This is a genomic window from Pseudomonas sp. CLCA07, from assembly GCF_053615335.1.
In genome coordinates this window covers 4,008,082-4,065,752 of sequence record NZ_CM132131.1, presented here as the reverse complement: position 1 = coordinate 4,065,752, position 57,671 = coordinate 4,008,082, and the positions used below count along the sequence as shown (strand labels likewise).

At 58.1% G+C, this 57,671-nt stretch carries 46 protein-coding genes and 3 tRNA genes (2 of these 49 only partly in view); 18 read left to right on the top strand and 31 right to left on the bottom strand.

Going from position 1 to position 57,671, the window contains the following annotated elements; translation table 11 throughout:
• The 8 genes from ACWGZX_RS18610 to ACWGZX_RS18575 form a co-directional block, all read left to right on the top strand.
• Nucleotides 1–1,269, top strand: partial view of an ABC transporter substrate-binding protein gene (locus ACWGZX_RS18610; RefSeq protein ID WP_452624931.1) — the 3' portion only. 357 nt of this gene lie to the left of the window's left edge; the window shows 1,269 of its 1,626 coding nt (coding positions 358–1,626); the start codon falls outside the window, past its left edge; its stop codon occupies nt 1,267–1,269.
• 306 nt (nt 1,270–1,575) lie between these two features.
• Nucleotides 1,576–3,177: an ABC transporter substrate-binding protein gene (locus tag ACWGZX_RS18605; protein ID WP_452624930.1), complete on the top strand. Its 1,602-nt coding sequence runs from the start codon at nt 1,576–1,578 to the stop codon at nt 3,175–3,177.
• A 175-nt stretch (nt 3,178–3,352) separates the two neighbouring features.
• Nucleotides 3,353–4,765 carry an OprD family outer membrane porin gene (locus ACWGZX_RS18600; protein ID WP_452624929.1) on the top strand — a complete coding sequence of 471 codons (1,413 nt, stop codon included), beginning with the start codon at nt 3,353–3,355 and terminating at the stop codon, nt 4,763–4,765.
• Between the two features lie 77 nt (nt 4,766–4,842).
• Entirely contained in the window at nt 4,843–6,438 is a 1,596-nt protein-coding gene (locus ACWGZX_RS18595; RefSeq protein ID WP_452624928.1) for an ABC transporter substrate-binding protein, read from the top strand.
• Nucleotides 6,439–6,512: 74 nt separating this feature from the next.
• The gene (locus ACWGZX_RS18590) at nt 6,513–7,523 is read left to right on the top strand and encodes an ABC transporter permease subunit (RefSeq protein ID WP_223516441.1); all 1,011 of its coding nucleotides are present in this window, start codon (nt 6,513–6,515) and stop codon (nt 7,521–7,523) included.
• 10 nt (nt 7,524–7,533) lie between these two features.
• Nucleotides 7,534–8,457 (top strand): ABC transporter permease subunit, encoded by a 924-nt coding sequence (locus tag ACWGZX_RS18585; RefSeq protein ID WP_452624927.1) that lies wholly within the window; start codon nt 7,534–7,536, stop codon nt 8,455–8,457.
• 10 nt (nt 8,458–8,467) lie between these two features.
• Complete coding sequence (locus ACWGZX_RS18580; RefSeq protein ID WP_223516437.1) at nt 8,468–9,436, top strand: ABC transporter ATP-binding protein; 969 nt, start codon at nt 8,468–8,470, stop codon at nt 9,434–9,436.
• Entirely contained in the window at nt 9,436–10,416 is a 981-nt protein-coding gene (locus tag ACWGZX_RS18575) for a peptide ABC transporter ATP-binding protein (protein ID WP_452624926.1), read from the top strand. The genes ACWGZX_RS18580 and ACWGZX_RS18575 overlap by 1 nt, the downstream gene beginning before the upstream one ends.
• Nucleotides 10,417–10,591: 175 nt before the next feature.
• Here the strand turns inward: ACWGZX_RS18575 and ACWGZX_RS18570 are convergent, their stop codons facing one another.
• The 5 genes from ACWGZX_RS18570 to ACWGZX_RS18550 form a co-directional block, all read right to left on the bottom strand.
• On the bottom strand, nt 10,592–10,846 hold the full coding sequence (locus ACWGZX_RS18570; RefSeq protein WP_452624925.1) for a hypothetical protein: 255 nt from the start codon (nt 10,844–10,846) through the stop codon (nt 10,592–10,594).
• Nucleotides 10,847–11,001: 155 nt separating this feature from the next.
• Nucleotides 11,002–12,240: an MFS transporter gene (locus ACWGZX_RS18565; RefSeq protein WP_452624924.1), complete on the bottom strand. Its 1,239-nt coding sequence runs from the start codon at nt 12,238–12,240 to the stop codon at nt 11,002–11,004.
• The gene (locus tag ACWGZX_RS18560) at nt 12,233–13,267 is read right to left on the bottom strand and encodes a hypothetical protein (RefSeq protein ID WP_452624923.1); all 1,035 of its coding nucleotides are present in this window, start codon (nt 13,265–13,267) and stop codon (nt 12,233–12,235) included. Before ACWGZX_RS18560 ends, ACWGZX_RS18565 begins: the two co-directional genes overlap by 8 nt.
• Nucleotides 13,268–13,281: 14 nt before the next feature.
• Nucleotides 13,282–14,664 carry a DUF6002 family protein gene (locus ACWGZX_RS18555; protein WP_452624922.1) on the bottom strand — a complete coding sequence of 461 codons (1,383 nt, stop codon included), beginning with the start codon at nt 14,662–14,664 and terminating at the stop codon, nt 13,282–13,284.
• A 347-nt stretch (nt 14,665–15,011) separates the two neighbouring features.
• Entirely contained in the window at nt 15,012–16,595 is a 1,584-nt protein-coding gene (locus tag ACWGZX_RS18550; protein WP_452624921.1) for a peptide chain release factor 3, read from the bottom strand.
• A 455-nt stretch (nt 16,596–17,050) separates the two neighbouring features.
• Here ACWGZX_RS18550 and ACWGZX_RS18545 point away from each other — a divergent pair, with 455 nt between their 5' ends.
• The 5 genes from ACWGZX_RS18545 to ACWGZX_RS18525 all read left to right on the top strand — a co-directional run bounded on the left by ACWGZX_RS18545 (nt 17,051) and on the right by ACWGZX_RS18525 (nt 22,129).
• Nucleotides 17,051–17,767, top strand: a complete 717-nt coding sequence (locus ACWGZX_RS18545) for an ABC transporter permease (protein ID WP_452624920.1) — start codon at nt 17,051–17,053, stop codon at nt 17,765–17,767.
• A 20-nt stretch (nt 17,768–17,787) separates the two neighbouring features.
• Nucleotides 17,788–18,681 (top strand): glycine betaine ABC transporter substrate-binding protein, encoded by an 894-nt coding sequence (locus ACWGZX_RS18540; RefSeq protein ID WP_452624919.1) that lies wholly within the window; start codon nt 17,788–17,790, stop codon nt 18,679–18,681.
• 9 nt (nt 18,682–18,690) lie between these two features.
• Complete coding sequence (locus ACWGZX_RS18535) at nt 18,691–19,344, top strand: ABC transporter permease (RefSeq protein ID WP_452624918.1); 654 nt, start codon at nt 18,691–18,693, stop codon at nt 19,342–19,344.
• Nucleotides 19,341–20,498, top strand: a complete 1,158-nt coding sequence (locus tag ACWGZX_RS18530) for an osmoprotectant ABC transporter ATP-binding protein OsmV (RefSeq protein ID WP_452624917.1) — start codon at nt 19,341–19,343, stop codon at nt 20,496–20,498. The genes ACWGZX_RS18535 and ACWGZX_RS18530 overlap by 4 nt, the downstream gene beginning before the upstream one ends.
• Nucleotides 20,499–20,965: 467 nt before the next feature.
• Nucleotides 20,966–22,129: a type III PLP-dependent enzyme gene (locus ACWGZX_RS18525; protein WP_027924486.1), complete on the top strand. Its 1,164-nt coding sequence runs from the start codon at nt 20,966–20,968 to the stop codon at nt 22,127–22,129.
• 57 nt (nt 22,130–22,186) lie between these two features.
• Here the strand turns inward: ACWGZX_RS18525 and ACWGZX_RS18520 are convergent, their stop codons facing one another.
• Nucleotides 22,187–22,954, bottom strand: a complete 768-nt coding sequence (locus ACWGZX_RS18520) for a tetratricopeptide repeat protein (protein ID WP_452624916.1) — start codon at nt 22,952–22,954, stop codon at nt 22,187–22,189.
• Nucleotides 22,951–23,631 (bottom strand): Fe2+-dependent dioxygenase, encoded by a 681-nt coding sequence (locus ACWGZX_RS18515; RefSeq protein ID WP_223516415.1) that lies wholly within the window; start codon nt 23,629–23,631, stop codon nt 22,951–22,953. Before ACWGZX_RS18515 ends, ACWGZX_RS18520 begins: the two co-directional genes overlap by 4 nt.
• A gap of 208 nt (nt 23,632–23,839) precedes the next feature.
• Here ACWGZX_RS18515 and ACWGZX_RS18510 point away from each other — a divergent pair, with 208 nt between their 5' ends.
• Nucleotides 23,840–26,164 carry a TonB-dependent receptor gene (locus ACWGZX_RS18510; RefSeq protein ID WP_452624915.1) on the top strand — a complete coding sequence of 775 codons (2,325 nt, stop codon included), beginning with the start codon at nt 23,840–23,842 and terminating at the stop codon, nt 26,162–26,164.
• A 230-nt stretch (nt 26,165–26,394) separates the two neighbouring features.
• A complete protein-coding gene (locus tag ACWGZX_RS18505) occupies nt 26,395–28,923 on the top strand; it encodes a PepSY domain-containing protein (protein ID WP_452624914.1) in 2,529 nt (842 codons plus the stop codon).
• 144 nt (nt 28,924–29,067) lie between these two features.
• Here the strand turns inward: ACWGZX_RS18505 and ACWGZX_RS18500 are convergent, their stop codons facing one another.
• From ACWGZX_RS18500 to ptsP, 4 genes are all read right to left on the bottom strand, one after another.
• Nucleotides 29,068–30,609: an alkaline phosphatase D family protein gene (locus ACWGZX_RS18500; RefSeq protein WP_452624913.1), complete on the bottom strand. Its 1,542-nt coding sequence runs from the start codon at nt 30,607–30,609 to the stop codon at nt 29,068–29,070.
• Nucleotides 30,610–30,774: 165 nt separating this feature from the next.
• Nucleotides 30,775–32,514, bottom strand: coding sequence for a PTS fructose-like transporter subunit IIB (locus ACWGZX_RS18495; protein ID WP_452624912.1), 1,740 nt, complete (start codon nt 32,512–32,514; stop codon nt 30,775–30,777).
• An 11-nt stretch (nt 32,515–32,525) separates the two neighbouring features.
• Entirely contained in the window at nt 32,526–33,467 is a 942-nt protein-coding gene (pfkB, locus tag ACWGZX_RS18490; protein WP_223516405.1) for a 1-phosphofructokinase, read from the bottom strand.
• Nucleotides 33,467–36,328: a phosphoenolpyruvate--protein phosphotransferase gene (gene ptsP, locus ACWGZX_RS18485; protein WP_452624911.1), complete on the bottom strand. Its 2,862-nt coding sequence runs from the start codon at nt 36,326–36,328 to the stop codon at nt 33,467–33,469. The genes pfkB and ptsP overlap by 1 nt, the downstream gene beginning before the upstream one ends.
• A 282-nt stretch (nt 36,329–36,610) precedes the next feature.
• Between ptsP and cra the strand changes: the two genes are divergently transcribed.
• Nucleotides 36,611–37,606 (top strand): catabolite repressor/activator, encoded by a 996-nt coding sequence (gene cra, locus ACWGZX_RS18480; RefSeq protein WP_452629032.1) that lies wholly within the window; start codon nt 36,611–36,613, stop codon nt 37,604–37,606.
• Between the two features lie 3 nt (nt 37,607–37,609).
• Nucleotides 37,610–38,386 (top strand): TatD family hydrolase, encoded by a 777-nt coding sequence (locus ACWGZX_RS18475; RefSeq protein WP_452624910.1) that lies wholly within the window; start codon nt 37,610–37,612, stop codon nt 38,384–38,386.
• Here the strand turns inward: ACWGZX_RS18475 and ACWGZX_RS18470 are convergent, their stop codons facing one another.
• The 4 genes from ACWGZX_RS18470 to ampD form a co-directional block, all read right to left on the bottom strand.
• Nucleotides 38,387–38,776, bottom strand: a complete 390-nt coding sequence (locus tag ACWGZX_RS18470) for a hypothetical protein (protein ID WP_452624909.1) — start codon at nt 38,774–38,776, stop codon at nt 38,387–38,389.
• Between the two features lie 162 nt (nt 38,777–38,938).
• Nucleotides 38,939–39,643, bottom strand: a complete 705-nt coding sequence (locus ACWGZX_RS18465; RefSeq protein WP_411741848.1) for a methyl-accepting chemotaxis protein — start codon at nt 39,641–39,643, stop codon at nt 38,939–38,941.
• Between the two features lie 1,613 nt (nt 39,644–41,256).
• Nucleotides 41,257–42,093: a regulatory signaling modulator protein AmpE gene (gene ampE / locus ACWGZX_RS18460; protein WP_452624908.1), complete on the bottom strand. Its 837-nt coding sequence runs from the start codon at nt 42,091–42,093 to the stop codon at nt 41,257–41,259.
• Nucleotides 42,090–42,650 carry a 1,6-anhydro-N-acetylmuramyl-L-alanine amidase AmpD gene (gene ampD, locus ACWGZX_RS18455; protein WP_452624907.1) on the bottom strand — a complete coding sequence of 187 codons (561 nt, stop codon included), beginning with the start codon at nt 42,648–42,650 and terminating at the stop codon, nt 42,090–42,092. The genes ampE and ampD overlap by 4 nt, the downstream gene beginning before the upstream one ends.
• A 152-nt stretch (nt 42,651–42,802) precedes the next feature.
• On the opposite strand from ampD, the gene nadC reads away from it, so the two are divergent.
• Nucleotides 42,803–43,651 (top strand): carboxylating nicotinate-nucleotide diphosphorylase, encoded by an 849-nt coding sequence (gene nadC / locus ACWGZX_RS18450; RefSeq protein ID WP_452624906.1) that lies wholly within the window; start codon nt 42,803–42,805, stop codon nt 43,649–43,651.
• 107 nt (nt 43,652–43,758) lie between these two features.
• On the opposite strand, the gene ACWGZX_RS18445 is transcribed toward nadC, so the two are convergent.
• The 16 genes from ACWGZX_RS18445 to ftsH all read right to left on the bottom strand — a co-directional run.
• Entirely contained in the window at nt 43,759–44,064 is a 306-nt protein-coding gene (locus tag ACWGZX_RS18445; RefSeq protein WP_452624905.1) for a DUF6388 family protein, read from the bottom strand.
• Nucleotides 44,065–44,314: 250 nt separating this feature from the next.
• Nucleotides 44,315–44,390: transfer RNA gene (locus ACWGZX_RS18440), tRNA-Thr, on the bottom strand.
• Nucleotides 44,391–44,521: 131 nt separating this feature from the next.
• Nucleotides 44,522–46,627 carry a polyribonucleotide nucleotidyltransferase gene (pnp, locus tag ACWGZX_RS18435; protein ID WP_452624904.1) on the bottom strand — a complete coding sequence of 702 codons (2,106 nt, stop codon included), beginning with the start codon at nt 46,625–46,627 and terminating at the stop codon, nt 44,522–44,524.
• A gap of 195 nt (nt 46,628–46,822) precedes the next feature.
• A complete protein-coding gene (gene rpsO, locus ACWGZX_RS18430; RefSeq protein ID WP_003177875.1) occupies nt 46,823–47,092 on the bottom strand; it encodes a 30S ribosomal protein S15 in 270 nt (89 codons plus the stop codon).
• Nucleotides 47,093–47,209: 117 nt separating this feature from the next.
• Nucleotides 47,210–48,127 carry a tRNA pseudouridine(55) synthase TruB gene (gene truB / locus ACWGZX_RS18425; RefSeq protein ID WP_452624903.1) on the bottom strand — a complete coding sequence of 306 codons (918 nt, stop codon included), beginning with the start codon at nt 48,125–48,127 and terminating at the stop codon, nt 47,210–47,212.
• A 3-nt stretch (nt 48,128–48,130) separates the two neighbouring features.
• On the bottom strand, nt 48,131–48,532 hold the full coding sequence (gene rbfA, locus ACWGZX_RS18420) for a 30S ribosome-binding factor RbfA (protein WP_007942872.1): 402 nt from the start codon (nt 48,530–48,532) through the stop codon (nt 48,131–48,133).
• Nucleotides 48,533–48,691: 159 nt separating this feature from the next.
• Nucleotides 48,692–51,223, bottom strand: coding sequence for a translation initiation factor IF-2 (gene infB, locus ACWGZX_RS18415; RefSeq protein WP_452624902.1), 2,532 nt, complete (start codon nt 51,221–51,223; stop codon nt 48,692–48,694).
• A 27-nt stretch (nt 51,224–51,250) separates the two neighbouring features.
• A complete protein-coding gene (gene nusA, locus ACWGZX_RS18410; RefSeq protein WP_007942874.1) occupies nt 51,251–52,732 on the bottom strand; it encodes a transcription termination factor NusA in 1,482 nt (493 codons plus the stop codon).
• A gap of 47 nt (nt 52,733–52,779) precedes the next feature.
• Nucleotides 52,780–53,238 carry a ribosome maturation factor RimP gene (gene rimP, locus ACWGZX_RS18405; RefSeq protein WP_010463487.1) on the bottom strand — a complete coding sequence of 153 codons (459 nt, stop codon included), beginning with the start codon at nt 53,236–53,238 and terminating at the stop codon, nt 52,780–52,782.
• A 138-nt stretch (nt 53,239–53,376) separates the two neighbouring features.
• Nucleotides 53,377–53,453: transfer RNA gene (locus ACWGZX_RS18400), tRNA-Met, on the bottom strand.
• Between the two features lie 96 nt (nt 53,454–53,549).
• Nucleotides 53,550–53,635, bottom strand: a tRNA-Leu gene (locus ACWGZX_RS18395).
• 22 nt (nt 53,636–53,657) lie between these two features.
• On the bottom strand, nt 53,658–54,041 hold the full coding sequence (gene secG, locus ACWGZX_RS18390; protein ID WP_109787598.1) for a preprotein translocase subunit SecG: 384 nt from the start codon (nt 54,039–54,041) through the stop codon (nt 53,658–53,660).
• 4 nt (nt 54,042–54,045) lie between these two features.
• A complete protein-coding gene (gene tpiA / locus ACWGZX_RS18385; RefSeq protein ID WP_452624901.1) occupies nt 54,046–54,801 on the bottom strand; it encodes a triose-phosphate isomerase in 756 nt (251 codons plus the stop codon).
• Nucleotides 54,802–54,867: 66 nt separating this feature from the next.
• Entirely contained in the window at nt 54,868–56,205 is a 1,338-nt protein-coding gene (gene glmM / locus ACWGZX_RS18380) for a phosphoglucosamine mutase (RefSeq protein ID WP_452624900.1), read from the bottom strand.
• A 16-nt stretch (nt 56,206–56,221) separates the two neighbouring features.
• On the bottom strand, nt 56,222–57,073 hold the full coding sequence (gene folP / locus ACWGZX_RS18375) for a dihydropteroate synthase (RefSeq protein ID WP_452624899.1): 852 nt from the start codon (nt 57,071–57,073) through the stop codon (nt 56,222–56,224).
• Nucleotides 57,074–57,081: 8 nt separating this feature from the next.
• Nucleotides 57,082–57,671, bottom strand: partial view of an ATP-dependent zinc metalloprotease FtsH gene (gene ftsH, locus ACWGZX_RS18370; RefSeq protein ID WP_033048677.1) — the 3' portion only. The gene runs 1,321 nt beyond the window's last position; the window shows 590 of its 1,911 coding nt (coding positions 1,322–1,911); the start codon falls outside the window, past its right edge; it ends in the stop codon at nt 57,082–57,084.

The following is a 57,671-nucleotide window of genomic DNA, read 5'->3' as shown; positions in this document are numbered from 1 at the left end:
AATCGCATGATTAACAAGGATGACCCGTTCCGCAAAGCGTACCCGACCGAATTCCCGTACTTCACCGACATGGGGATGGACACCAACATCACCAAGATCGATAAAGTCGACGACAAAACCGTCAAGTTCACCCTGAAAGAAGTTGATGCCGCGTTCATCCAGAACATGGCCATGAGCTTCGCCTCGCTCCAGTCCGCCGAGTACGCAGCTCAGCTGCTGAAAGAAGGCAAAGCCGCCGACATCAACCAGAAGCCGGTCGGCACTGGTCCGTTCGTGTTCAAGAGCTACCAGAAAGACTCCAACATCCGCTACACCGGAAACAAGGACTACTGGAAGCCGGACGACGTGAAGATCGACAACCTGATCTTCGCCATCACGACCGACCCGTCGGTGCGTATCCAGAAGCTGAAGAAGGGCGAGTGCCAGATCACTCTGTTCCCACGTCCGGCCGACCTGAAAGCGCTGCAAGAAGACAAGACTCTGAAGGTGCCTAACCAGGCCGGCTTCAACCTGGGTTACATCGCCTACAACGTGATGCCTAAGGTCAAGGGGCAAACCGATGCGAACCCGCTGGCCGAGCTGAAAGTTCGCCAGGCACTGGACATGGCCGTCAACAAGCAACAAATCATCGACTCCGTGTACCAAGGCGCCGGCCAACTGGCCGTCAACGCCATGCCTCCGACCCAGTGGTCCTACGACACCACCATCAAGGATGCGCCGTACAACCCTGAGAAAGCCAAAGAGCTGCTCAAGGAAGCCGGCGTGAAAGAAGGCACCGAAATCGTTCTCTGGGCGATGCCGGTACAGCGTCCATACAACCCGAACGCCAAGCTGATGGCAGAAATGCTGCAGTCCGACTGGTCCAAGATCGGTCTCAAGGTCAAGATCCAGAGCTACGAGTGGGGCGAGTACATCAAGCGCTCCAAAGGTGGCGAAAACCAGGCGATGCTGATTGGCTGGAGCGGCGACAATGGTGATCCGGATAACTGGCTGAACGTGCTGTTCGGCTGCGATTCGCTGGAAGGCAACAACTTCTCCAAGTGGTGCGACAAGAAGTTCGACGGCATCGTCAAGGAAGCCAAGCGCACGACCGACCAGGCCAAGCGCACCGAACTGTACAAACAGGCGCAACACGTCCTCAAAGACGCAACGCCAATGACACCTATCGCTCACTCGACGGTGTTTCAACCTATGCGTAACGAAGTGCAGGATTTCAAGATCAGCCCGTTTGGCTTGAACTCCTTCTACGGCGTCAGCGTCAGCAAATAAGGTGTTGCAACGGCGACGTTTCTGACGTCGCCGTTGTTTTACCTGCCGACAAAGTAGGAAAACTCTTACATCCAATTCCACCGCGTACTACTGCGGAGGTGTCGGACGCGTTGCCTTTTCCTACGAGTCTTTAGGACTCTACGCATTTACTGCCAGATCCACGGCTCATACCGTCGGGTTCTGACCAGCTCATGTGTGGGCTATCGGTTTTTGCTGCAAGCAGGGTTTGAAATCAATGATCCTCCACGTTCCAGGACGGAACGGCGGCTCATTGTCAAAACACTCGTGAATATAAGAGGGAGCGTCATGCGCCATACCTTGGTTTTATCCGCATTGCTGGGCACCGGCCTGTTGGCCGCCACTTCCATCACCCAGGCCGCCAATAACAGCCTGGTGTTCTGCTCCGAAGGCAGCCCCGCCGGTTTCGACACGGCGCAGTACACCACTGCGACCGATAACGACGCCGCCGAGCCGCTGTACAACCGTTTGGCAGAGTTTGAAAAAGGCGCGACCAACGTCGTACCGGGCCTGGCCACGAGCTGGGATATTTCCGGGGACGGCCTTACGTACACCTTCCATCTGCGTGAAGGGGTGAAATTTCATACCACCCCATACTTCACGCCGACCCGGGACTTCAACGCCGATGACGTGCTGTTCACGTTTAATCGCATGCTCGACCCGCAACAACCTTTCCGTAAGGCTTATCCGACCGAGTTCCCGTACTTCAACGGGATGAGCCTGAACAAGAACATCGCCAAGGTCGAAAAGACCGGGCCGCTGACCGTGGTCATGACGCTCAACAGCGTCGACGCCGCGTTCATCCAGAACATTGCCATGAGCTTCGCTGCCATCCTGTCCGCCGAATACGCCGACAAGCTGCTGGCCGAAGGCAAGCCGAGCGACATCAACCAGAAGCCGATCGGCACTGGCCCGTTTGCATTCAAGAGTTACCAGAAAGACTCCAACATCCGTTACACCGGCAACAAGCAGTACTGGGACCCGAGCCGGGTCAAGCTCGACAACCTGATTTTCGCCATCAACACCGATGCTTCGGTGCGGGTGCAGAAACTCAAGGCCAACGAGTGCCAGATCACCCTGCATCCGCGCCCTGCCGATGTGACTGCGCTGAAGAACGACAGCAAACTTCAGCTCATCGAGAAGCCTGGCTTCAACCTCGGTTACATCGCGTACAACGTTCGACACAAGCCTTTCGACCAGCTCGAAGTGCGTCAGGCGCTGGACATGGCGGTGAACAAGCAAAGTATTCTCAACGCCGTCTACCAAGGTGCCGGGCAATTGGCCGTCAACGCCATGCCGCCGACCCAATGGTCTTACGACGAAACGATTAAAGACACCGCCTACAACCCGGAAAAAGCCAAGGAATTGCTCAAGGCCGCCGGCGTGAAAGAAGGCACCGAAATCACCCTGTGGGCAATGCCGGTTCAGCGCCCTTACAACCCGAACGCCAAGTTGATGGCCGAAATGCTCCAGGCTGACTGGGCAAAAATCGGTCTCAAAGTGAAGATCGTCAGCTACGAATGGGGCGAGTACATCAAGCGCACCAAGAATGGCGAACACGACATCAGCCTGATCGGCTGGACCGGAGACAATGGGGACCCGGACAACTGGCTCGGCACGCTTTACAGCTGCGACGCCATTGGTGGCAACAACTACTCCATGTGGTGCGATCCGGCTTACGACAAGCTGATCAAGCAGGCCAAGGTCGTCACCGACCGGGACCAGCGCACCGTGCTCTACAAACAGGCGCAGCAGTACCTCAAACAGCAGGTACCGATCACGCCAGTCGCCCACTCGACGGTTAACCAGCCGTTAAGCACCAAAGTCGAAGGGTTCAAAGTCAGCCCCTTCGGCCGCAACGTGTTCTCGGGCGTCAGTATCGACCAATAACCGATTAGCCAGAACGCTGGGGGCGCATTGCGCCCTCACGCAAGCGTGTTGCCTAAATTCGCCAGTACGGGGTAAGGCAAACGTTTGCGAAGCCTTGTTTGCGTTCTAAACCAAATAGCCGGATCACCCAATAAGACCGGCATTAATAAAAAAAAGAAACCGAGGAGCTTCACCCATGAAACTGAGCAGCAGCGCGATATTGGCCCTGGCCATCAGCAGCGTAACCGCCACGGCATACGCAGAAACCCAGAGCCAGGAATTCACCCCGGTGACGGTCAACACCAAAAGCGCACAAGCCGACGCAACCGGCTTTGTCGAAGGCCAGTCGATTTCCGGCACTACGCGTAACTGGTACGCCAACGAACAATTGCATCGCGGCAGCAAGTTCACTTACCTCAAAAACGGTGTACCCACCCCGACGGATCGCCGGATCAACTGGGTTCAAGGCACCATCGTCAAGTACAACTCCGGCTTCACCCAAGGCGCCGTGGGCTTGAGTACTGAACTGGCCGCCTACAACGAAATTGCTCTGGAGCGCGATCGCGAGAACCTGGCTTCCAACAACGGTGGCGCACCGGGCACCCGTCCAGGCGCGGGCAACAACCGTACCCTGACCAAAGAGGGCGGCGACGCTCAAGGTCAGTGGAGCAAGCTGGGTCTGGCCAACGTCAAGGCGCGAGTCTCCAACACCACCCTGACCGCCGGCCTCATGAACTTCAGCAGCCCGATGGTCGACGTCATCGGCAACCGTGCACTGCCTTCGAGCTTCGAGGGTGTGGCGATCCACAGCGAAGAGCTGAACAACCTGGCATTCGATCTGGGCACTTTCGATCGCAACTCACCGCGAACCGAAGAAAGCCTGAGTAAATTCCGTAGCGAATACGCCAACAGCTTCGTTGAAACCGATCACGTTCATACCGGCGGTATCACCTTCACACCCTTCGCCAGCCTGACCACCAGCCTGTGGGCGACCCAGGCTGAAGACCTCTGGAACCAATACTACTTCGGCGCCAATCACATCCTGGGCGACAGCCAGGTGCTGAGCCTCAACACCAACCTGAATTACTACAAAACCCAGGAAGAAGGTAAGGCCCTGCTCGGCAACATCGACAACGACACCTACTCCCTGTCGTTCGGCCTGACTCACCGGGCTCACACCCTGACCTTCTCGTACCAGCAAGTGGAAGGTAACGAGTACTTCGACTACCTGCACGAAACCAACGGCATCTACCTGGCCAACTCCCTGCTGTCGGACTTCAACGGCCCGAACGAGAAATCCTTCCAGATCGCCTATGGCCTGAACATGGCTGAATACGGCGTGCCTGGCCTGAAGTTCAACATCTACCAGGCGCGTGGCTGGGGCATCGACGGTACTCACTACACCGGCACGGCCTACGACGTTAAGAACATGGACGGCGAACATCATTACGAATACGGCATCGGTTCTACGTACGCCATTCAGAGCGGCCCGTTCCAGGCCTCCACTGTTCGCGTGACCTACACCGCTCACCGTGCCAGCGAAAACCAGGGTGATGGCAGCATCAACGAGTTCCGCCTCGTGACCACCATTCCTTTCAATATTCTGTGATGCACCTGCCCAACGGCTGATTCAGTGACGAATCAGCCTTTGGGTTTTGTCCTTTAATCGATTGCAGAGGGTTCTTGATGAAAATGCTTCCCCTACGTGCGGCCATCACGGCCGCGTTGCTGAGTGTCGCTGTTGGCGTCGCGGCTAAACCCCTGGTGGTCTGCACCGAAGCCAGCCCGGAAGGCTTCGATATGGTCCAGTACACAACTGCAGTCACTGCCGATGCGGTGGCCGAAACCATCTTCAATCGCCTGGCGGACTTCAAGCCCGGCAGCACCGAGGTGATTCCGGCGCTGGCCGACTCCTGGGACATCAGTGAAGACGGTCTGACTTACACGTTCCACCTGCGCAAAGGCGTCAAGTTTCACACCACCGATTACTTCAAGCCGACCCGCGACATGAACGCCGACGACGTGGTCTGGAGCTTCCAGCGTCAGCTGGACCCGAACCACCCATGGCACAAACTGTCGAGCGTGGGCTTCCCGTACTTTGAAAGCATGGGCTTCAAAGAACTGCTCAAAAGCGTCGAGAAAGTCGACGACAACACCGTCAAATTCACCCTGACCCGTCGCGAAGCGCCGTTCCTGGCGGACATCGCCATGGCCTTCTCCTCGATCTACTCCTCTGAATACGCCGACCAGTTGCTCAAGACCAACAAGACCGGCGATCTGAACAACAAACCAATAGGCACCGGCCCGTTCGTGTTCCAGCGTTATAACAAAGACGCTCAGGTTCGTTTCAAGGCCAACCCGGAGTATTTCCGTGGCAAACCACCGGCTGAAGCCTTGATTCTGGCGATTGCCACCGACAACAATGTGCGCCTGCAAAAACTCAAGGCCAACGAATGCCAGATCGCGCTGTATCCCAAGCCCGATGACATCCCGAGCATCAAGAAAGACACCAACCTCAAGGTTGATGAGCTGAACGCGATGACCGTTTCGTACATCGCGATGAACACCTCTCACAAGTACATGAGCGATGTACGCGTGCGCAAAGCCATCGACATGGCGTTCGACAAAGCCGCATATGTCAATGCTTTGTTCGGCAAAGGCAATGCAACCGTGGGCGTCAACCCGTACCCTGACACCCTGCTGGGTTACAACTACGCCCTGAAAAACCCGCCGCGTGATCTGGACAAGGCCCGCGCCCTGCTCAAGGAGGCCGGCGTACCAGAAGGCACTACATTTACGCTGTTCACCCGCAACGGCGGCGGTCCGACCAACCCGAACCCGATGCTCGGTGCGCAGATGATGCAGGCTGACCTGGCTCAGGTCGGGATCAACGTCGATATTCGCGTCATGGAATGGGGCGAAATGCTCAAGCGTGCGAAAAACGGCGAGCACGACATGGTTTCCGCCGGATGGGCGGGTGATAACGGCGACCCGGATAACTTCCTGACGCCTATGCTGAGTTGCGAAGCAGCCAAGAACGGCGAAAACTACGCACGCTGGTGCAACGAGAAATTCCAGACGCTGATCGACGAAGCCCGAGCTAAAGTGAACCCGACGGAACGTGCAGCGCTCTACGAGCAAGCCCAGGAAGTTTTCAATCAGGACCAGCCATGGATCAGCATGGCGCACACCCGTATGTTTACTGCAATGCGCAACAACGTAGAGGGCTATCACATTAGCCCGCTTACCACGAATAACTTCGCCACCACCCAGGTGAAGTAAATAAGAAAACTCCCGGTGTCCCTGACTCCAGGGACACCAGGCACGCCTAACCGGCTGATGAGGTACACCACAAGATGTTTAGTTTTATTGCCCGCCGATTGGGGTTATTGATCCCCACGTTCTTCGGCATCACCTTGCTGACTTTCGCGTTGATTCGCATGATTCCAGGCGACCCCGTGGAAGTAATGATGGGCGAACGTCGAGTCGACCCGGAAATGCATGCTCAGGCAATGGAACGCCTTGGTCTGAACAAACCGCTGTATGCCCAATACCTGGACTACATCGGCAAACTGGCTCACGGCGACCTCGGCGAATCGCTGCGTACCCGTGAAAGCGTGTGGAGCGAGTTCACCTCTCTATTCCCCGCGACCCTGGAACTGTCCATGGCCGCCCTGTTGTTCGCCGGCATCCTGGGCCTCCTGGCCGGGGTGATTGCGGCACTCAAGCGAGGATCCCTGTTCGACCATGGGGTGATGGGCATCTCCCTGGCGGGATACTCGATGCCGATCTTCTGGTGGGGCCTGATCCTGATCATGTTCTTCTCGGTGAGCCTGGGCTGGACCCCGGTGTCCGGGCGGATCGACTTGCTCTATGACATCGAGCCGCGCACCGGCTTCATGCTCATCGACACGCTGCTGGCCGATGACGTCGGCGCATTCTTCGATTCCCTGCATCACCTGATCCTGCCGGCCATTGTGCTCGGCACTATCCCGCTGGCCGTTATTGCGCGGATGACCCGTTCGTCGATGCTCGAAGTACTGCGTGAAGACTACATTCGTACCGCCCGCGCCAAAGGCCTGTCGCCGTCGCGCGTGGTGTTCGTACACGGCCTGCGCAACGCGCTGATTCCGGTACTGACCGTGGTCGGCCTGCAAGTCGGCACATTGCTGGCGGGTGCGGTCCTGACCGAAACCATCTTCTCGTGGCCCGGCATCGGCAAATGGCTGATCGAAGCTATTGGCGCACGGGATTATCCCGTGGTGCAAAACGGCATCCTGTTAATCGCCTGCCTGGTGATTGTGGTCAATTTCGTAGTGGACATCCTCTACGGCTTTGCCAACCCACGCATCCGTCACCAGCGCTGAGATCATGACCATGACCACTCCAGCTTCAACTCAAAATCAAGCGGTAACAGTCGATCAAAGCCTGCTGTACCCGTCCCCGTACAAAGAATTCTGGCACGCGTTTTCCCGCAACAAAGGCGCCGTCGCCGGCCTGATGTTCATGTTGCTGGTGATTTTTTGCGCGATCTTCGCGCCGTGGGTTGCCCCGCATAACCCGAGCGAACAGTACCGTGACTTCCTGCTGACCCCGCCAGCCTGGCTGGAAGGTGGGCAGTTGCAGTTCCTGCTCGGCACCGATGAATTGGGTCGCGACCTGCTGTCGCGCCTGATCGCTGGCTCGCGTCTGTCGCTGATGATCGGCTTGTCGTCGGTGGTGATGTCGTTGATTCCGGGGATCCTGCTGGGTCTGTTCGCCGGTTTCTTCCCACGCCTGCTTGGCCCGACCATCATGCGTCTGATGGACATCATGCTAGCCCTGCCGTCCCTGCTGCTGGCTGTGGCGATTGTCGCCATCCTCGGCCCTGGCCTGATCAACACCGTGATCGCCATCGCCGTGGTGTCCCTGCCGTCCTATGTTCGTCTGACCCGCGCCGCGGTGATGGGCGAACTGAACCGCGACTACGTGACCGCCGCGCGCCTGGCCGGTGCCACGCTGCCACGCCTGATGTTCATCACCGTGCTGCCTAACTGCATGGCACCGCTGATCGTTCAGGCGACCTTGAGCTTCTCCTCGGCGATTCTCGATGCCGCGGCACTGGGCTTCCTCGGCCTTGGCGTACAACCGCCAACCCCTGAGTGGGGCACCATGCTGGCTTCGGCTCGCGACTACATCGAACGCGCCTGGTGGGTAGTCAGTCTGCCTGGTTTGACCATTTTGCTCAGCGTGCTGGCAATCAACTTGATGGGCGACGGCCTGCGCGATGCGCTAGACCCGAAACTCAAGAACGCCGCCTGAGGAGATTCAAATGTCACTGTTAGAAATCAAGAATCTCAACGTTCGCTTTGGCGACAAAAACGCCGTTCCGGTGGTCGACGGGCTCGACATTACTGTGGAAAAAGGCGAAGTCCTGGCCATCGTTGGCGAGTCGGGTTCCGGTAAATCCGTGACCATGATGGCGCTGATGGGCCTGATCGAACATCCGGGGATCGTCACCGCCGACGCCCTGAATTTCGATGGCAAGAACATGCTCAAGCTCAGCAACCGTCAGCGCCGGCAAATCGTCGGCAAAGACCTGGCCATGGTCTTCCAGGACCCGATGACCGCACTGAACCCGAGCTACACCGTCGGTTTCCAGATCGAAGAAGTGCTGCGCCTGCACCTGAAAATGTCCGGCAAGCAAGCCCGCAAGCGTGCCATCGAGCTGCTGGAAAAAGTGGAAATCCCGGGCGCCGCGAGCCGTATGGACGCTTACCCGCACCAACTGTCCGGCGGTATGAGTCAGCGTGTGGCAATCGCCATGGCGATTGCCGGCGAACCGAAACTGCTGATCGCTGACGAACCGACCACTGCACTGGACGTAACGATTCAGGCGCAGATCATGGACCTGCTGCTGGCGTTGCAGAAAGAGCAGAACATGGGCCTGGTGCTGATTACCCACGACCTCGCGGTCGTGGCCGAAACCGCCCAGCGCGTGTGTGTGATGTACGCAGGCCAAGCGGTTGAAGTCGGTCAAGTGCCACAGCTGTTCGACATTCCGGCGCATCCGTACAGCGAAGCATTGCTCAAGGCGATTCCGGAACACAGCCTCGGTGCCACGCGCCTGGCCACGCTGCCGGGCATCGTTCCAGGTCGTTATGACCGTCCGCAGGGTTGCCTGCTGTCGCCGCGTTGCCCGTACGTGCAGGAAAACTGCCGTCAGCAACGTCCAACCCTTGACCCGAAAAGCAACAGCCTTGCCCGCTGCTTCTACCCGCTGAATCAGGAGGTGGCGTAATGGCCGTCGTACTTACCGCCCGCGACCTGACCCGTCACTACGAAGTGTCCCGTGGCCTGTTCAAGGGTCATGCGACTGTACGCGCCCTGAACGGTGTGTCTTTCGAACTGGAAGCTGGCAAGACCCTCGCCGTTGTAGGCGAGTCGGGCTGTGGCAAATCCACCCTGGCCCGTGCGTTGACGCTGATCGAAGAGCCGTCCTCCGGCTCCTTGAAAATCGCCGGCCAGGAAGTCACCGGTGCCGACAAGGCCCAGCGCAAGCAACTGCGCAAAGACGTGCAGATGGTGTTCCAGAGCCCGTACGCGTCGCTGAACCCTCGGCAAAAAGTCGGTGACCAGCTCGGCGAACCGCTGCTGATCAACACCAACCTGAGTGCCTCCGAACGTCGCGAGAAAGTCCAGGCGATGATGAAGCAGGTGGGCTTGCGTCCGGAGCATTACCAGCGTTATCCGCACATGTTCTCCGGCGGTCAGCGCCAGCGGATCGCCCTCGCCCGCGCAATGATGCTCCAGCCTAAAGTGCTGGTAGCGGACGAACCGACCTCGGCGCTGGACGTGTCGATTCAGGCGCAGGTGCTGAACCTGTTCATGGATTTGCAGCAAGAGTTCAACACCGCGTACGTGTTCATCTCGCACAACCTGGCGGTGGTGCAACACGTTGCCGATGACGTGATGGTGATGTACCTCGGTCGCCCGGTAGAAATGGGTCCGAAGAACGACATCTACGAGCGCCCTCTGCACCCGTACACCCAGGCGCTGTTGTCGGCCACGCCGACCATTCACCCGGACCCGAACAAGCCGAAAATCAAAATCGTCGGCGAGTTGCCTAACCCGTTGAACCCACCGTCCGGCTGCGCTTTCCACAAGCGCTGCCCGTACGCCACCGAGCGTTGCAGCACCGAAGAGCCGGCCTTGCGCCTGCTCGACAGACGTCAGGTGGCGTGCCACTACGCCGAGCAGTTCATCGACGGCGCGGCGTAAAAATGTGGGAGCGAGCCTGCTCGCGAAGGCGTAATGCCAGTCAACATTAGTGTTGGCTGACACACCGCTTTCGCGAGCAGGCTCGCTCCCACAGGGATATCGGAGCTGTTCACTAACCCCTTCTACTTCGATTGCTTAGCTATCGAAGTAGAAGGGGTTTTATTTTGTACGTCAGTTACGTTTGGCTATCGCCTTCATCGTCGTCGGTGTCCGGCTCTTCAGTGGTCGAATCGTTATCGTCCTTGCTACCACCCTGATCTTGGTCCCCAGGCTCTGAATCGCCCTTGGCGATCATCAGGCCAGTGTGTGTCACCTGCCCGCTCGACGCTTGTTCACCATGGTCTGGGCACTCTGCCCATGCCGCCGACATACCCACGCACAACATCACTAAAACCTTAAGCAACAGCACAATGCGTTGAAAAATGCTCATAGCCGAATCCATCCTTTTTGGGGTGACGCTTGGGCGCCTGACTGACGCTGAGTCAAATCTAGTTCCGATCAGCGTGGTTCTCCAGTAGGACGCTAACGAGGCGGTGGAAATGCCATTGGCGGGGAGATTGGTTTTGAATAAGGTCTATAACCAGATCAGCTAAATGAAGCAGGATCACTGATCGCCGATAAAAATACTCTTTCCTGCTCCGACACACGAGTCGCTTGATAAATCAGCGGTAGAGACGACAACGCCAGAGCCGCGCTGGCGAGCCAGACGCTATGCCCGCCAAAATAACCATACAGCTGGCCACCAAGCGTCGGCGAAAGCAGCACGCTCGCGCTCCAGCACATGGTAAAAAGACCAAAGTACTGCCCGCTCTTGCCCGCTTGCGCACGCTGCATGACCAGCACATTGAGAGTCGGCATAAAGAGAATTTCACCAACCGTCCAAACGACCGTCGACAGGCAGACAAACAACATTCCGGAACCCAGAGGCAGCATTCCCAGTCCGCAAGCCAACAACAAACTGCCTGCCAACAGTTGCCGTCGCGCGCCCCATCGCTCCGCCCAGTGAGACAACGGAATCTGCAACGTCACCACTAGCATCGCATTGAGCGCGAATTGCCACCCGATGACCTCCGTACCTAACTGATAGTAATCGAGCAAGTAATTGCCCAGCATGCTGTAAACCGGTTCAAAGGCCAGGCCGAGCAAGACAGACGCCGCCAACAACCAAAGGAAATGCTTGTCCCGATACGGCACGCATGAAACTGAGTCCGTATCGGTGGCCCCCTTCATCAAAAAAGCTTTGCGATGAAATGTCGACCGGACAAACCAGACCAATGCCAGCACCGTCATTGCCGCACTGACAAAAAACAGCAGGCGAAAATCAGTCTGCGCCAGGACGCCACCCGCCACTCCAGCTACCGCCATCCCCAGATTGCTCCCGACACGGCTCAACGACTGAGCGCGAGCACGCTGCTTAACTTCGCAATGTTCCATAAGCAAACGCTGATGAAGCGTACGAATTGCACCGTCGAGCGCACCACTGAACAGCAGCAACCCGGCAAGAAAAAACACATCAGTGACCAGCCCCAACAAGACCAGTATCCATGCAGAGACAAAAAACAACGCGGCGGTGAGCCGCGCAGTGGGGAAATGATCACTCAGCAGCCCCCCCACCATAGAACCTACCAGTAAGCCGGCCCCGTAACCGGATAACAACCAGCCAACCGTCTCAATCGGAAATCCCAGTTCCTGACGCAGGTAAAACGCCATGAATAGTTTGACCATGGCACTCAATCGGCTGATAAAAATCAACGCAGCAAGGACCCAGGCCATTGGACAGAAGTAGCCAGCGAGCCGAGTCACATGAGTAAACCGACTATCCATTCCATTGGTCCAGATCGAGACTCACATGGCTGTTAATGCCTTTTGAAACGAAAGGAATATCCGAGCGAATTTTATGGTTTGCATCGTAAAAATACTGCGCTTGCAGCCGACCTTCAGCATCCAGGCCAATCAAAGGATTGTTGATCAAGAATTGTCGCGTTGAGGCGCAAAGCGTTGTTGCTCGAATCAATGTCCGCCATCGACCGAACGCGTTATCCGGAATAAATGCCTGCGCCCCAAAGCGTTTTTTGTATTGGAATGTTCCCTTACTTAAAAATGGCTCACAGCCCTGAAAGTCAACAGTATCAATAAGGGGGTAATTGGATGCCCATTCCAGAATCGCGTGATAAACAAAGTTCTGTGCTCCATTTTCCCGGCAAACAGCGGTACCACCCTTTACCCCGATCAATCGCGCATTCAAGACTCGCGCCGATTTATCAATCTGGCAAACACTGCCCGCTACCCACTCACCATTCAAAAGGACCCGAAACAATACTCCTCGTTTGAACAAGTCTAGATAAGCCGCCTGCTCCGGCACGCTCCGAGCAAATACCCCGTAGCGAGCACTCATTGTCGGAACATGCATGGAGCGGTAGAAAGCGAAAAAATCTTCATCCTCAAGCGAAACGTCGAAATCAAACCCTTGCTCGATGGCGTGAATACGACGTTTGCTTTCTCGATGAGAGATCTGACACAGAACATGTTCCCAACCAGCAAAAACATCGACTTTCTGGTGAATCCTGCTGACGCCCAAAATATCGCCAGGCTGCTGGTATTGCTGAATGACCTCATCGGGTGCCATCAGCAAGCACATATTGGCCTGGTTCTTCTTTATGAACAGCTCTAGCTGACTCCACTCCAGAGTCCCTTCCCGCTCTACAGAGGAGAACTCGAAAAAACAGTGATCCACAAAAGCAGCGATGTAGAGCAGCCCTTCTGCCACGCCGACATAAACAAGGCTTGCAGGTATTCCAGCTCTGGAATATCCCCTGTAAACACGGAAATGGCAGAGCACCTCCCCGGTCATGGAAAGGCTAGCCCTCATGAATCAGAGCCTTTACAAAGGATCTCCATCATCTCTTCAGCGCTGCTGATGAATGACAATCCGTCGGCTGGAATGGCTTCGTAATCCCCCCGACAATAGGTACCCGACGCATGAATGGTGCAACCATCCATACCCTCTAACAACTGTCGATCAATTGCATTCAGACAACCTGTCATCGCCATCACCAATGACCACTCCTTCAGATCACGAGGGTCGGCTGGCAATTTAACAGGCGTATTCGCGAGCAAACGAACGCATTCGCTGTAGCGTTGCATGCACTCATGGAGTGATACGACAATTCCGGAGCCGCCGTTGGCCCTAATGTACGCAGTCATTTCTACTGCGGTAGGCGGCAGGTGCGTATAAAAAGTCGGTTCTAGAACCTCATCGGGACTCCAGGTCGCAGCAGGAAAGTGCGCAGACTCAGTCTGCACCCACAGCCCATTAGCTGTTTGGGTATAGCGTGGTGTAGAAGCACCTTCGAAGTTTCCGTCAAGTAAGTGCAGAACCATGTCGCTGGTTGCCAGATGTTGAACCAGTAAAAACGAAGGTGGCGAAACTTGCTTCTTTTGACGTTTCAATACCTCCACACCTGAGCAATACCCCAAAAGGCCATATGCACTCGACACCGCATGCACATGGACGGTCCTGCGATCGGTGTCCCAGGCATCACCATACTCATAATCAAAAAATGCCCGAACCTGGTCAGAAAACCGGTAGTTCTCAAGACGAAGGGAATGCCACAACTTCGTTTCATCCAAAGGACGACGCTCGAAGAGCCCTTTGAACTGTTGGCCAACAACCTTCACTTCTTCCGGTGATTTGGTATTAAGCACGAACACAGGGTTCAGGGCGCGCAACCGAGGATCATCATAAAGCTCGGTTCTGCGTAACTTGCCGATAGTCTGGGCAGGCGTCAGTGTGACGATGCGCAACTGCGTTGGATGAACCAGCTTGGCTTTCAATGCACGCAGCACCGCATCACGCAGTGCAATTGCCTTGTTTCCGGAGGATGGGGAAAACAACAGAATGCTTTCCCCAGTCTCCTGAATATGCCTAATGGCGCGGGCTACGATCAGCGTCGAGGCGAAGGTTTTCGTCGTTTGGGTGTTAACGTTCTGCCTAAGGTCGAACAAACGCAGCGGCATTCCACGGTAACATCCCAATTCGAAAAACTGCGCTGTGGCAACGCAAAGGAAGGCCTGCATGCGCAGATCCAGCGCAGGTAACCTCATGGAAGGTTCAAAAGCATCGCTGCTACTGACTTCGAAATCGGCAGCAGTACTGGCTATCAGATCGTAGTAACGCTCGATGATAGAAATCGGGCTGTGGGGTCGCATGGTTACCAACGCATCTGTACCGCTTTTCATCACGTCCATTTGTCGGGTGCTCCTGCTCATGGAAGGTCACTGTTTGCGAAATGTCCTCCGAACACTAGACGTCAACAATTGAGCTGTCGCTGGTAAAAGACTGGGGTATTGAAAAGTAGACTCGAGCTACAAAACCCAGAAAGGAAACCTACAGAAATGCCTTACATACGTGAGGAAACGGCCTACCAACACAAAACCTGTGGGAGTAAGCGTGCTAGCGATGGCTGACTAACATTCAACACATGCATTGAATGAAAAAGCATCGCGAGCAGGCTCACTCCCACAGGGGGGAATGCTTCAGACACAAAAAACCCCGCAGCTTTCGCAACGGGGTTTTCGGTGATTCGACTCAGCGCTTAATGATGCTCACGCGTCGCACGGAATTTCACGTCCGGCCAGCGCTCTTCCATCAACGCCAGGTTAACCCGGGTCGGGGCCAGGTAGGTCAGGTGACCACCGCCGTCGACTGCAAGGTTTTCCACGGCCTTGATCCGGAACTCCTCAAGCTTCTTCTTATCGTCGCAATCGATCCAGCGCGCGGAATAAACGGTAATCGGCTCGTAGGAGCACTCAACCTTGTATTCCTCTTTCAAGCGGCTGGCGACCACATCGAACTGCAGCACACCCACGGCGCCGAGGATGATGTCGTTGCTGCGTTCCGGGAAGAACACCTGGGTCGCGCCCTCTTCCGCCAACTGCTGTAAGCCCTGACGCAGTTGCTTGGATTTCAGCGGATCACGCAGGCGTACGCGACGGAACAGTTCCGGGGCGAAGTGCGGGATACCGGTGAAGCCCAGAACTTCGCCTTCGGTGAAGGTGTCGCCGATCTGGATGGTGCCGTGGTTGTGCAAACCGATGATGTCGCCGGCAAACGCTTCTTCCAGTTGCTCACGCTCGGAGGAGAAGAAGGTCAGCGCGTCGCCGATCCGCACGTCTTTGCCGGTGCGCACGTGACGCATCTTCATGCCTTTTTCGTACTTGCCGGAGCAGATACGCATGAAGGCGATGCGGTCGCGGTGTTTCGGGTCCATGTTCGCCTGGATCTTGAACACGAAGCCGGCGAATTTCTCTTCGATCGGTTCTACGGTGCGCTCGTTGGCAACACGGGCCAGCGGTTTCGGCGCCCAGTTGACCACGGCGTCGAGCACGTGATCGACACCGAAGTTACCCAATGCAGTACCGAAGAACACCGGGGTCAGTTGACCGTCGAGAAATTCCTGCTGATTGAACTCGTGGCAGGCGCCCTGCACCAGTTCCAGCTGATCGACAAAGCGATCGTACTCGTCGCCCAAATGCGCGCGAGCTTCATCGGAGTCGAGCTTCTCGATGATTTTCACATCGGTACGCTCGTGGCCGTGACCGGCGGTGTACACGATGATGTAGTCGTCGGCGAGGTGGTAAACGCCTTTGAAGTCGCGGTAGCAACCGATCGGCCAGGTGATCGGCGCGGCCTTGATCTTCAGGACCGCTTCGATTTCGTCGAGCAGTTCGATCGGGTCGCGGATGTCACGGTCGAGTTTGTTGATGAAGCTGACGATCGGCGTGTCACGCAGACGGCAAACGTCCATCAGCGCGATGGTCCGTGGCTCTACACCCTTACCGCCGTCGAGAACCATCAAGGCCGAGTCCACCGCAGTCAGGGTGCGGTAGGTGTCTTCGGAGAAGTCTTCGTGGCCCGGGGTGTCGAGCAGGTTGATCATGTGATCGCGATACGGGAACTGCATGACCGACGTGGTAATCGAGATACCACGCTGCTTTTCCATTTCCATCCAGTCGGAGGTGGCATGGCGGTCGGACTTGCGAGACTTCACCGTGCCCGCAATCGCAATCGCCTTGCCCATCAGCAAGAGCTTCTCGGTGATGGTGGTTTTACCGGCATCGGGGTGGGAAATAATGGCGAAAGTGCGGCGTTTCGCGACTTCGGCGGCCTGTTTGGTCATGGGAAATCGCCTGGCAGGTGATTCAAAAAAGGGCGGCGAGTATAGCGCAAACCGACTGTCACGGACCACCGCTCGTAGGCCCACCGAACACCGCATCACTCCGTAAGAGCCGGCTTGCCGGCGAAAGCATCACCCCGGTGTATCGGACAGACCGAGGGGTTCCCATCGCCAGCAAGCCGGCTCCTACAGGTACGTGGTTGGGCATCAAGGGTGGCTATCTGCTGTTAAATATGGAACCTTTTAAAAGGTGCAGACGTCCACTCCCCTGTTACGGCACTCGTATCAGGGGCTGAAAAATCAGCAAGTTAGCCTGACGAGGCTGCGCTTATGGCTCGATTTCATGCGGTTGTATCAGCATGAAGAGCTGCTTCTCGCGAACGTTGATTTTCCCGGCAGCCAGGAATGGACAGCCACACGGGACTGCGTTCGCCGACAAAGAAAAAAGGAGTCCGCCTGTGGCTATTCGCTATGGCAAAGGGCTAATAGGAGGAGCGGTTGTCGTCGCCCTTCTGGCCCTGCTGGTCCACTGGATTGGCATCAACACGATCGAACATTACCGCGACGATTTGTTGTTTTACCTGCAAGCTCATCTGATTCTCGTCCTCGCTTCCATGCTGGCCGCCCTTGTTGTGGGCATCCCCGCCGGCATCTTCCTCAGCCGCCCGACCATGGTGGGACGCGCTGAACGCTTCATGCAGCTCTTCAACATCGGCAACACCGTGCCGCCTCTCGCCGTACTGGCCATCGCCCTGGGCATCCTCGGCATCGGCAGCGGCCCTGCAATCTTCGCCCTGTTCCTCGCCTCGCTGTTGCCGATCGTGCGCAACACCTATGAAGGCCTGAAAAACGTACAGGGTTCACTGAAAGAAGCCGCCGTAGGCATCGGCATGACCCCGACTCAAGTGCTGTGGCGGGTCGAATTGCCGAACGCGGTGCCGATCATCACTGGCGGCGTGCGCGTGGCGCTGGCGATCAACGTCGGCACGGCACCGCTGGCATTCCTGATCGGCGCCAATAGTCTGGGCAGCCTAATTTTCCCCGGCATCGCCCTGAACAATCAGCCGCAACTGCTGCTCGGCGCGGCCTGCACCGCCCTGCTGGCCTTGCTGCTCGACGGTCTGGTGACACTCGCCAGTCGCCTCTGGCTCGAACGCGGCTTGCGCCCGTCTTAAGCCTCGGCAAAGGAAACCTCATGAAAAGTATTAGCTTGTTACTAGGCTGCGTCCTGCTGTTCGCAGGATTTGCCCAAGCCGCTGAAAAACCGCTGATCCGCATCGGCGCCCGGGTGTTCACTGAACAAACCCTGCTGGCGGAAATTACCTCCCAATACCTGCGCACCAAGGGTTACGACACCCAAGTGACCGGCGGTCTGGGCAGTAACCTGGCCCGCAGCGCCCACGAAAGTGGCCAGCTGGATTTGATGTGGGAATACACCGGCGTGTCGCTGGTGGCTTACAACCATGTCACCGACAAACTCGACAGCGCTCAGTCCTACGCCAAGGTGAAAGATCTCGACGCGAAAAAAGGCCTGATCTGGCTCACCCCGTCGAAGTTCAGCAACACCTACGCCCTGGCCCTGCCGGAAACCACCGCACAGGCTTACCCGCAGATCAACACCATCAGCGAGCTGAACACGGTGTTGCAGGCTGAGCAAAAGGACAATCATCTGGTGGCGCTCGACACTGAGTTCGCCAATCGTTCCGACGGGCTGGATGGCATGGTCGACCTGTACGGCATGAACCTGAACCGCAACAACATCCGCCAGATGGACGCCGGGCTGGTCTACACCGCCCTGCGCAACGGCCAGGTGTTTGCCGGTCTGGTCTACACCACCGACGGTCGCTTGAACGCCTTCAAGCTGAAACTGTTGGAAGACGACAAGCACTACTTCCCCGACTACACCGCCGCGCCGGTGGTGCGTCAGGTTTACCTCGACGCCCACCCGAAACTCGCCGAAGAACTCAAGCCGCTAGCCGAACTGTTCGATGACGCCACCATGCGCCAGCTCAACGCACGGGTCGATGTCGATCACGAAAGCCCGTCATCCGTTGCCGCAGATTTCCTGCGCCAACACCCCATCAACTAAGGAAAAGCCATGGAATTTCTAAACGCCTTTTCCCATCTCGACTGGCCGTTGGTGTTGCACCTGACGTGGCAGCACATCACTTTGGTCGGCATCGCCGTGACCCTGGCGATTCTGGCTGGCGTGCCACTGGGCATTCTGATGACGCGTTTCCCGACGCTCGCCGGCCCGCTGCAGGCGAGCGCCACGGTGCTGCTGACCGTGCCGTCAATTGCCCTGTTTGGCCTGCTGCTGCCGTTCTACTCCAAATTCGGCCAAGGCCTGGGGCCGATGCCGGCGATCACGGCAGTATTTCTGTACTCGCTGCTGCCGATCATGCGTAACACCTACCTCGCCCTCACCGGCGTCGAACCGGGTATTCGCGAAGCCGCGCGCGGCATCGGCATGACCTTCGGCCAGCGCCTGCGCATGGTTGAACTGCCGATTGCCGTGCCCGTCATTCTGGCCGGCGTGCGCACCGCCGTGGTCATGAACATCGGTGTCATGACCATCGCCGCGACCATCGGCGCCGGTGGCCTCGGTGTCCTCATTCTCGCTTCCATCAGCCGTAGCGACATGTCGATGCTGATCGTCGGCGCCGTGCTGGTCAGTCTCCTGGCCATCTTCGCCGACCTGCTTCTGCAATGGCTGCAACGCACGCTGACTCCAAAAGGACTGCTCAAATGATCGAACTTCAAAACCTCAGCAAGACCTTCCAAAGCAACGGCAAGGATGTGAAAGCCGTGGACTCGGTAAGCCTGACCGTCAATGAAGGCGAAATCTGTGTGTTCCTCGGGCCATCGGGCTGCGGCAAAAGCACCACGCTGAAGATGATCAACCGCCTGATCAAACCGACCTCGGGCAAGATCCTGATCAACGGCGAAGACACCACCGACCTCGACGAAGTGATCTTGCGTCGCAACATCGGCTACGTGATCCAGCAGATCGGTCTGTTCCCGAACATGACCATCGAAGAAAACATCACCATCGTTCCGCGCCTGCTGGGCTGGGACAAACAGAAATGCCACGACCGCGCCCGCGAGTTGATGAGCATGATCAAGCTCGAACCCAAGCAGTACCTGAATCGCTACCCGCGTGAGTTGTCCGGCGGTCAACAGCAGCGGATCGGTGTGATTCGTGCACTGGCAGCCGATGCGCCACTGTTGCTGATGGACGAACCGTTTGGCGCGGTCGACCCGATCAACCGCGAAATGATCCAGAACGAGTTTTTCGAGATGCAGCGCGCGCTGAACAAGACCGTGATCATGGTCAGCCACGACATCGACGAAGCGATCAAGTTGGGCGACAAGATTGCGATCTTCCGCGCCGGCAAACTGTTGCAGATCGATCACCCGGACACCCTGCTGGCGCACCCGGCGGATGATTTCGTCAGCAACTTCGTCGGCCAGGACAGCACCCTCAAGCGTCTGTTGCTGGTGAAAGCCGAGGATGCGGCGGACAACGCGCCGTCGGTGAGCCCGGAAACGCCGGTGGCCGAGGCGCTAGAGTTGATGGACGAACTGGACCGTCGTTATGTCGTGGTCACCTGTGCTGACAACAAGGCACTGGGCTATGTACGTCGCCGCGATTTGCACCGTCAGACCGGGACTTGTGCGCAGTATCTGCGTGAATTCAATGCCACGGCGGCGTACGACGAGCATTTGCGCATCCTGCTGTCGCGCATGTACGAGTTCAATCGTTCGTGGCTGCCAGTGATGGATGCCGAGCGGGTGTTCCTGGGTGAAGTGACGCAGGAGTCGATTGCCGAGTATTTGAGCTCTGGCAAGTCCCGTGGGGGCAAGACCAGTATTGTTTCGCCAGCCGAGACTGCGTTGGCCTGATCTGACGCCATCGCGGGCAAGCCTTGCTCCTACGGGATTGGTGTCGTGCAAACGAAATTGGCACGCCACAAAACTTGTAGGAGCAAGGCTTGCCCGCGATTGGGGGCACCACAAATCCCTCTGACACCCCTCAAATACCCATCCAACGGGAACATCACACTGTCATGCAGGTCGGTTACATCAGTAGCTGTCAGGGACCGCACGACGGAACCGTGTAAAAACGCGACATTTTTTGTTGATCTCAAGCCCCTCACGCCCTAAAGTTCGCGCCGAACGTCCATGCTGGAAACGATCCATCCGGCTCAAGTACTGACGACGAGACAGCAAGGCCAAGGGAAAGCACCGATTCCCATGGCCTTTTTGCTTTCGGCGACATGCCTTGGGAAGTAGGCGAACCAAAGTGGGGATACGGAGGACGTTCATTTGCACCCATTGTTAATTTCAGTTTGCCAGTAGGAGTTCCCAGCATGTCGATCAACGTCGAAGACTATTTCGCGCGCGATACCTTCAACAAAATGAAGGCCTTCGCCGACAAACAAGAAACCCCGTTCGTGGTGATCGACACCGCGATGATCAGCCAGGCCTATGACGACCTGCGCGCCGGTTTCGAATTCGCCAAGGTCTACTACGCGGTCAAGGCCAACCCGGCCGTCGAAATCATCGACCTGCTCAAAGAGAAAGGCTCGAACTTCGACATCGCGTCGATCTATGAGCTCGATAAAGTGATGAACCAGGGCGTCGGCCCGGATCGCATCAGCTACGGCAACACCATCAAGAAATCCAAAGATATTCGCTACTTCTACGAGAAGGGAGTGCGTCTGTACGCCACCGACTCCGAAGCCGACCTGCGCAACATCGCCAAGGCTGCACCGGGTTCGAAAGTCTATGTGCGCATCCTCACCGAAGGCTCGACCACTGCCGACTGGCCTTTGTCGCGCAAATTCGGTTGCCAGACCGACATGGCCATGGACCTGCTGATCCTCGCCCGTGATCTGGGCCTGGTGCCTTACGGCATCTCGTTCCACGTCGGCTCACAGCAGCGCGACATCAGCGTCTGGGACGCCGCCATCGCCAAGGTCAAAGTGATCTTCGAGCGCCTGAAAGAAGAAGACGGCATTCACCTCAAGCTGATCAACATGGGCGGCGGCTTCCCGGCCAACTACATCACCCGCACCAACAGCCTGGAAACCTACGCCGAAGAAATCATCCGTTTCCTCAAGGAAGACTTCGGTGACGACCTGCCGGAAATCATCCTCGAGCCGGGCCGTTCGCTGATCGCCAACGCCGGCATCCTGGTCAGCGAAGTGGTGCTGGTTGCGCGTAAATCCCGTACCGCCGTCGAGCGCTGGGTGTACACGGATGTGGGCAAGTTCTCCGGTCTGATCGAAACCATGGACGAAGCCATCAAGTTCCCGATCTGGACCGAGAAGAAAGGCGAGATGGAAGAAGTGGTCATCGCCGGTCCGACCTGCGACAGCGCCGACATCATGTACGAAAACTACAAGTACGGCCTGCCGCTGAACCTGGCGATCGGTGATCGTTTGTACTGGTTGTCGACCGGTGCTTACACCACCAGTTACAGCGCGGTTGAATTCAATGGCTTCCCGCCGCTGAAGTCGTTTTACGTGTAAGCGCTACCGCAGAAATCAAAAAGCCCATGACGTGTCATGGGCTTTTTTGTGTCTGCGTTACAGCGGTGTCAGTTGCCGCTCAAGTTCGATAACACGTTGGGCATATTCGGGTGCCAGTGCGCGAAATTGTGGATTCTCAGCGTTTGACAAGCTCTTGCTCGCGACTCGCAGGAAATTCAGATTTCCACCGGCCAATGCCTTATGCAACCAAGCCAACGCCTCTTCGGCCTTCCCTTGCTCGGCCAGCACAGCGGCATAACTGAACTGCCCACGGAAATCCCCACCGACCGCCGAACGTCGATACCAGTCGCGAGCCGCTGCCGGAGCTGCGGGACACACCCGCCCTTCTTCCAGATAGCGCCCCAACAGGTTCATTGATTTCGCGTGACCCAATTCAGCCGCGTGGCGATAGAGATTAAACGCTTGTGCCTGGTCTTCGACCACTCCTCGCCCGGTGGCCAGCAGGTTGGCGTAGTTGTACATCGCCCAATCGAGCCCCCTCTGCGCCGCGATTCGGTAATGCCGTGCGGCAACCGAAGCATCCGCCACACAACCCCACCCATGCTCATGACAACGCCCGAGCATGTTGCGCGCCATCAGGTGCCCGCCATGCGCGGCGATCACGAACCAGCGCAACGCCAACGTCTGATCCTGTGCGATGCCGTTCCCATCCAGCAGAATCTGCCCCAGCAAGGCCTGAGCATCGAGTACGCCTTCGCGAGCAGCCATCAAAATCGCTTGGGCTGCGCGCGCCGGGCTTTCCTCCAGCATGACCTTGAGCGAATCACCGTCGAGGACTTCCTCGCGGCGCAGTTGATAACTCATACCTCGACCCAGCGGCGAAGCAAGTTGTGATAGGTGCCGGTGAGGCGAATCAACGAAGGGTGATCCGGCATGTCCTGCGTCAACTGCTGGATCGCCCCGTCCATCTCGAACAGCAGCGCGCGCTGACTGTCTTCGCGCACCAGACTTTGCGTCCAGAAGAACGAGGCGTAACGCGTGCCACGTGTGACGGCGTTGACCTTGTGCAGGCTGGTGCCGGGATACAAAACCATGTCCCCCGCCGGCAGCTTCACGCGTTGCGTGCCGAAGGTGTCCTGGATTTCCAGTTCACCGCCGTCGTAGTCCGCAGGCTCGCTGAAGAACAGCGTCGCCGAAAGATCGGTGCGCACCCGCTCGATGCTGCCCTTGGGCTGGCGTACGGCATTATCGATATGAAAATCGAAACTGCCGCCGGCGGTGTAGCAGTTCAGCAATGGAGGAAAAACCTTGTGCGGTAACGCGGCTGACATGAACAACGGATTTTTCCACAGCCGATCGAGCATCGCCGCCCCCACTTCCTTGGCCAGTGGATGACCTTCAGGCAGCTGTAGATTGTGCTTGGCCTTGGCCGACTGATAGCCGGCGGTGATCTTGCCGTCCGCCCAATCGGCCTGTTCCAGAGCCTCACGAATGCGCTGCACTTCTTCTTTCGCGAACAAGCCGGGAATGTGCAGCAGCATGGCAAAGACACCTGAAACCAAAGGAGCGCTAATGGTATTGATTCTTATTGCTTCTGTAAAACCCTCACGACGGACGAACCACCAAAAACCGTAAGGTTAAATTGTAAAGAATGTAAATTCTTCGCGAATAATAACGTTTCGCAATTGATACCAATACACGTCTACCCTATATTCCGCGGCCTCAAATCCTTGGGGAGGGGAATTCAAAATGTCGCGTCAACAACCACACGTACCGGTCAGTTCACCACGCTTGCTCGCATCGGCCATTGGTATGGCAATTACAGCCGGCTCAGCGGGCCACATGGTTTTCGCGGCAGAAAAAGCCGACGAAAAAGCACCGAGTAATGTGCTTTCGCTGGGCGCTACCGCCATCACTGGCGAGGCTCAGGACGAGACATCCTACAACGTCGTAAAAGCCTCCTCGCCCAAGTACACCGCGCCGCTGGTCGACACCCCACGTTCGATCACCGTCATCCCGCAACAAGTCATCAAGGACACGGGCGCTCTCAATATGCAGGACGCGCTGCGCACCGTTCCCGGCATCACCTTCGGTGCCGGTGAAGGTGGCAACCCGCAAGGCGACCGTCCGTTCATTCGTGGTTTCGACGCGCAGGGCGATACTTATCTGGACGGTGTGCGCGACACCGGTTCGCAGAGCCGCGAGATCTTCGCCGTCGAATCGATTGAAGTCAGTAAAGGCCCGAACTCGGCCATGGGTGGCCGTGGCGCTGCTGGCGGCACCATCAACCTGGTGAGCAAAAAGGCTCACTTGGGCAACTCGTTTGATGGTGGTTTTACCTGGGGTTCGGACCAGACCCAGCGTTACACCGTGGACGGCAACTATCAGTTCAACGACACCGCCGCAGGCCGTCTGAACCTGTTGAGCCACGAAAGCAACGTCGCTGGCCGTGACAGCGTCGACTACGACCGCTGGGGCGTCGCGCCATCGCTGGCTTTCGGCCTGGGCACTGACACCCGCGTCAACCTCGATTACTACCACCTGGAAAATAACGACACGCCGGATTCGGGCATTCCTTACTCCATTCCGGCTGCAGGTTCGGCTGCCCGCACTAAATCCAACCCGGACAAACCGGACGACGGCGGCGACAGCACAAACTTCTACGGCCTCAATGACCGTGACTTCCGCAAGGGCCGCACCGACACCGCGACCTTTACCATCGAACACGATCTGAACGACGCGATGACCGTCAAGAACACCTTGCGTCACGGTTCCAGCATGCAGGATTACATCCTGACCCAGCCGGACGACAGCAAGGGCAACGTCAACAATGGCACCGTCTGGCGTCGGGCCAACACCCGGGTCAGCAACACCGAGACCACGACTAACCAGACCGATCTGTTTGGTGACATCTACATCGCCGGGTTCAAGAACAGCTACGCCACCGGCATCGAGTACACCCACGAGGAGAGCCAGAAATCTTCGTACAACGTCAACACCGACACTACGCCGCTGACGACAACGCCTCCTCCAAGCTTCAACTGCAACCCTGCGATTATCGGCGCACCAAGCGGTTACAACTGCACCTCGCTGTCCAACCCGAACCCGAACGATCCATGGAACGGTGCGATCTCGCGTAACTATGCCGGCACCGACACCAAGGCCAACACGTACGCGATGTATGTGTTCGACACCCTGGAGTTGTCCCAGCAGTGGTTGTTGAACATGGGTCTGCGTTACGACCATTTCGACACCGACTACAAAACCTTCAACGGTTCGAGCGTGACCACGTCCAAGGGCGATGACACCAGCGAATTCGTCACCGGTCAGTTCGGCGTTGTGTACAAACCGGCGGAAAACGGCAGCATCTATGCGTCCTACGCGACGTCTGCCACGCCACCGGGCAACACCCTGGGTGATGGTGCGGAAGGCAACCCGTTGGGTGGCACACCGGATCGCAACGGCAACCTGCTGAAAAGCGACATGGAACCGGAAACCACCAAGAACTACGAAATCGGTACCAAGTGGGACCTGATGAATGATCAGCTGTCGCTGACCGCCGATATCTTCCGCACCGAAAAAGATAACGCCCGCGTTCAAGTCAACACAACGACGTTTGAAAACGTCGGCAAAACCCGCGTTCAAGGTGTCGAGCTGTCGGCCACCGGCAGGATCACCGACAAATGGCAGGTGTTCGCCGGCTACGCCTACATGGACAGCGAGCAAATCGACGGCGGCCCGCTGGGTGCAGTCAACGATGGCAACGAACTGCCTAACACGCCGAAAAACAGCGCCAGCGTGTGGACGACCTATCAGGTCATGCCGAGGCTGACTGTCGGTGGCGGTGCGTTCTATGTCGACGACGTATTCGGCAACGTGGCCAACACCACCATGGTTGAATCCTACGTTCGTTACGACGCAATGGCGGCCTACAAGTTGACCAAAAACATCGACCTGCAACTGAACGTGCAGAACCTGACCAACGAAACGTATTACGACAAAGCCTTCTCGACCCACTTCGCCAACCAGGCGCCGGGCCGTACGGCATTGCTGAGCACTAACTTCCACTTCTGATCAATGTGGGAGCGAGCTTGCTCGCGAATACGGTGTCTGTCGCACTCAATCTATTGCGGCTCACATAGCCTTCGCGAGCAGGCTCGCTCCCACATAGAGTGGCCGGCAAAACGCCAGGCCCCGTTCATCTACATGAACGGGGCTTTTGTGCGTAAAAAAGAATGCTTCTCGACAACCCACGGCATAATACGCGCCGTGATGACACTTTTTGAACGAACAAGGCGAGCGACGTGTTGAAGAAAACCCTGTTCCAGTTGCACTGGTTTTTCGGCATCAGCGCCGGGCTGGTCCTGGCCCTGATGGGCATCACCGGGGCAACGGTATCGTTTCAGGATGAAATCCTGAGTGTGTTGAACCCTTCCGTGTTGCAGGTCGAGAAGCAGGTTGCTGGCGTCCTGCCGCCCGTCGAACTGGTCGAGCACATCGAAGACGCGTCCGGCAAAAAAGTCTCGATGCTCTTCGTCGAGACCGACAGTGGCAATGCGGCCAAGGTGTTTTTCACGCCTCCACCGGGCCAACGCCGTGGCGAGATGCGCTACTTCGATCCGTACACCGCCGAGTTCATGGGCGACGCCACCGGCCAGGATTTCTTCGGCTTCGTGCTGCAACTGCACCGTTTTCTCGCCATGGGCGACACCGGTCGCAACATCACCGGCGCGTGCACGCTGATTCTGGTGTTCTTTTGCTTGTCCGGTCTGTACCTGCGCTGGCCGCGCCAGTGGAAAAGCTGGCGTGCCTGGCTGACCCTGGACTGGAAGAAAAAGGGTCGTAGCTTCAACTGGGATTTGCACTCGGTGGCCGGCACCTGGTGCCTGGTGTTTTACCTCTTTGCGGCGCTGACCGGGTTGTCCTGGTCGTATGAGTGGTACAACAAAGGCCTGACCCGTTTGCTGTCCGACGCACCGCAAAACGAGCGCGCGCGCGGTGGTCGCGGTCCTGCGCCGAGCGGTCCGGCACCGACCGCCGACTACGCGGCGATCTGGAGCAGCGTCTACAGCGCCGCGGGCCCGGCACTCAGTGCTTACAACGTCCGTATGCCGCCAGTGGCCGGTCAGCCGGCGACCGTGTTCTACCTGCTGAAAACATCCCCCCACGACCGTGCCATGAACCAGATCACCCTCGATCCGGTGACCGGCATCATCAAGCAGCATGATCGTTACAGTGACAAGAGCCTCAAGGCGCAATGGCTGACCAGCATTTATGCGCTGCACGTCGGTAGCTACTTCGGCATTGTCGGGCGAATCATACTGACGATTACCGCGCTGACCATGCCGTTGTTTTTCGTCACGGGCTGGTTGCTGTACCTGGATCGTCGGCGCAAGAAAAAGCAAATCAAGGACGCACGCAAAGGCCTCGAACAACCGGGCAGCGATGCGCCGGCGTGGCTGATCGGCTTCGCCAGCCAAAGCGGTTTCGCCGAGCAACTGGCGTGGCAGACAGCGGGGCAATTGCAGGCCGCCGGACTGCCGGTGAACGTGCAGCCGCTGGCGAGTGTCAGCGAACAGGATTTGCTGGATTCCAGTAATGCGCTATTCGTGGTCAGCACCTTCGGTGATGGCGAAGCGCCGGACAGTGCCCGCGGGTTCGAACGTAAGGTGCTGGGTCGGGCGTCGAGCCTGCAAAGCCTGAACTATGCGGTACTGGGCCTCGGTGATCGCCAGTATCAACACTTCTGCGGCTTCGCCCGACGCTTGCACACCTGGTTGGGTGAGCATGGCGGCAAGACTTTGTTCGCGCCGGTGGAAGTCGACAGCGGCGACCCGTACGCTTTGCGTCACTGGCAGCAACAACTGGGCCTGTTGACCGGGCAAACACCGGTCGACACCTGGCAAGCACCGAGTTACGACAACTGGACACTGACCCGCCGCGACTTGATGAACCCGGACAGCAGCGGTTCGCCCGTGTACTTGCTGGGTCTCACCGACCCGTCTACCAGCAGTTGGCTGGCCGGTGATCTGGTGGAAGTGCTGCCGCGTAATTGCCCGTGGGCCATCGATCACTTCCTCGATGGCCTGGGGATCGACGGTCGTGCTTCGGTGGCGTTTGATGGCTTGTCACAACCTCTGGAGCAAGCGCTCGCCACGCGCCAGCTACCGGAAAACAGAGCCCACCTGGTCGGCCTGCATGCTCAGGCATTACTCGATGCATTGGTGCCATTGGCCATGCGCGAATACTCCATCGCCTCGATTGCGGCTGACGGCATTCTGGAACTGATCGTGCGTCAGGAAATGCACGCCGACGGCAGCCTGGGCATCGGCTCCGGCTGGCTGACCGAACACGCACCCGTGGGCGGTACCATCAGCCTGCGAGTGCGGCGCAACAGTGGATTCCATCTACCGGCCGAGCCGGTGCCGATGATCCTGCTGGGCAACGGCACCGGCCTGGCTGGGCTGCGCAGTTTGCTCAAGGCGCGGATTGCCGATGGGCAGCAACGGCATTGGCTGTTGTTTGGCGAACGTAATCGGGAACACGATTACCTGTGCCGCGATGAGCTGGAGGAGTGGTTGATTTCGGGCGATCTGGAGCGACTCGACCTGGCGTTCTCACGGGATCAGGCCGAGAAGATTTATGTGCAGGATCGACTGCGTGAGTCAGCGGATGAGCTGAAGAAATGGCTGGCTGATGGCGCCGTCATCTACATCTGCGGCAGCTTGCAAGGAATGGCATCGGGTGTCGATCACGTGCTCAACGAAGTGCTCGGGATTGCTGAGGTAGATCGCCTGATCGAACAGGGCCGCTACCGCCGCGACGTCTACTGACACCACCAATCTCCCTTGTGGGAGCGAGCTTGCTCGCGATGACGGTTTAACATTCAACACATCTGTTGGTTGTTGTACCGCAATCGCGAGCAAGCTCGCTCCCACATTGGTTCAGTGGTGGATCAAAGAAAGTGCGCAGCCCTCTCAAACCGGCTGCACCTTCTGCTCAAACACACTAACCCCATCCAGATCCCGCAACACCACCCTCATCTCCCCTGTCTGCCCGTCAATGTTCACCTCGCCAAAGAACTGAAATCCGGCAAACGGCGAGGCGTTCTGCGTAGGCGATGCCTTTTCGAATACCACCTCAGGCCCGAACGTCATATCCAGCGAATCCGGCCCAAAACTCCCTGCGTTCAAGGGCCCTGCGACAAACTCCCAAAACGGCTCAAAGTCCTGGAACGCGGCACGATCCGGGTGGTAATGATGAGCCGCGCAGTAGTGCACATCCGCCGTCAAAAATACGAAATTTCGCACTTGCTGCGCCCGCAAGAATCCCAACAGTTCAGCGATTTCCAGTTCACGTCCTTGGGCCGGTCCCGGATCACCATTGGCCACCGCTTCCCACCGCGTCACGCCGGGGCTGACCTCACCGTCGGGCGCGCCAAGGCCAATCGACATGTCGGCGGCGATGACTTTCCACTGCGCTCGCGAGCCTTTCAATGCCTGCTTGAGCCAGTCCAGTTGCTCACGGCCGAGAAAGGGTTTGGCAGCGCCGAGGTTGTCATCGTTAGCGCCGCGATAACTGCGCATGTCGAGCACAAACACATCGAGCAGCGGCCCATAGCCGAGCTTGCGATAAATCCGCCCGCCGTTGTCGGCGCTCTGCAAGCGCATCGGTGCATATTCGAGCCAGGCCTGACGCGCGCGGCCCACCAGGCTGTGGATATCTTTCTCTTGATAACGCATATCGAGTTGCTTGCCCGGCGACCAGTTGTTCACCACCTCGTGGTCGTCCCATTGCCAGATCTGCGGCACCTCGGCATTGAAGCGGCGGATGTTTTCGTCCATCAGGTTGTAGCGGTAATTGCCCCGAAAATCGTCGAGGTTTTGCGCGACCTTGCTCTTGGCTTCGCTGGTGATGTTGCGCCACACCCGACCGTTTTCGGTGGTCAGTTGCGCAGGTACCGGGCTGTCGGCGTAGATCGTGTCGCCGCTGTGGATAAAGAAGTCCGGCAGACGCAAACGCATGGCTTCATAGATGCGCATGCCGCCGATGTCCGGGTTGATACCGAAGCCTTGGCCGGCGGTGTCGCCACTCCAGACAAAACGAATGTCACGGCGGGTTTGCGGCACGCTGCGCAAATGGCCGAACCAGGGTTCGCTGGCGACACCGCTTTGAGCGTCCTCGAAGGTCACGCGATAGAAAATCGCCTGATCGGCGGGCAACCCGGTGAGTTCGACACGCGCAGTGAAATCGGTGCGGGCATCGGCCAGCGGCGAGACAAATCGGCGCGGGTTACTGAACAGGCTGCGGGTATCCCATTCCACGACCATCCGCGCCGGGCGGTCGCTGCGGCTCCAGACCATCGCCCGGTCACCCAGCACGTCGCCGGACTGCACACCGTCGGTGAGCTGCGGACGATCCTTGACCGAGGCGATCACGGCCGGCGCAAGCCCCGGCAACAGCAGCCCGGCACCCACCGCCTGCATGACACGACGGCGACCGAGGTCGAATTCGCTCATGGCGTTCTCCCTGAAACGGAAAAACATAAATGACTGTGACACGCCCCCTGTAGGAGCCGAGCTTGCTCCGGGCGGCGTTCCGACGATGACGGTTTAAAATTCAACGAAAATGCTGACTGTTGCACCGTCATCGCGAGCAAGCTCGGCTCCTACAGGGGTTTGGTGTCAGGCGCTGGCGGGCTCTAGCGCCAGTTCGACCGCCTCAGGCCGTTTGAGCAGCGCATACGCCACTGCCGTCAGCAAACTCCCGGCGACTATCGCCAGCAGATACAACAGCGCATGGTTGATCGCATTCGGGATCGCGAGCACAAACAAACCGCCATGCGGCGCCATCAGTTTGCAGCCGAAATACATCGACAATGCCCCGGCCAGCGCGCCACCGGCAATGCTCGCCGGGATCACCCGCAACGGGTCTTTCGCAGCAAACGGAATCGCCCCTTCAGAGATGAAGCACAACCCCAGCACCAGCGCCGCCTTACCGGCTTCACGCTCAGTTTGGGCAAACTTGCGTCGCGCGATGAACGTGGCGATGCCCAGGCCAATCGGCGGCACCATGCCGGCAGCCATGGTCGCGGCCATCGGTGCATAACTCTGCGAAGCCAGCAGCCCGACCGAGAACGCGTAAGCCGCCTTGTTGATCGGCCCGCCAAGGTCGACGCACATCATGCCGCCCAGCAACACACCGAGCAGAATCGCGTTGGTGGTGCCCATGCTGTCGAGGAAGTGCGTCAGCCCTTCGAGCATCCCGGCCACCGGTTTGCCAACCACGTAAATCATCACCAGACCGGTGAACAGGCTCGCCAGCAACGGGATGATCAGAATCGGCTTCAGTGCCTCAAGACTTTGCGGCAAACGCGCGTAGCGGTTGATCGCCTGAGCGGCATAACCGGCGATGAAACCGGCAATGATCCCGCCGATAAAACCGGCCCCCAGGGTGCTCGCCAACATACCGCCGATCATCCCGGGCGCCAGGCCAGGCCGGTCGGCAATCGAGTAGGCGATGTAGCCCGCCAGCAGCGGCACCATCAATTTGAACGCAGTCTCACCGCCAATCTGCATCAGCGCTGCCGCGAGCGTGCCCTGCTCCTTGAACGCGGTGATGCCGAATACAAAGGACAAGGCAATCATCAACCCGCCCGCCACCACCATCGGCAGCATGAATGACACGCCGGTCAGCAGGTGTTTGTAGACTCCCGTCTTCTCTTGCTTGGCCGGGCCTTTGGAGCCGATGGCCGCAGTTTCCTGCCGACCTTCGGCCAGCGCTTTGTTCAGCGTCGCTTCGGCGTGTTTCAGCGCAGTGCCGGTGCCGCAGCGGTAAATCTTCTTGCCGGCGAAACGCTCGGTGGCGACTTCGATATCACAAGCCAACAGCACCACATCGGCATCGGCAATCACCGCCGCGCTCAACGGATTGCGCGCGCCGACCGAGCCCTGGGTTTCTACTTGCAGGTCATAACCCAGACGCTTGGCCGCTTGTTGCAAGGCTTCAGCGGCCATGAACGTGTGTGCGACGCCGGTCGGGCATGCGGTGACCGCGACCAGTCGTGGCGCGTTTTTCGTGGGGGCGACGGGCTCGGCGACCACTTCGGGGGCAGCGTACATCTGAGCTTCTTCAGCGCCGCGTCGCAGCACCGCTTCAACATCTTGCAGGGCTTGCGCCGGGGTGCTCTGGTAAACGCGCTTGCCGACAAATCGAGTCATGTCCACCGGCGCGCTGGTCACCAGCAACACCCACTCGGCGCCCTCGATTGTGGCCGCCGACAGTTGCCGCTCCGGATGCGCCGCATCCACCACTTCGACGCAGGTCATCCAGCCCTGACGCTGAGCCGCCGCATCGAGCAAGCGTGCGCACAGCACACTGGTAACCATGCCGTTCGGGCAGGCCGTAACAATGGCTAACTTCATCACAAACCCTCTTATTGTTCTGTCAGGACGCGCACGCGCACACCCTGTTCGAGCTGCGCCAATTGCGCGGCATCGCCGATGCCGAAACCGATCTGGGTGACCGCCATCGCGGCAATCGCCGTGGCGGTGCGCAGGGTCTGTTCTGGCGTATCGGCGCTGAGCAATCCATGCAGCATGCCGGCCAATAACGAATCGCCCGCGCCCACCGTGCTGGCGACGCTGACCTTGGGCGGCGTGGCATGCAGCGCCGAACCGACACTGAACCAGTTCACGCCATCAGCCCCGTGCGAAATCACCACGTGCTCGATGCCTTGAGCGTGCAAACGGCTCGCAGCTTCGGCCTGTGCCGCAACCGAAACGACCTCGCAGTCCAGCACATCGGCCAGCTCTTCGGTGTTCGGTTTAATCAGCCACGGTCCGGCCTTGAGCGCCACACGCAACGCTTCACCGCTGGTGTCGAGGGCGACGTTCAACCCGAGTTTTTTCAGGCGCACAATCAACGCCTGCAACCAGTGCGCACTAACGCCTAGCGGCAAGCTTCCGGCGACGACGACCACATCATGACCTGGCGCAATCTGCACGAGCCGGTCAAACAACGCCTGCTGCGCGGCTTCACTGACCCTCGGCCCCGGACCGTTGAGGTCGGTGATGCGCCCGTCGCTTTCCGCCAGTTTGATGTTGCTGCGAGTCTCGCCGGGAACACGGATGAACGCGTCGACAAAACCGCGTTTGGCAAACAGGGTTTCGAACGCCTGAAGATTGTCCTCCCCGAGGAATCCGCTGACGGTCACCTGATGACCTAGGTCCGCCAGCACTTGCGCCACGTTCACGCCTTTACCGGCGGCGTGGGTGTGCATGGCATCGCTGCGGTTGACCTGACCGGGCACCAGGCGCGGCAACTGGACGGTGAGATCCAGCGCCGGGTTGAGGGTCAGGGTTAAAATCCGGGCCATTACAGAGCCTCCACTAATGCGCGCACTTCATTGGCGCTGCCCACGGCCAGGGCCTGTCGGGCGAGAATTTGGGTCTGGGCGAGGCTGAGTTCACGAATGCGCGCCTTGACCTCGGCAATGCTGCGGCCCGACACGCTGAGTTCGTCCACACCGAGTCCGACCAACACCGGCACCGCCAGCGGATCGGCCGCCAGTTCGCCGCAGACACCGACCCATTTGCCATGGGCATGCGCCGCGCGCACGGTGATGTCGATCAGTTGCAGCACCGCCGGGTGCAAGCCGTCGGCCTGGGCGGACAAGGTCGGATGACCACGGTCGATGGCCAAGGTGTATTGAGTCAGGTCGTTGGTGCCGACGCTGAAGAAATCGACCTCTTTGGCCAGCACCGGCGCCAGCAAGGCGGCCGATGGCACTTCGATCATGATCCCCAGTTGCAAGTCGGCGACCGGAATTTCCAGACGCAAGCGTTCAGTCATGTCCCGCGCCTGACGCCATTCATCGACGCTGCCCACCATCGGAAACATGATCCGCAGCGCACGGTTGTCGGCGGCCCGCAGCAAGGCGCGCAATTGCGCTTCCATGATTTTCGGGCGTTGCAGTGTCAGGCGAATGCCACGCACGCCGAGGAACGGATTTTCTTCCTTGGCGATGGGCCAATACGGCAGCGGTTTGTCGCCACCGACGTCGAGGGTTCGCACCACCAGCGGCCGACCGGCCAAGCCGTCGAGGACGCGGCGGTATTCGACTTCCTGAGTGGCCTCGTCCGGCGCCTGCGAGTGGGCCATGAAAATCAGTTCGGTGCGCAATAAGCCAATGCCTTCGGCGCCCTGCTCCACCGCGCTGGTGACGCCCGCGCTTTCGCCAATGTTGGCAAACACTTCGACCGCGTGACCGTCGGTGGTCAGCGCCGGTTGATGACGTAGTTCTGCGGCCACTTTCAGGCGCTGTTCGCGGGTATCGCGCTCTTCGGTGGCGCGCTGCAAGGTCAGCGCATCAGCGTCCACATGCAGGCGGCCGCGCTGGCCGTCAATCAGCAATGGCGTACCCGGCGCCAGCAGCAACACGGCCGCCCCGGCACCGACCAGCGCCGGAATACCCAGCGCTCGAGCGACAATGGCGCTGTGGGCTGTCGCGCCGCCGCGAGCAGTGAGAATGCCGGCGACGCGAGCCGGATCGAGACGCGCCACATCGGACGGCCCCACTTCGTCCATCACCAGAATGTAAGGCTGGTCCGGCTCGCTCGGTGTTTCGACGCCGCTCAATTGCGCCAGCACGCGCCGGCCGATGTCGCGTAAATCAGCCGCACGCTCGGCGAGCAACGCATCCTGCAACGATTCCTGTTGTTTGGCCGCCGCTTCGATCACCGCCATCCACGCCGCCTCGGCGCTTTCGCCTTGCTTGAGGCGGGTGTCGACTTCATCGGTCAGTTCCGGGTCGTCGAGCATTTCCTGGTGGGTGATGAAAATCTCGCGGATGGCCTTGGACTTGCTGCGTTCGATCAAGCCGTCGATGTCGCGACGCACCTGCGCCAATGCGTGTTTGAGACGCTCGCGCTCTATGCCGGCAGACTCACCGCGCAGCGGATAATCGATGATTGGCAGCACCTGAATATGCGCCGGGCCGATGGCAATGCCCGGGGCCGCGGCGATGGCTTGAACCACACTGCCGGACGCCGGGGCGAGCAGCACTTCGGCCTCATCGGCGACTTCTTCGCGCTGTTGGCTCACCGCCGGCAATGGCTCGACCTCTTCACCGAGGCCTTCTTCGATGGCAGCCAACAGGGCCGGCAAGGCATCGGCGGCAATGCTCGGTTCGGCAACGAATTCGAGCACCTGGCCCCGATGGGCGCCGAGGCTGAGCAGTTTGCTCAAGCTTTTTACCGACACCGCGCTGTCCTGGCCGTCGACGATGCGTACGCGAATTTCACCTTCAAAACTTTTCGCTAGTTGCGCGAGGATCTTCGCCGGGCGCGCATGCAAACCATGGGCGTTGGCCAGGGCGATGCGCGCGCTAGGCCAATCCGCCGGCAGTTCGCCGCCGAGGACTTCGAGCACTTTACGGCTGCTGGTGGCGCGTCCCAGTTCGTGCCCGCGACCCTCAATCAGCAACGCACATAGACGTTCGAGCAAGGCCTGATGGGCTTCACCGAGGCTGGCCAGGCAGAACAGGCCGCTGAGCGGCTGGCCGAGGTAGCGTATCGGTTTGTCTGGGGTGACGAAGGCCAGGCCAGGGCGCTTGACCGTTTGCTCGCTGTGCAACCACCACAAGCCGTCGCCCAGCGGCAACGCTTCGACCTGTTGCAACACGGCGGAGAAACCGTTGCTCACGCAATCGGCCTGGCGCAGCAAACGTGCACCGCGCCAGACCAGTTCTTCGAAGTCATCGGCGGACACACCCAGGCCAATCATCTGTGCATCCAGCGCCAACTCCTGCGGCGCGCCTTGCAGCAGTTTCAACAAGGCTTCGGCGGAACTCGCACGGCGCAAGGCCTGGCCCAGATCGGTTTCGCCGAGGGCGCGGGTCAACAGTTGCAACAAACGCAAATGCTCATCGGACTTGGCCGCGATACCGATCGCCAGGTAAACGATCTGGCCGTCCCCCCAATCCACGCCCTCGGGGAACTGCATCAGCCGCACGCCGGTGGAAAACACCAGGTCGCGGGTTTGCGGTGTACCGTGGGGGATGGCAATACCTTGTCCGAGAAAGGTCGAGCCCTGAGCTTCACGCGCCTGCAAACCGGCCAGATACCCCTCGGCAACCAAGCCATCGGCGACCAGATGCTCGGCCAATAGCTGTAACGCAGCGGACTTATCCACAGCCGACTGGCCCATGGAAATCTGCTCTATGGTGAGCTCGAGCATGCTTTCTCCTTTTTGGCGTCTGATGACGCCAGGTATTGTTTTGAATGAATCAGCTTAGGCGCCTGATCTTCACTTTTGGCGGTTTCACGGCAGAACCGGCCAAAGGTACTTACAGCCCCGAAAATACGCCTGCTGAAACGTTTAATCTAGAATACTTGTCACGTTACTCGATAATGCCTCATCCTTGAAGCCCAACTTGTCGGATGTGCTTGGACATTAGTTGTCTGCCTGATTCGGGTAGGATTGGCGAAAATGTCGGCCGAAAAACAAGGAAACCCCGAGTTGAAACTCAGTGATATCGCACAGTTGGCCGGTGTATCCGTTACCACCGCCAGTTATGTCATTAATGGCAAGGCCGAACAGCAACGCATCAGCAGTGCCACTGTCGAGCGCGTACGCGCGGTCGTCGAACAACACGGCTTTACGCCCAATCCTCAAGCGGCCGGGTTGCGCAGTCGGCACACGCGCACCTTGGGTTTTATTCTGCCGGACCTGGAAAACCCCAGTTACGCACGAATCGCCAAACTGCTGGAACAAGGTGCCCGGGCGCGCGGTTATCAGTTGCTGATCGCCAGTTCCGACGATGCGCCGGACAGTGAACGGCAATTGCTGCAACTGTTCCGTGCCCGGCGCTGCGATGCGCTAATCGTCGCCAGTTGCCTGCCGACGGGTGATGACAGCTATCGCCAGTTGCAGGCCAAAGGTATTCCGATCATCGCCATCGACCGGGTCATGGAGCCCGAGCATTTCTGCTCGGTGATCAGTGATGACCGCGAGGCCAGCCTGCACTTGACCCGCAGTCTACTGGACCCGTTGCCCAAGCAGATCGCCTTGATCGGCGCGCGCCCCGAGTTGAGCATCAGCCAGGAACGCGCAGCCGGCTTCAAACAAGCGCTGGACGGGTTCCAGGGCGAGGTATTGATCGAGCACGGCGAGTCGTTCAGCCGCGAGTGCGGCAAGCAGTTGATGGAAGAAATGCTCCAGCGTCTGGGACATCTGCCGAATGCTCTGGTGACCACCTCCTACGTGCTGCTTCAGGGTGTGTTCGATGCCTTGCACGACTATCCGCTAAAAACCCGTCCGTTGCGCCTGGGTACGTTCGGCGACACGCAGTTGCTGGACTTCCTGCCGCTGCCGGTCAACGCCATGGCTCAGCAGCATCAGTTGATCGCCGATAAAGCCCTTGAACTCGCACTGGCCGCCATCGAGCAGTCCGATTACCAACCCGGCGTGCAGGCCATCGCGCGGACTTTCAAGCAGCGTATTCACCAGGACTGAACCGTGGAGCTGATCGACAGCCACACTCATCTGGATTTTCCGGATTTCGACGAGGACCGTCAGGCACTGCTGGCCGAAAGCCGCGCCCTGGGCGTGCAGCGGATGGTGGTGTTGGGGGTTTATCAGGCAAATTGGCAGCGAGTCTGGGAGCTGGTGCAAAGTGATCCCGACTTGCATGCTGCATTCGGTTTGCACCCGGTGTATCTGGAGGACCATCGACCTGAAGATCTACAGGAACTCGGTGACTGGCTGACGCGTCTGGCCGGCCATCGGCAGCTGTGCGCAGTGGGCGAGATCGGTCTGGATTACTTCATCGAAACCCTCGACCGAGAGCGCCAGCAGGCGCTGTTCGATGCGCAACTGCAGCTGGCGGTGGACTTCAATCTGCCGGCGCTGATTCATGTGCGGCGCAGCCATGCGGCGGTGATTGCCACGCTGAAACGCTTTCGATTGAAACGAGCAGGGATCATCCACGCCTTTGCGGGCAGCAAGGAAGAAGCTCGCGAGTACATCAAGCTGGGTTTCAAACTGGGTCTGGGCGGCGCCGCGACCTGGCCACAGGCGCTACGGATGCACCGTGTGCTCGCTGATTTGCCGTTGGAGTCCGTGGTGCTGGAAACCGACTCACCGGATATGGCGCCGGCCATGTTTCCCGGTCAACGCAACAGCCCGGCGCACCTGCCGGCGATCTGCGCGGCACTGGCGCAGATAATGGCGATCAACCCTGAGCAATTGGCCGCCGCCAGCACGGCTAATGCTTGCGAGCTGTTCAACTGGTAATCAGTCGGCGTGGGCCTTGGCGGCTTCCAGAATCAGCGTGAGATGATGCCGGTCCCGGGCGAACTGATTGACGAGGAAGTAGACCAGAATCGCAATCAGCGAAAAATTCAGCTGTTCGACCACGCTGAGCATTCCGATCCATTCCATGACCAACGCCACCAGGACCGCGGTGCACACCATCACCAGGGTGCTCGCCCGGAGCATGGCAATTGAGTCGAGAGACTTGAAGCGCTTGATCTGTTTCGGGTCGATCAACTGCAAGGCTTTATGGCAGTGAGTACAGGCGAACGACTCGTTGATTGCAATGGCGTTGAGTTGCCAGGCTTCGAGCACACAGGTACATCCGCAATGGGCGCATTGCCCCTGGATTCCGATGGTTGCGACAGACATAACCGTGCCTCCTCATGGCAAGCCTGAGTGAATGATCCTCCTTCATTGAAGACGAAAAATCAGAGCACTGAGGACAACAGGCCATTATCTGCCCGAAAAAAGAAAAGTACTACAAATCGTGTGCGAAACCTGTAGGAGCGAGCCGACTCCCACATGGGTTCTTTACACCCGAAACGCGCTGATCAGGTGCTTGAGTTCCACCACCTGAGCCGACAACGCACGGCTGGCATCCTCGGTCTGGTGCGCCCCCTCTGCGGTGCGCTCACCGGCACGGTTGATCTCGACAATGTTCTGATCGATATCGTGGGCGACGGCGGTCTGCTGCTCGACAGCAGCAGCGATTTGCTGGTTCTGGTCAACGATCATGCCAACGGCGCCGAGGATGTTTTCCAGCGCCTGCTGGACCTTTTCCGACTGTCCGACCGTGCCGTCAGCCACCTGATGGCTGATGCCCATGGCTTTCACCGCCGCACCGACTCCGCTGTGGAGCTTGCTGATCATCTGTTCGATTTCTTCGGTCGATTGCTGGGTGCGTTTGGCCAGCGTCCGGACCTCATCGGCCACCACCGCAAAACCACGCCCCTGCTCTCCGGCTCGCGCAGCTTCAATGGCCGCGTTAAGGGCCAAAAGATTGGTCTGTTCAGCGATGCTTTTGATCACTTCCAGCACGCGGCTGATGGACTGGCTGTCGCTGGCCAGTTGATTGATCACCAGCACCGACTGATCGATCTCACTGGCCAATTGCGCGATGCTGCCCTGCTGGGACGCCACCAACCCGCGACCGTTGATGGTCTCGTCGTTGACGCTGTGGGCGCTGCTGACCGCAGCAGCCGCACTGCGCGCCACCTCAAGGGAGGTGGCCGACATCTGGTTCATGGCCGTGGCGACCTGCTCGATCTGCGTACGCTGCCCGGCCACCGCCTGGTTGCTCTGGGTAGAAACACTTTGAACCTGCCCGGCCTGACGCTCGACCTCATTCACGGTCTTCCCGACGCGCTCGATCAGGTCATGGATTTTCTTCACGGTGCCGTTGAACACCTCGCCCAACTCGCCAAGCTCATCGCGGCTTTCAGCGCGGAAGGTCACCGTCATGTCGCCGGCAGCGACCGTGTCCATCATTTCGCCAAGCCGCTTGAGGGTGGTGCGGGTTGAAGCATAGAAGCCGCCGTAAAGGTAGAAAATCAGCACAAACACCACCGACAGCGCCACGGCCTGCAAGACCATGTGGGTGCGGTTTTGCTCCAGTCGCTGCTGCAACTGGGTGCCGAGGAACTTCAGTGTGGCTTCGTTGAGTTGGTAAGTTTGGTCCATCAGGCCGGTGACCTGATCGTAAAAGCTCTGCCAGGGTGTATCGAGTGTGTCCGCCATCACCACTTTTTCTTCGAACAGCTCACTGGCTTTTTTCAGCGAGGCCTTGCTGCTATCAGCTTGCGCAGCCAGGGTTTCGCGCGCCGCCTTGCTGGAGCCCAAGGTGTCCTGCAACCTCAAGCCGTATTCGCCCTGAAGCTTTTCGATCTGCGCCAACAGCTCATCAAATCGAGTGCTCGACGCAGAGTTGATAAAGCCTTGCCCCAGCGAAAAGGAACCCATCGCCCGGCCTTCGCCCAAAAGTTGGGTCACACGCGGAGTGACGTTGGTGATCAGTTCACTCAGTTGACGCATGTCACTTTGGCTGTCGCGACTGAGGCCGGCCTGAGTGGCGATAATCTGGCTGAAAATTTGCGCGTTGCCGAGCAGTTTTCCGATCATGCCACTTTTGCTTTGCAGGGAGGTTTCCGCTTGCTGGGCTTTGAACGCGGCGATCATTTCATCGCGTTTGCCGTCGAATGCCGTGATCTGCTCCGGATCAGTGGTCATCGCCGTCAGCCCTTGCAGGCGCGCGAGGATGCTTTGCTCCAGCGCGCCGATCTTCGACTCGACATTGCCGGCCTTACCGGACTGGCCGAGCGTGACGTTGATCTGTACCAGATTGTTCAGGGTTTCCAGGTCTCGCCGAAGGGTCAGGCCGCTGAACAGCAGGTCGAGGCTCTGCAGCTCGGCTTGCGTGCCCTGAAATTCACGATAGGAGTCGCGCACCAGATAAAAGTTGGTGACCAGCATGGGCACAAGGAACAGTACGCTGATCAGGCTGAACTTCATGCCGAAGCTCAGGCGGTTCATCAGCGCGACGGCGGGATAGAGCAAGCTCTTCACTGGAAGTCTCCCTTTGAGTTCTTATTTTTATTTGGCAGGCGCAGATCGGCGGCAGATAGCCACTATTCAGCGCTATCCCTGTATATCTTAAATCGGCAGGATGTTTTGTAACTTAAGGTTAACGGGGTGTGGCGAGGGGGCTCGCCCCCGTTGGGTGGTGAAGCCGCCCTGAGCGATTAATCAGTTTAAACGTGTGTTCAGGATTTACGACTGCTTCGCAGCCGGACGGGGCGATGCGGCGTTCCGACAAGCCCCCTCGCCACAACTGCGCTCGCCGTAGAATTGAGTTACGGGAGCACCGTCCACAGCGCAAAACCGGCGTACCAGAGCACCGCCGCGCGCAGCAGCAACTCCCAGATCCGGTCCAGACTGTTGATGCCATCCGGTCCGACGACCGGTGCCGGAATTTCACCGGCCACCAACCCGACTTTCTCGATCAACTGAGCGGCGCTGATGTTCCAGTTCAGTAACTCATGCAACATCACCCGGCTGACCGCCACAAAGTTGCCGATCAGTGCAAAACTCATCGCCAGCAACCGCACGGGCACCCAATCAAAAGCGTGACGCAATTGTGCCGCGCGCTCGACCACGGCCGGGTTCTGCCCATGCTCCTCGGCCAATGCCAGCAAGCGATAACTCAGGGCAGCAACCGGCCCCAGCAAGAAGTACCAGAAAATGACCGCAAAGAAACTTTGGTAAGCCTCCCACAGCAGGTGCGCCTCGACCCGCTCCAGCAATTGCTCGGCGCTTTCGGCGCAAATATCCAGGTCACGAGTGGCCACATGCGTAGCGGCTTGCAGGTCTTCCCGGCGCCAGGCATCGCGAAATGGCCCCAGGCCGGCCAACAGATCGCCGCGGCCCAGGCTGTAAATCACCACCAGCAAATGCACCGGTAACGCGAGCAAACCGTAGACCACGGGGTCCAGCACCACCAGCAGCAACCCCAATAGCGCGACCGGCAACAACACCATAATGACCAGGATCAGCCATGGCCGGTCGATCAGACGTGGCGCGACCTCAAGCTTGTTCAACTCGTGCACCCAACCGCCATCACGCTGGACCCGATGGCGCAGCGCCGAGAATTTCTCGATCCAAACCGCCAACAGCAACACCAGAAAACTCATTGTCCTTCCTCTTTTGCCAGGGCCGCTCGATAGCGTACCCAGTCGAATGCCGGTCCTGGATCGGTCTTGCGCCCCGGCGCGATGTCGCTGTGCCCGCAAATGCGCTGCGCAGTGATGCCGGTGTAGGCGTTTTGCAGCTGTCGGGTCAACGCCGTCAGCGCGAGATACTGAGCATCGGTGAATGGCAGATCATCCGTGCCTTCAAGCTCGATGCCCACCGAAAAATCGTTACAGGTTTCCCGGCCCTCGAAACTCGAAACACCGGCGTGCCAGGCACGCTCACTACAAGAGACAAACTGAGTGACAGTGCCGTCACGCTCAATCAAAAAGTGGGCTGACACCCGCAAGTGAGCAATGCCTTCAAAATAAGGATGCTCCGTGACATCCAGACGATTCTGGAAGAATTCCTGCACTTTGCCAGTGGCGAACTGCGCTGGCGGTAAGCTGATGTTGTGGATCACCAGCAGAGAAATTTCGCCCGAGGGGCGCGCATTGAAGTTGGGTGAGGGGCATAAACGCACGTCCTGACACCAACCACTCGCGGGGTCCAACTGCATACAGGTTCCTTCAACGACGACTGTGTTGGCACCCAGTATGCCGCGATAGCCCCTCCGGATGCGATCATTGCCGCAAATGGAAAGTCTATGAGACCTTGGGTTGGCTCGTGCCATGGCCCTATAATCGAGCCACTTTGTTTGTGGAGTCCGTTATGCCGAATCTACGTCTCGCCGACTTGACCGCCGAAATCGAAGCCAACGTACGCCGTGCGTTGCGCGAAGACATCGGCAGCGGCGACATCACCGCGCAGCTGATCCCGGCCGAACGCCTGGCAAAAGCCACCATCATCACTCGTGATGCTGCCGTCATTGCCGGCACTGCGTGGGTTGATGCGGTTTTCCTGCAACTGGACCCACGAGTCGCAGTGCATTGGCAGGTGTGTGACGGCGAACGGGTAAAACCCAATCAGGTGCTGTTCCACCTCGAAGGCCCGGCGCGCTCGCTGCTCACTGGCGAACGCAGTGCACTGAACTTCCTGCAACTGCTGTCGGGCGTGGCCACGCGTGCGCAGTATCTGGCGGATTTTGTCGCCAACACCCAAGTAAAGTTGCTCGACACCCGAAAAACCCTGCCCGGCCTGCGTCTGGCACAAAAGTACGCCGTCACCTGCGGCGGCTGCCACAACCATCGCATCGGTCTGTATGACGCCTTCCTGATCAAGGAAAACCATATTGCCGCCAGCGGTGGCATCCCTGAAGCCATCAACGCCGCGCACAAGATTGCCCCGGGCAAACCGGTGGAGATCGAAGTGGAAAGCCTGAGCGAGCTCAAAGAAGCTCTGGCGGCGGGTGCTGACATCATCATGCTCGATGAATTGAGCCTGGATGACATGCGTGAAGCCGTGCGCCTGAACGCAGGCAAAGCCAAACTGGAAGCCAGCGGCGGGATCAATGAAAGTACGCTGCTGCCGATCGCTGAAACCGGGGTGGATTACATTTCGATTGGCGCGATGACCAAGGACGTGAAGGCTGTCGATTTGTCGATGCGTTTGAGCCTCTGACCCGCATCGCAAACCTGTAGGAGCCCGGCTTGCCGGCGATAGCGATCTCAAGGACGCTATCGCCGGCAAGCCAGGCTCCTACAAAGGCGGCTCCGAAGGTGTTTGGGTCAGACCACCAGATTGTTCATCTCGCAATACTCTTCCCACTCGACACCCAGTACCTCCGCCGCTTCCTTGTGCAGCACTAGGCGCGCAGCCTCGTACTCTTCCGGGGTCGAGGTGTACTTGAGCGTCAATTCCCACGGCTGCAAGCCCTGAGACTCCGCCTCGTCCTCGAACGCCCATTGAATCTGGTCTTTCTGATCGTCGGCCGGCAGGTCCTTGATCTCTTCGGCAAGCTGAGGCGATTCCAGCAAGTACTTCTTGAGCGCTTCTTCGTGTCTGGCTTCTTGGGTCAATTCTTTAACGGTCATGTCGTTCTCGCTGATCTGGGGAATGGAAGATGGATCTGGATCATCAAGGATCTCTCTGACGCAAAAAACCGGTTGAAGCCCGGTTTGTCTGGCCTTCAGAACCATTCGGGGATCATCTGAAAACTGCAAAATGGTACGTGTACAAGCACCGAATATAGGACGTTTGGTTGACGATTTATATGGACTTTTACATCAATTCGACAAAAAACGCTGGAAGGGCTTTGAGCGCAAAGGTGAAACAACAGAGGAATGGTGCCCGAGACAGGAATCGAACCTGCGACCTTCGCGTTACGAGTGCGCTGCTCTACCGACTGAGCTACACGGGCAGTGGGCTAAACCTAGCACCGGGTTTCAAGGCCGGCAACTTCACGCCCTGTTCAACAGACAAAAAAATGCCCCGCAGCTTTCACTGCGGGGCATTTTTTATAACGTTGAAGCGGTCAGGCGTGGGGAGTGATTAAACGCCCGAAGCCTTGGCTGCTGCTACGTCTTTGATGGACAGCTTGATACGGCCGCGGTTGTCCACGTCCAGTACCAGTACTTCCACTTCCTGGCCTTCTTTCAGGATGTCGGTCACTTTCTCTACGCGAGCGTCGCTCAGCATCGAGATGTGAACCAGACCGTCCTTGCCTGGCAGGATGTTGACGAATGCGCCGAAGTCGACGATGCGTTCAACCTTACCAACGTAGATCTTGCCGATTTCAGCTTCAGCGGTGATACCCAGAACGCGCTGACGTGCCGCTTCAGCCGCTTCCTTGGTTTCGCCGAAGATCTTGATCGAGCCGTCGTCTTCGATGTCGATCGAAGCCTTGGTCTCTTCACAGATCGCACGAATGGTCGCGCCACCTTTACCGATAACGTCACGGATTTTGTCGGTGTCGATTTTCATCGCGATCATGGTCGGAGCGTTTTCCGACAGTTCGGTACGCGACTGGCCAATGATCTGGTTCATCTGACCGAGGATGTTCAGGCGCGCTTCCAGGGCTTGGCCCAGAGCGATTTCCATGATTTCTTCGGTGATGCCTTTGATCTTGATGTCCATCTGCAGCGCGGTAACACCTTTGGCGGTACCGGCTACCTTGAAGTCCATGTCGCCCAGGTGGTCTTCGTCACCCAGGATGTCGGTCAGGATGGCGAATTTCTCGCCTTCTTTAACCAGACCCATGGCGATGCCGGCAACCGGTGCCTTCATCGGAACGCCGGCATCCATCAGGGCCAGGGAAGCACCGCAGACCGAAGCCATGGAGCTCGAACCGTTGGACTCGGTGATTTCCGACACAACACGAATGGTGTACGGGAACACGTCAGCGGCAGGCAGCATGGCTGCAATCGAACGACGGGCCAGACGGCCGTGACCGATTTCGCGACGACCAGCGCCACCCATGCGACCACACTCACCTACCGAGAACGGAGGGAAGTTGTAGTGCAGCATGAACGGGTCTTTTTTCTCGCCTTCCAGGGTGTCCAGCAGCTGTGCGTCACGGGCAGTACCCAGAGTCGCGACTACCAGAGCCTGGGTTTCGCCACGGGTGAACAGAGCCGAACCGTGGGTCTTTGGCAGAACACCGACTTCGATGTTCAACGGACGTACGGTCGTGGTGTCGCGACCGTCGATACGTGGCTTGCCGTTTACGATGTTTTCGCGAACGGTGCGGTATTCGATTTCGCCGAAAGCAGCTTTGACTTCGCTGGAAGAAGGCTGGCCTTCTTCACCGGACAGTTTGGCAACCACCTGGTCTTTCAGTTCGCCCAGACGAGCGTAACGGTCGGCCTTGATGGTGATGGTGTAAGCCTGGGAGATCGCGTCGCCGAACTCGGCACGGATAGCGCCCAGCAGTGCGGTGGCTTCAGGCTGTGGAGCCCAGGTCCAGGTCGGCTTGGCAGCTTCAGCGGCCAGTTCTTTAACAGCGTTGATCACCACCTGGAACTCGTCGTGAGCAAACAGTACCGCGCCCAGCATCTGGTCTTCGGTCAGCTCTTTGGCTTCCGATTCAACCATCAACACGGCTTCCGAAGTACCGGCAACGACCATGTCCAGGCTCGAAGCTTTCTGTTGTTCGTAAGTCGGGTTCAGCAGGTAACCGGTGCTTTCGTGGAACGCAACGCGGGCAGCGCCGATCGGGCCATCGAAAGGAATGCCGGAGATGGCCAGGGCAGCCGAAGTACCGATCATCGCAGCGATGTCCGGATCGGTCTTCTTGCTGGTGGAAACGACGGTGCAGACAACCTGCACTTCGTTCATGAAGCCTTCTGGGAACAGCGGACGGATCGGACGGTCGATCAGTCGGGAAGTCAGGGTTTCTTTCTCGGAAGGACGGCCTTCGCGCTTGAAGAAACCGCCAGGGATCTTACCGGCAGCGTAAGTCTTTTCCTGGTAGTGAACGGACAGAGGGAAGAAGCCCTTGCCTGGATCGGCTTGCTTGGCACCAACGACAGTCACCAATACGCTGACGTCGTCGTCAACGGTGACCAATACTGCGCCGGAGGCCTGACGGGCGATGCGGCCAGTCTCGAGGGTAACGGTCGACTGACCGAACTGGAATTTTTTGATTACCGGGTTCACGGTGTCCTACCTTCTTTTGTGGCTCTTGGGGAACTTGTCTTCTTGCGAAATTCTTGGGCAATGTCGGGAATCGGCCCAACGCCTGTCCAGGGTAAAACGTATATCCAGATAAAACTTGAGGCTGGGAGCCTGCCATGCGCCAGCGGGAAACCCACTGACGCGCGACAGACAACCAACCTCTAGCGCAATCGCTTATTAGCGACGCAGACCCAGGCGACCGATCAGAGTCTGATAACGACCCAGATCCTTGCCTTTCAGGTAGTCCAGCAGCTTACGGCGCTGGTTTACCATACGGATCAGACCACGACGGGAGTGGTGATCTTTACCGTTGGCCTTGAAGTGACCTTGCAGCTTGTTGATGTTGTGGGTCAGCAGTGCAACTTGCACTTCTGGCGAACCAGTGTCACCAACAGCTTGCTGGTAGTCAGCTACGATTTGAGCTTTTTCTTGAACGTCGAGAGCCATGAGGCAATCCTTTTATCAGGAAACTGTTTCAAAGAAACAGCTTCAACAGGCCAGGGACAAATCCCTGTATCTAAAAATGAGTAGTGACCGTGCCTGTTAACAGCCACCCTCGTCCGGTCATTCTGACCGAATCAGTCGACGTGGCGCGATGCGCCCGTCTTCGCTCACTTCACCGATACCGATGAAGCGACCGTTGTGATCCTGTACCCGTACCATGCCGAACTTCGGTGCATCCGGGGCTCGTACCGGTTGGCCGTTAAGCCAGTAGAACGAGCTGTGCTCCGAGAACTGCAACAGTGGCCAATCCAGCAGGCCGCTGTCCGATGGCATCAGGAAGCGATCAACCGCTTCATTGCCGCCTTCGGCATGTACCGCTTCCAACTCTTCAAGCGTGACTGTCTGCGCCAGCGTGAAAGGCCCGGCTTGGGTACGTCGCAATTCAGCAACGTAAGCGCCACAACCGAGTTTCTCACCGATATCCTCCACCAGGGTGCGGATATAGGTGCCTTTGCTGCAATCCACCGCAAGCCGCGCAGTATCACCTTCAAAGGCCAGCAATTCCAAGCGCGCAATAGTAACAGAACGCGGTTCGCGCTCCACTACTTCGCCTGCACGGGCCAGCTTGTACAGCGGCTGACCATCACGTTTCAGTGCCGAGTACATCGGCGGTATCTGACTGATTTGCCCACGAAAACCGGGTAAAACAGCTTCGACATCGGCGCGACCAACGGTCACCGGGCGCTCCAGCAAAACTTCACCCTCGGCATCGGCCGTGGTGGTGGTTTTGCCCAGTTGCGCCAGGGTTTCATAAGCCTTGTCGGAATCGAGCAGGTACTGCGAGAACTTGGTGGCCTCACCGAAGCACAACGGCAACACCCCGGTGGCCAGCGGATCAAGACTGCCGGTGTGCCCGGCCTTCTCGGCGTTCAACAACCAGCGAACCTTCTGCAACGCGGCGTTGGAGGTGAACCCCAGCGGCTTGTCGAGCAGGATGATGCCGCTGACGTTACGACGGATACGTTTGACCTGAGCCACCGATTACTCCTTGGCGTCTTCGGGTTCAGCGGCTACCGGGTGCTGATTGTCTTCAGCTACCGCACGCTCGATCAGGGCCGACAGGTGCGCACCACGCACGACGCTTTCGTCGTAGTGGAAGTGCAGCTGAGGAACGCTACGCAACTTCATTTCGCGAGCCAACTGCATACGCAGGAAACCAGCGGCGGAGTTGAGCACCTTGATGCTTTGTGCGATGTCTTCGGCGTTGTCCTGCCCCATCACGGTGATGAAGATCTTGGCGTGACCGACGTCACGGCTGACTTCAACAGCGGTAATGGTGACCAGGCCGACGCGCGGGTCTTTGACTTCACGACGGATCAGCTGTGCCAGCTCACGCTGCATCTGATCGCCGATACGTTGGGTACGGCTGTATTCTTTTGCCATGTCTTGTTACCTGTTACTGCCCCACGGTGAAACCCGAGGGGTCTGAAAGCGGCAAACGCCCGGCCTGACAAAAGCCAGACCGGGCGTTGCGTTTAGAGTCCTGACGCCGTGCCGCGCACTTGCATGCGGCGGCTCGCCGTGGCCCTTGAAGTGCGCGAGTTAGAGGCTGCGAGCAACCTGAACCTTCTCGTAGACTTCGATCTTGTCGCCAGCTTTGACGTCGTTGTAGCTCTTCACGCCGATACCGCATTCCATGCCGGCACGTACTTCGGAAGCGTCATCCTTGAAGCGGCGCAGGGATTCCAGCTCGCCTTCGAAGATAACGATGTCTTCACGCAGTACACGGATTGGACGGTTACGGTGAACAACACCTTCGATAACCATGCAACCGGCGATCGCGCCAAACTTCGGCGAACGGAACACGTCACGCACTTCAGCGGTACCCAGGATGTTCTCGCGAACATCGCTGCCCAGCATACCGGTGAGGGCTTTCTTGACGTCTTCGATGATGTCGTAGATCACGTTGTAGTAACGCATATCCAGACCTTCCTGCTCGACGATCTTGCGAGCGCCAGCATCGGCACGCACGTTGAAGCCGAACAGTACAGCGTTGGAGGCCAGTGCCAGGTTGGCGTCGGATTCGGTGATACCACCGACACCGCCACCGACAACACGCACTTGCACTTCGTCGTTACCCAGGCCGTTCAAGGCACCGTTCAACGCTTCCAGCGAACCACGGACGTCGGATTTGAGGACGATGTTGAGCGTCTTCTTCTCTGCCTGGCCCATGTTTTCGAAGATGTTTTCCAGCTTGCCGGCGTGAGCACGGGCCAGCTTGACTTCGCGGAACTTGCCTTGACGGAACAGAGCCACTTCACGGGCTTTCTTCTCGTCCGACAGCACGCTCATCTCATCGCCAGCGTCCGGGGTACCGTCCAGGCCGAGGATCTCGACAGGGATGGAAGGACCGGCTTCTTTGATCGGCTTGCCGTTCTCGTCGAGCATGGCACGTACCCGGCCATAATTCGAACCGACCAGGACCATGTCGCCTTGGCGCAGGGTACCGTCTTGAACCAGAACGGTAGCTACCGGGCCACGACCTTTGTCGAGGCGCGATTCAACCACGACGCCACGGCCTGGAGCCGATGGAGTCGCTTTCAGTTCGAGAACTTCAGCTTGCAGCAGAACAGCTTCGAGCAACTCGTCCACACCAGTACCGACTTTCGCCGAAACCGATACGAACGGGGTGTCGCCGCCCCACTCTTCCGAGGTCACGCCGTGAACCGACAGTTCGCTACGGATGCGATCGAGATCAGCGCCCGGCTTGTCGATTTTGTTCACTGCAACAACCAGTGGAACACCGGCAGCCTTGGCGTGCTGAACGGCTTCAATGGTCTGCGGCATCACGCCGTCGTCCGCTGCAACCACCAGGATCACGATATCGGTCGCCTTGGCACCACGGGCACGCATTGCGGTAAACGCGGCGTGACCCGGGGTGTCGAGGAAAGTGACCATGCCGCGATCAGTTTCAACGTGGTACGCACCGATGTGTTGGGTGATACCGCCGGCTTCGCCAGCAGCTACCTTGGCACGACGGATGTAGTCGAGCAGCGAGGTTTTACCGTGGTCAACGTGGCCCATTACGGTCACAACCGGTGCACGGGAGAACGTCTCACCTTCAAACTTCAGGGACTCGGCCAGGGAATCTTCCAGAGCGGTGTCGCTGACCAGGGTCACTTTGTGGCCCAGTTCTTCGGCTACCAGCTGAGCAGTTTCCTGATCAAGCACCTGGTTGATGGTCGCTGGAGTACCCAGTTTGAACATGAACTTGATGATTTCAGCAGCCTTGACCGACATCTGATTGGCGAGATCGCCAACAGTGATGGTCTCGCCAATCTGCACATCACGCACGACAGGGCCGGTTGGGCTCTGGAAACCGTGGGCGTTGCGTTTCTTCAGCTTGGCCTTGCCGCGACCACCACGACGGAAGCCATCGCTTTCTTCGTCGGTAGTACGTGGCGCAACACGTGGAGCAGGCGCTTTCTCTTTGACCGAAGCACGATGCGGAGCGTTTTTGCGCTCGCCATCGCCACCGCCGCTGCGACGATTGTTATCGTCGGCACGTGGTTTGTCCGGACGGCGCTGTTCGTTCTGCTTGTTACGAACGTCGGCAGACGGGGCTGGAGCAGCGGCGACAACCGGCGCGCTTTCACGCACAGGTTCGGCAACTGCAGCAGGCGCTGCAACAGCGTTGGAAGTACCAGATTGCGCAGCAGCAGGCTGGCGACGCGCTTCTTCTTCGGCGCGACGCTTGGCTTCTTCTTCAGCCTTCTGACGAGCAGCATTTTCTACTGCGCGACGTTCATCCAGTTCGCGTTTGCGCTCGGCTTCGATTTCTTCCGGGCTGCGCTGTACGAAAACTTTCTTTTTACGGACTTCAACACTGATGCTTTTGCTGCCAGCAACACGCAGGGTGCTGGTGGTTTTACGCTGCAGCGTGATCTTGCGTGGTTCTTCCACTTTCGCCTTGTGGCTGCTTTTCAAATGAGTCAGCAAAGATTGCTTCTCACTGTCAGTCACATTTTCTTCGGCGGCGGTGTGCGGCAGACCTGCCTCACGCATCTGCTGCAACAGGCGCTCTACCGGTGTTTTGACCTCATCGGCCAGTTGTTTCACCGTGACTTGCGTCATGCACTTCTCTCCTCAGGCCGCGCCTAATTACTCGAACCAGTGGGCTCGGGCGGCCATGATCAACTTGCCGGCACGATCATCGTCAATGCCGTCGATGTCGAGCAGGTCGTCAATAGACTGCTCGGCCAGGTCTTCGCGGGTAATTACGCCGCGCACCGCCAGTTCCATCGCCAAATCCTTGTCCATACCCTCAAGCGAGAGCAGGTCTTCGGCCGGATGGGCGTCTGCCAGCTTTTCCTCAGTAGCGATGGCTTTGGTCAACAAACGATCCTTGGCACGAGCGCGAAGCTCGTTGACGGTTTCTTCGTCAAAGCCGTCGATGTTGAGCATTTCTTCCAACGGTACGTAGGCAATCTCTTCCAGGCTGGTGAAGCCTTCATCTACCAGCACCTGTGCCAAGTCTTCGTCGACTTCCAGCTCGTCGATGAAGTTGCGCAGGATGTCGCCGGTTTCTGCTTGCTGCTTAGCCTGGATGTCCGATTCGGTCATCACGTTCAGGGTCCAGCCAGTCAATTGGCTAGCCAGACGCACGTTCTGACCACCGCGACCAATGGCCTGAGCCAGATTGTCTGCGCCAACGGCGATGTCCATTGCATGGGCATCTTCGTCAACGATAATTGCCGCCACTTCAGCCGGCGACATTGCATTGATCACGAACTGAGCCGGGTTGTCGTCCCACAGGACGATGTCCACACGCTCACCGCCCAACTCACCCGACACTGCCTGGACGCGCGAACCGCGCATACCGATGCAAGCGCCCTGCGGGTCAATGCGTTTGTCCTTGGAACGGACCGCGATCTTGGCGCGCGAACCCGGGTCACGGGACGCAGCCATTACTTCGATCAGGCCTTCAGCGATTTCCGGTACTTCGATGCGGAACAACTCGATCAGCATTTCCGGCGCGGTACGCGACAGGATCAACTGCGGGCCGCGGTTCTCGGTGCGGATTTCCTTGAGCAGCGCACGCAGGCGCACGCCGACACGGAAGGTTTCGCGAGAAATGATGTCTTCACGAGCCAGCAACGCTTCAGCGTTGTTGCCCAGATCGACGATCACGTTGTCGCGGGTCACTTTCTTCACGGTGCCGGAGATGATTTCCCCCAGGCGCTCGCGATAGGCGTCAACGACTTGGGCGCGCTCGGCTTCACGAACTTTTTGCACGATAACTTGCTTGGCAGTCTGTGCAGCGATACGGCCGAACTCGATGGATTCAATTTTTTCTTCGACTACATCACCAACCTTGGAACCAGGATGCGTTTCGGCAACCTTGCTCGGCCACGTTTCAATGGCCGGATCGTCCAAGTCTGCTTCTTCGACGACCGTCCAGCGACGGAATGTCTCGTAAGCACCGGTGTGGCGATTGATTTCCACACGCAGATCGACTTCGTCCTCGAAACGCTTTTTGGTAGCAGTGGCCAGAGCCAGCTCCAGCGCTTCAAAAATTACGTTTGCCGGTACGCCCTTTTCATTGGATACCGACTCAACAACCAGCAGTACTTCTTTGCTCATCGTACGCCTCGCCTTTCGCAAGCCATTGGATCCGCGGGATCCGCGTCTCAGTCAAAACTGGGAATAATGTTGGCCTTGTCGATCATATCGATCGGCAACAGGAACTCATGGTCTTCTACCTGCACCACAACGTCCTGCTCTTCTACACCACGCAGAAGGCCCTGAAAGTTGCGTCGTCCTTCAAAAGGCGAGCGCAGCTTGATCTTCACTTGTTCACCGGCAAATTTTGCAAACTGCTCAATAGTGAACAGCGGGCGTTCCATGCCAGGCGAGGAAACCTCAAGGGTATATTCAACGGCGATCGGATCTTCAACATCCAGGACACCGCTGATCTGACGGCTGACAATGGCACAATCGTCCACCAGCACGCCGCCCTCTTTATCGATATAAACGCGCAACATCGAGTGACGACCCTGAGCCGAAAACTCAATACCCCAGCATTCATAGCCCAGGGCCACGACCACCGGGGCCAACAAGGCCTGCAACTCTTCTAGCTTGCTCGACACCTGAACCCCCTCGTGCATGTATGTGCATGCTATGCAAAATAAAAAAATGGGCGAAACGCCCATCCTTGAAACGCCGTCGAACAGCGGCGTAGAAAGTGTCCAGCTAACAAAAAGCCCCTTAAAAGGGGCTCCTTAAACTGGTTGCGGGGGCCGGATTTGAACCGACGACCTTCGGGTTATGAGCCCGACGAGCTACCAGACTGCTCCACCCCGCGACAAAGCTGGGGCGGAAGTATACGACCGATCCCTGACAGGGTCAATGTAACCTTCCACCTACAAGAAAGCCCGCAACAGCGGGCTCTCCTGATAATTGGTACCGAGAAGGGGACTCGAACCCCTACACCCTATGGGCACAACCACCTCAAGGTTGCGTGTCTACCAATTCCACCACCTCGGCAATACTACGTTTGAAACCCTTCTTACTTTTGCTCTTGAGCTGGAGGTACGTCAGTCGCTGGATTAGCCGACTTTTGCTCTTGAAGCACCGGGACATCATCAGAAGCCGGTTGCTGCTTTGGAACTTCCAACACCGCTGGATTTGGGAGACCTACTTGAGTCAGCTGGTGAGCTTTCTCTTTAGCAAAGTAACCTAACCCTAAGCTGGTTATGAAGAAACCTGCGGCAAGTATAGCAGTAAACTTACTAAGAAAGGTAGAGGAACCTTGGCTTCCGAACACAGTATTTGAAGCACCTGCCCCGAAAGACGCGCCAGCATCCGCACCTTTACCCTGCTGCAGCAATACCAGAGCAACTACGCCCAATGCACCCAGCAGATGAAAAACGACTACGACTGTTTCCAGCATTTTTTCAGTTTCCCGCGGCGCGACAGATCGCACCGAACTCATCTGCATTCAGGGAAGCTCCACCAATGAGCCCCCCATCGATATCCGGCATGCCGAACAGTTCGACCGCATTGGCCGCCTTCACGCTGCCGCCGTATAGAAGCCGCACACCTTGTGCGACTTCAGAATTCTCTGCCGCCAACTGAGCGCGAATGGCTGCATGCACATCCTGCACCTGTTGCGGCGAAGCAGTCAGCCCGGTACCAATGGCCCAGACCGGCTCGTAAGCAATTACTGCATTTGCAAAAGCACCGACACCCAACTCCTCTATGATACTGCCCAGCTGACGCCCGACAACCTCAAGAGTTTTCCCGGCTTCGCGCTGCTCAAGGGTTTCCCCTACACACAACACCGGAATCAAGCCACATGCCTGCGCCGCGGCAAACTTGCGAATCAGCATCTCGTCTCGCTCGCCCATTATCTGGCGGCGCTCAGAGTGCCCGACAAGCACCAGGGAACAGCCTGCATCCACCAACTGACTCGGCGCGACCTCACCGGTCAATGCGCCTTGCCCGGATTCCACCGCAGAGTTCTGCGCGCCGACCGAAATCGACTTTCCTTCCAAGCCATCAATCACTTGATTGATATGCAAGCAAGGCGGGAATACCGCTACATCAACACCGCTCGGCAAGGCCAAGTCACGAAGGCCGTTGATCAGCTCAGCGACGCTGGCGCGGGTACCGTGCATCTTCCAGTTACCAGCTACCATAGGGCGACGCATGCTGTACCTCGTCGGTCAAAGTGGGCGCAGATGTTACCCAACACAATCAAGGCTGGCAAGCCGAATTCAGGCAGAAACTTCAGTAACCAGTTTTGCCAGCTCTTCTGCGTAACCACGAACCTGCGTTTCGTCTTCGCCTTCGACCATGACACGCACCAATGGCTCTGTCCCGGACTTGCGCAAGAGCACACGACCACGACCCGCCATAGCCTTGGTGACGCGATCGCTGGCCTCCTTGACCGAAGGGTGCTCGAGCGGATTCGCGCCACCGCCAAATCGGACATTGATCAGCACCTGCGGGCACTTACGAAGCGCCTGACGAGCTTGTGCCAGACCTTCGGAACGCCTTTTCAGCGCCATCAGAACCTGCAATGCCGCGATGATCGCATCACCAGTAGTAGTGTGGTTAAAGCAGACGATATGCCCCGAGTTCTCACCACCCACCAACCAGTTGCGCTCAAGCAAGTCAGCGATGACATACCGGTCGCCAACGTTGGCGCGCACAAATGGAATCGACAGATCAGCCAGCGCCAGCTCCAGACCCAGGTTACTCATCAGCGTACCGACCACGCCACCTTGCAGCATGTCTCGCTCATGCAGATCGCGGGCGATGATGTAGAGCAGCTCGTCACCGTCAACAATGGCACCCGTATGATCGACCATCAGGACGCGATCACCGTCACCATCGAATGCGATACCCAGATCGGCGTGTTCGGCCAATACGGCAGCCTGCAATTGACCCATATGGGTCGAACCGCAATTGTCATTGATGTTCAGTCCGTTAGGCTGAGCGGACAGCACAACGACTTCAGCCCCCAACTCACGAAACACACTCGGGGCAACCTTGTAGGTCGCGCCGTGAGCGCAGTCGATGACGATCTTCAGGCCCGCGAAGCTGGTACTGGTCGGGACGCTGCTTTTGCAGAATTCGATATAACGGCCAGAGGCGTCGTTGATACGTGACACTTTACCGATCTTGCTCGACTCAACCACGGTCATCGGCGTATCGAGCAACTCTTCAATCATCAATTCGACCTCATCCGGAAGCTTGGTGCCCTTTCCGGAGAAGAACTTGATGCCGTTGTCATCGTGAGGATTGTGCGAGGCACTGATCACGATACCGGCTTCGGCATGAAAGGTGCGCGTCAGGTAGGCGATCGCCGGTGTAGGCATCGGGCCCAGCAGCATCACGTCAGCGCCTGCCGACGTCAGACCGGCCTCGAGTGCCGACTCGAACATATAACCAGAGATTCGGGTGTCTTTGCCTACCAACACCTTGCAGGCGCCCATCTTGCGGAACGCCATACCAGCAGCCCAACCGAGCTTGAGCATGAAATCAGGAGTGATCGGGTATTCACCGACCCGGCCACGAATACCGTCGGTGCCAAAGTATTTTTTACTCATAAGTGCTCCATCATTTTTATTCGGCTGATTCCACTGCGGCGATCATCCGCACCACATCCACTGTTTCGGCTACATCATGGACGCGCAATATACGCGCCCCATTGGCCGAAGCCAGCGCTGCGAGCGCCAGACCACCGTACAGACGCTCCCCAACCGGGCGATTCAAGGCCTGACCAATCATGCTCTTTCGCGAAACCCCGACCAACAGAGGCCGCCCCAAGACATGCAAGGCTTTCATATGCTTAAACAAGCTTAGGTTGTGCTGCAAGGTTTTCGCGAAGCCAAAACCCGGATCAAGAATAATCCGCTCCGACGGGATTCCCGCCGACGCACACTGAGCCATGCGTTCAGCGAGAAATTCGCCCACTTCTTTGGTGACGTCCTGGTAGAACGGATTGTCCTGCATGTCACCCGGCTCACCGAGCATATGCATCAGACACACGGGCAGCCCGGTGGCTGCCGCAGCATCCAGGGCGCCATCTCGACGTAACGAGCGCACATCATTGATCAAGCCAGCACCCAACCGCGCAGTCTCGCGCATAACCGCTGGCGTGGAGGTATCGACAGAAATAATCACATCCAGCTCGCGATTGATGCGCTCAACGATAGGCGCTACGCGCTCCAGTTCCTCAAGCGGCGAAACCGCACGGGCACCTGGCCGGGTTGACTCGCCACCGACATCAATCAGCGTCGCACCTGCCGCCACCATCGACTCGGCGTGACGCAGAGCCACATCGAGCTGACTGTATCGGCCGCCATCAGAAAAGGAATCAGGAGTGACATTGAGTATGCCCATGACATGCGTCTGGGCCAAATCAAGAACCCGGTTGCCGCAAGGCAACCGGGTCGAGAACTGAACAGAAGTCATTTCAAACCTTATACGTCAGCAGCCGGACCGCCGATCGGTGTTTCCGGACGCTCATCCTGCACCACCGGAGGTGTTCCAGAAGTACCGGTACCGCCTGACCAGTCACGAGGTTCGCGAGGCGCACGACCCGCCATGATGTCATCGATCTGATCAGCATCGATCGTCTCGTACTTCATCAAGGCATCCGCCATGGCATCAAGCTTGTCGCGGTTATCCGTGAGGATCTGCTTGGCCGTGCCGTAGCACTGATCAATGATGCTGCGCACTTCCGAGTCAATCAGCTTGGCTGTCTCACCGGAGAAGCTTGCGCCCTGTCCACCACCGCCGCGACCGAGGAACACTTCGCCCTCTTCTTCGGCATACATCAACGGACCGAGTTTTTCCGACAAGCCCCACTTGGTCACCATGTTCCGCGCAATCTGGCTGGCACGCATGATGTCGTTGGACGCACCCGTGGTGACGCCATCGAAGCCCAGGGTCATCTCTTCAGCAATTCGGCCGCCGTACAGCGAGCAGATCTGGCTGATCAGCGCACGCTTGGACAGGCTATAACGATCTTCTTCCGGCAGGAACATGGTCACACCCAGCGCACGACCGC

Excerpts from the sequence above, each read along its gene's own strand:
- ACWGZX_RS18605 (WP_452624930.1), top strand. The coding sequence starts at position 1,576 with ATGCGCCATACCTTGGTTTTATCCGCATTGCTGGGCACCGGCCTGTTG.
- ACWGZX_RS18600 (WP_452624929.1), top strand. The coding sequence starts at position 3,353 with ATGAAACTGAGCAGCAGCGCGATATTGGCCCTGGCCATCAGCAGCGTA.
- ACWGZX_RS18595 (WP_452624928.1), top strand. The coding sequence starts at position 4,843 with ATGAAAATGCTTCCCCTACGTGCGGCCATCACGGCCGCGTTGCTGAGT.
- ACWGZX_RS18590 (WP_223516441.1), top strand. The coding sequence starts at position 6,513 with ATGTTTAGTTTTATTGCCCGCCGATTGGGGTTATTGATCCCCACGTTC.
- ACWGZX_RS18585 (WP_452624927.1), top strand. The coding sequence starts at position 7,534 with ATGACCACTCCAGCTTCAACTCAAAATCAAGCGGTAACAGTCGATCAA.
- ACWGZX_RS18580 (WP_223516437.1), top strand. The coding sequence starts at position 8,468 with ATGTCACTGTTAGAAATCAAGAATCTCAACGTTCGCTTTGGCGACAAA.
- ACWGZX_RS18575 (WP_452624926.1), top strand. The coding sequence starts at position 9,436 with ATGGCCGTCGTACTTACCGCCCGCGACCTGACCCGTCACTACGAAGTG.
- ACWGZX_RS18570 (WP_452624925.1), bottom strand. The coding sequence starts at position 10,846 with ATGAGCATTTTTCAACGCATTGTGCTGTTGCTTAAGGTTTTAGTGATG.
- ACWGZX_RS18565 (WP_452624924.1), bottom strand. The coding sequence starts at position 12,240 with ATGGATAGTCGGTTTACTCATGTGACTCGGCTCGCTGGCTACTTCTGT.
- ACWGZX_RS18560 (WP_452624923.1), bottom strand. The coding sequence starts at position 13,267 with ATGACCGGGGAGGTGCTCTGCCATTTCCGTGTTTACAGGGGATATTCC.
- ACWGZX_RS18555 (WP_452624922.1), bottom strand. The coding sequence starts at position 14,664 with ATGGACGTGATGAAAAGCGGTACAGATGCGTTGGTAACCATGCGACCC.
- ACWGZX_RS18550 (WP_452624921.1), bottom strand. The coding sequence starts at position 16,595 with ATGACCAAACAGGCCGCCGAAGTCGCGAAACGCCGCACTTTCGCCATT.
- ACWGZX_RS18540 (WP_452624919.1), top strand. The coding sequence starts at position 17,788 with ATGAAAAGTATTAGCTTGTTACTAGGCTGCGTCCTGCTGTTCGCAGGA.
- ACWGZX_RS18535 (WP_452624918.1), top strand. The coding sequence starts at position 18,691 with ATGGAATTTCTAAACGCCTTTTCCCATCTCGACTGGCCGTTGGTGTTG.
- ACWGZX_RS18530 (WP_452624917.1), top strand. The coding sequence starts at position 19,341 with ATGATCGAACTTCAAAACCTCAGCAAGACCTTCCAAAGCAACGGCAAG.
- ACWGZX_RS18525 (WP_027924486.1), top strand. The coding sequence starts at position 20,966 with ATGTCGATCAACGTCGAAGACTATTTCGCGCGCGATACCTTCAACAAA.
- ACWGZX_RS18520 (WP_452624916.1), bottom strand. The coding sequence starts at position 22,954 with ATGAGTTATCAACTGCGCCGCGAGGAAGTCCTCGACGGTGATTCGCTC.
- ACWGZX_RS18515 (WP_223516415.1), bottom strand. The coding sequence starts at position 23,631 with ATGCTGCTGCACATTCCCGGCTTGTTCGCGAAAGAAGAAGTGCAGCGC.
- ACWGZX_RS18510 (WP_452624915.1), top strand. The coding sequence starts at position 23,840 with ATGTCGCGTCAACAACCACACGTACCGGTCAGTTCACCACGCTTGCTC.
- ACWGZX_RS18500 (WP_452624913.1), bottom strand. The coding sequence starts at position 30,609 with ATGAGCGAATTCGACCTCGGTCGCCGTCGTGTCATGCAGGCGGTGGGT.
- ACWGZX_RS18495 (WP_452624912.1), bottom strand. The coding sequence starts at position 32,514 with ATGAAGTTAGCCATTGTTACGGCCTGCCCGAACGGCATGGTTACCAGT.
- pfkB (WP_223516405.1), bottom strand. The coding sequence starts at position 33,467 with ATGGCCCGGATTTTAACCCTGACCCTCAACCCGGCGCTGGATCTCACC.
- ptsP (WP_452624911.1), bottom strand. The coding sequence starts at position 36,328 with ATGCTCGAGCTCACCATAGAGCAGATTTCCATGGGCCAGTCGGCTGTG.
- ACWGZX_RS18470 (WP_452624909.1), bottom strand. The coding sequence starts at position 38,776 with ATGTCTGTCGCAACCATCGGAATCCAGGGGCAATGCGCCCATTGCGGA.
- ACWGZX_RS18465 (WP_411741848.1), bottom strand. The coding sequence starts at position 39,643 with ATGTCGGCCACCTCCCTTGAGGTGGCGCGCAGTGCGGCTGCTGCGGTC.
- ampE (WP_452624908.1), bottom strand. The coding sequence starts at position 42,093 with ATGAGTTTTCTGGTGTTGCTGTTGGCGGTTTGGATCGAGAAATTCTCG.
- ampD (WP_452624907.1), bottom strand. The coding sequence starts at position 42,650 with ATGCAGTTGGACCCCGCGAGTGGTTGGTGTCAGGACGTGCGTTTATGC.
- nadC (WP_452624906.1), top strand. The coding sequence starts at position 42,803 with ATGCCGAATCTACGTCTCGCCGACTTGACCGCCGAAATCGAAGCCAAC.
- ACWGZX_RS18445 (WP_452624905.1), bottom strand. The coding sequence starts at position 44,064 with ATGACCGTTAAAGAATTGACCCAAGAAGCCAGACACGAAGAAGCGCTC.
- rpsO (WP_003177875.1), bottom strand. The coding sequence starts at position 47,092 with ATGGCTCTCGACGTTCAAGAAAAAGCTCAAATCGTAGCTGACTACCAG.
- rbfA (WP_007942872.1), bottom strand. The coding sequence starts at position 48,532 with ATGGCAAAAGAATACAGCCGTACCCAACGTATCGGCGATCAGATGCAG.
- infB (WP_452624902.1), bottom strand. The coding sequence starts at position 51,223 with ATGACGCAAGTCACGGTGAAACAACTGGCCGATGAGGTCAAAACACCG.
- nusA (WP_007942874.1), bottom strand. The coding sequence starts at position 52,732 with ATGAGCAAAGAAGTACTGCTGGTTGTTGAGTCGGTATCCAATGAAAAG.
- secG (WP_109787598.1), bottom strand. The coding sequence starts at position 54,041 with ATGCTGGAAACAGTCGTAGTCGTTTTTCATCTGCTGGGTGCATTGGGC.
- tpiA (WP_452624901.1), bottom strand. The coding sequence starts at position 54,801 with ATGCGTCGCCCTATGGTAGCTGGTAACTGGAAGATGCACGGTACCCGC.
- glmM (WP_452624900.1), bottom strand. The coding sequence starts at position 56,205 with ATGAGTAAAAAATACTTTGGCACCGACGGTATTCGTGGCCGGGTCGGT.
- folP (WP_452624899.1), bottom strand. The coding sequence starts at position 57,073 with ATGACTTCTGTTCAGTTCTCGACCCGGTTGCCTTGCGGCAACCGGGTT.